This window comes from Cytobacillus firmus (assembly GCF_023657595.1).
GTDB classification, from domain to species: domain Bacteria; phylum Bacillota; class Bacilli; order Bacillales; family Cytobacillaceae; genus Cytobacillus; species Cytobacillus firmus_B.
In genome coordinates this window covers 4,316,854-4,374,524 of record NZ_CP098323.1, presented here as the reverse complement: position 1 = coordinate 4,374,524, position 57,671 = coordinate 4,316,854, and the positions used below count along the sequence as shown (strand labels likewise).

Annotated in this window: 59 protein-coding genes, 1 tRNA gene, 1 other RNA gene, 2 pseudogenes and 1 riboswitch (2 of these 64 only partly in view); of the genes and pseudogenes, 49 read left to right on the top strand and 14 right to left on the bottom strand. The window is 44.3% G+C overall.

What is annotated here, in order from left to right; translation table 11 throughout:
- The 3 genes from NAF01_RS22125 to NAF01_RS22115 form a co-directional block, all read left to right on the top strand.
- Positions 1–951, top strand: the 3' portion of a protein-coding gene (locus NAF01_RS22125) for a DUF4097 family beta strand repeat-containing protein (RefSeq protein WP_048009338.1). Its footprint begins 159 nt before the window's first position; only the last 951 of its 1,110 coding nucleotides appear in the window; its start codon lies beyond the left edge, outside the window; its stop codon occupies positions 949–951.
- 267 nt (positions 952–1,218) lie between these two features.
- On the top strand, positions 1,219–1,413 hold the full coding sequence (locus NAF01_RS22120; protein ID WP_226618519.1) for a PspC domain-containing protein: 195 nt from the start codon (positions 1,219–1,221) through the stop codon (positions 1,411–1,413).
- Positions 1,414–1,416: 3 nt separating this feature from the next.
- Entirely contained in the window at positions 1,417–1,776 is a 360-nt protein-coding gene (locus NAF01_RS22115) for a phage holin family protein (protein WP_048009336.1), read from the top strand.
- 39 nt (positions 1,777–1,815) lie between these two features.
- Here NAF01_RS22115 and NAF01_RS22110 read toward each other — a convergent pair whose 3' ends face one another.
- From NAF01_RS22110 to NAF01_RS22080, 7 genes are all read right to left on the bottom strand, one after another.
- Positions 1,816–2,481 carry an N-acetylmuramoyl-L-alanine amidase gene (locus NAF01_RS22110; RefSeq protein WP_197247064.1) on the bottom strand — a complete coding sequence of 222 codons (666 nt, stop codon included), beginning with the start codon at positions 2,479–2,481 and terminating at the stop codon, positions 1,816–1,818.
- 107 nt (positions 2,482–2,588) lie between these two features.
- Positions 2,589–3,320: a GntR family transcriptional regulator gene (locus tag NAF01_RS22105; RefSeq protein WP_048009334.1), complete on the bottom strand. Its 732-nt coding sequence runs from the start codon at positions 3,318–3,320 to the stop codon at positions 2,589–2,591.
- A gap of 32 nt (positions 3,321–3,352) precedes the next feature.
- Entirely contained in the window at positions 3,353–4,087 is a 735-nt protein-coding gene (gene nagB, locus NAF01_RS22100; protein WP_226618518.1) for a glucosamine-6-phosphate deaminase, read from the bottom strand.
- Positions 4,084–5,274, bottom strand: coding sequence for an N-acetylglucosamine-6-phosphate deacetylase (gene nagA, locus NAF01_RS22095; RefSeq protein WP_250801134.1), 1,191 nt, complete (start codon positions 5,272–5,274; stop codon positions 4,084–4,086). Before nagA ends, nagB begins: the two co-directional genes overlap by 4 nt.
- 186 nt (positions 5,275–5,460) lie before the next feature.
- Positions 5,461–6,360, bottom strand: coding sequence for an N-acetylmuramic acid 6-phosphate etherase (gene murQ, locus NAF01_RS22090; protein ID WP_250801133.1), 900 nt, complete (start codon positions 6,358–6,360; stop codon positions 5,461–5,463).
- Entirely contained in the window at positions 6,360–7,430 is a 1,071-nt protein-coding gene (locus tag NAF01_RS22085; protein ID WP_250801132.1) for a DUF871 domain-containing protein, read from the bottom strand. Before NAF01_RS22085 ends, murQ begins: the two co-directional genes overlap by 1 nt.
- A 231-nt stretch (positions 7,431–7,661) precedes the next feature.
- On the bottom strand, positions 7,662–9,041 hold the full coding sequence (locus NAF01_RS22080; RefSeq protein ID WP_163142224.1) for a PTS transporter subunit EIIC: 1,380 nt from the start codon (positions 9,039–9,041) through the stop codon (positions 7,662–7,664).
- Between the two features lie 351 nt (positions 9,042–9,392).
- Between NAF01_RS22080 and hprK the strand changes: the two genes are divergently transcribed.
- From hprK to hisIE, 13 genes are all read left to right on the top strand, one after another.
- Complete coding sequence (gene hprK / locus NAF01_RS22075; RefSeq protein ID WP_048009328.1) at positions 9,393–10,328, top strand: HPr(Ser) kinase/phosphatase; 936 nt, start codon at positions 9,393–9,395, stop codon at positions 10,326–10,328.
- A gap of 123 nt (positions 10,329–10,451) precedes the next feature.
- A complete protein-coding gene (lgt, locus tag NAF01_RS22070; RefSeq protein WP_250801131.1) occupies positions 10,452–11,276 on the top strand; it encodes a prolipoprotein diacylglyceryl transferase in 825 nt (274 codons plus the stop codon).
- 24 nt (positions 11,277–11,300) lie between these two features.
- Complete coding sequence (locus tag NAF01_RS22065) at positions 11,301–12,248, top strand: nucleoside recognition domain-containing protein (RefSeq protein ID WP_197218376.1); 948 nt, start codon at positions 11,301–11,303, stop codon at positions 12,246–12,248.
- Complete coding sequence (gene ppaX, locus NAF01_RS22060) at positions 12,238–12,885, top strand: pyrophosphatase PpaX (RefSeq protein ID WP_048009325.1); 648 nt, start codon at positions 12,238–12,240, stop codon at positions 12,883–12,885. The genes NAF01_RS22065 and ppaX overlap by 11 nt, the downstream gene beginning before the upstream one ends.
- The gene (locus NAF01_RS22055) at positions 12,882–13,433 is read left to right on the top strand and encodes an acyltransferase (protein WP_048009324.1); all 552 of its coding nucleotides are present in this window, start codon (positions 12,882–12,884) and stop codon (positions 13,431–13,433) included. Before ppaX ends, NAF01_RS22055 begins: the two co-directional genes overlap by 4 nt.
- Before the next feature lie 604 nt (positions 13,434–14,037).
- The gene (locus tag NAF01_RS22050; RefSeq protein ID WP_250801129.1) at positions 14,038–15,222 is read left to right on the top strand and encodes an ATP phosphoribosyltransferase regulatory subunit; all 1,185 of its coding nucleotides are present in this window, start codon (positions 14,038–14,040) and stop codon (positions 15,220–15,222) included.
- Complete coding sequence (hisG, locus tag NAF01_RS22045) at positions 15,219–15,863, top strand: ATP phosphoribosyltransferase (protein ID WP_035329276.1); 645 nt, start codon at positions 15,219–15,221, stop codon at positions 15,861–15,863. Before NAF01_RS22050 ends, hisG begins: the two co-directional genes overlap by 4 nt.
- 17 nt (positions 15,864–15,880) lie before the next feature.
- Positions 15,881–17,152: a histidinol dehydrogenase gene (gene hisD, locus NAF01_RS22040; RefSeq protein WP_222498986.1), complete on the top strand. Its 1,272-nt coding sequence runs from the start codon at positions 15,881–15,883 to the stop codon at positions 17,150–17,152.
- Between the two features lie 15 nt (positions 17,153–17,167).
- Positions 17,168–17,755: an imidazoleglycerol-phosphate dehydratase HisB gene (gene hisB / locus NAF01_RS22035; protein ID WP_197218395.1), complete on the top strand. Its 588-nt coding sequence runs from the start codon at positions 17,168–17,170 to the stop codon at positions 17,753–17,755.
- Positions 17,756–18,394 (top strand): imidazole glycerol phosphate synthase subunit HisH, encoded by a 639-nt coding sequence (hisH, locus tag NAF01_RS22030; protein ID WP_197247051.1) that lies wholly within the window; start codon positions 17,756–17,758, stop codon positions 18,392–18,394.
- Positions 18,391–19,122, top strand: a complete 732-nt coding sequence (gene hisA, locus NAF01_RS22025) for a 1-(5-phosphoribosyl)-5-[(5-phosphoribosylamino)methylideneamino]imidazole-4-carboxamide isomerase (RefSeq protein ID WP_197247049.1) — start codon at positions 18,391–18,393, stop codon at positions 19,120–19,122. Before hisH ends, hisA begins: the two co-directional genes overlap by 4 nt.
- Entirely contained in the window at positions 19,122–19,880 is a 759-nt protein-coding gene (gene hisF / locus NAF01_RS22020) for an imidazole glycerol phosphate synthase subunit HisF (RefSeq protein ID WP_250801128.1), read from the top strand. The genes hisA and hisF overlap by 1 nt, the downstream gene beginning before the upstream one ends.
- On the top strand, positions 19,877–20,518 hold the full coding sequence (gene hisIE, locus NAF01_RS22015; protein WP_197247047.1) for a bifunctional phosphoribosyl-AMP cyclohydrolase/phosphoribosyl-ATP diphosphatase HisIE: 642 nt from the start codon (positions 19,877–19,879) through the stop codon (positions 20,516–20,518). The genes hisF and hisIE overlap by 4 nt, the downstream gene beginning before the upstream one ends.
- 45 nt (positions 20,519–20,563) lie before the next feature.
- On the opposite strand, the gene NAF01_RS22010 is transcribed toward hisIE, so the two are convergent.
- From NAF01_RS22010 to NAF01_RS21995, 5 genes and pseudogenes are all read right to left on the bottom strand, one after another.
- Positions 20,564–21,802: an NAD(P)/FAD-dependent oxidoreductase gene (locus tag NAF01_RS22010; protein WP_250801126.1), complete on the bottom strand. Its 1,239-nt coding sequence runs from the start codon at positions 21,800–21,802 to the stop codon at positions 20,564–20,566.
- Positions 21,799–22,131 carry a (2Fe-2S)-binding protein gene (locus tag NAF01_RS22005; RefSeq protein WP_250801125.1) on the bottom strand — a complete coding sequence of 111 codons (333 nt, stop codon included), beginning with the start codon at positions 22,129–22,131 and terminating at the stop codon, positions 21,799–21,801. The genes NAF01_RS22010 and NAF01_RS22005 overlap by 4 nt, the downstream gene beginning before the upstream one ends.
- Positions 22,124–22,399 (bottom strand): (2Fe-2S)-binding protein, encoded by a 276-nt coding sequence (locus NAF01_RS22000; RefSeq protein ID WP_048008402.1) that lies wholly within the window; start codon positions 22,397–22,399, stop codon positions 22,124–22,126. The genes NAF01_RS22005 and NAF01_RS22000 overlap by 8 nt, the downstream gene beginning before the upstream one ends.
- Positions 22,400–22,475: 76 nt before the next feature.
- Positions 22,476–22,631, bottom strand: a pseudogene (locus tag NAF01_RS25120) (helix-turn-helix domain-containing protein); the annotation flags it as partial.
- A gap of 68 nt (positions 22,632–22,699) precedes the next feature.
- Positions 22,700–23,999 (bottom strand): annotated as a pseudogene (locus NAF01_RS21995) (sigma-54 interaction domain-containing protein); the annotation flags it as partial.
- A gap of 251 nt (positions 24,000–24,250) precedes the next feature.
- On the opposite strand from NAF01_RS21995, the gene NAF01_RS21990 reads away from it, so the two are divergent.
- The 13 genes from NAF01_RS21990 to NAF01_RS21930 all read left to right on the top strand — a co-directional run bounded on the left by NAF01_RS21990 (position 24,251) and on the right by NAF01_RS21930 (position 38,613).
- Positions 24,251–25,477, top strand: a complete 1,227-nt coding sequence (locus tag NAF01_RS21990) for an NAD(P)/FAD-dependent oxidoreductase (protein WP_226618802.1) — start codon at positions 24,251–24,253, stop codon at positions 25,475–25,477.
- A complete protein-coding gene (locus tag NAF01_RS21985) occupies positions 25,477–26,514 on the top strand; it encodes a proline racemase family protein (protein WP_226618509.1) in 1,038 nt (345 codons plus the stop codon). The genes NAF01_RS21990 and NAF01_RS21985 overlap by 1 nt, the downstream gene beginning before the upstream one ends.
- Complete coding sequence (locus tag NAF01_RS21980) at positions 26,511–27,464, top strand: proline racemase family protein (protein ID WP_226618508.1); 954 nt, start codon at positions 26,511–26,513, stop codon at positions 27,462–27,464. The genes NAF01_RS21985 and NAF01_RS21980 overlap by 4 nt, the downstream gene beginning before the upstream one ends.
- 31 nt (positions 27,465–27,495) lie before the next feature.
- Positions 27,496–28,389 carry a 4-hydroxy-tetrahydrodipicolinate synthase gene (gene dapA, locus NAF01_RS21975; protein WP_048008407.1) on the top strand — a complete coding sequence of 298 codons (894 nt, stop codon included), beginning with the start codon at positions 27,496–27,498 and terminating at the stop codon, positions 28,387–28,389.
- 20 nt (positions 28,390–28,409) lie between these two features.
- Positions 28,410–29,912 (top strand): aldehyde dehydrogenase family protein, encoded by a 1,503-nt coding sequence (locus NAF01_RS21970; protein WP_250801123.1) that lies wholly within the window; start codon positions 28,410–28,412, stop codon positions 29,910–29,912.
- A gap of 144 nt (positions 29,913–30,056) precedes the next feature.
- Entirely contained in the window at positions 30,057–31,520 is a 1,464-nt protein-coding gene (locus NAF01_RS21965; RefSeq protein WP_226618506.1) for an alanine/glycine:cation symporter family protein, read from the top strand.
- 468 nt (positions 31,521–31,988) lie between these two features.
- Positions 31,989–33,488, top strand: coding sequence for a tetratricopeptide repeat protein (locus NAF01_RS21960; protein WP_226618505.1), 1,500 nt, complete (start codon positions 31,989–31,991; stop codon positions 33,486–33,488).
- Between the two features lie 127 nt (positions 33,489–33,615).
- Positions 33,616–34,566, top strand: a complete 951-nt coding sequence (gene trxB / locus NAF01_RS21955; protein WP_048008411.1) for a thioredoxin-disulfide reductase — start codon at positions 33,616–33,618, stop codon at positions 34,564–34,566.
- A gap of 336 nt (positions 34,567–34,902) precedes the next feature.
- On the top strand, positions 34,903–35,361 hold the full coding sequence (locus NAF01_RS21950; protein WP_035329286.1) for an 8-oxo-dGTP diphosphatase: 459 nt from the start codon (positions 34,903–34,905) through the stop codon (positions 35,359–35,361).
- Between the two features lie 27 nt (positions 35,362–35,388).
- Positions 35,389–36,282 carry an RNase adapter RapZ gene (rapZ, locus tag NAF01_RS21945; protein ID WP_048008412.1) on the top strand — a complete coding sequence of 298 codons (894 nt, stop codon included), beginning with the start codon at positions 35,389–35,391 and terminating at the stop codon, positions 36,280–36,282.
- Complete coding sequence (locus NAF01_RS21940) at positions 36,279–37,256, top strand: gluconeogenesis factor YvcK family protein (RefSeq protein WP_163142488.1); 978 nt, start codon at positions 36,279–36,281, stop codon at positions 37,254–37,256. The genes rapZ and NAF01_RS21940 overlap by 4 nt, the downstream gene beginning before the upstream one ends.
- A 119-nt stretch (positions 37,257–37,375) precedes the next feature.
- Positions 37,376–38,326, top strand: coding sequence for a DNA-binding protein WhiA (whiA, locus tag NAF01_RS21935; RefSeq protein WP_048008414.1), 951 nt, complete (start codon positions 37,376–37,378; stop codon positions 38,324–38,326).
- Positions 38,327–38,355: 29 nt separating this feature from the next.
- Positions 38,356–38,613: an HPr family phosphocarrier protein gene (locus tag NAF01_RS21930; RefSeq protein WP_009331822.1), complete on the top strand. Its 258-nt coding sequence runs from the start codon at positions 38,356–38,358 to the stop codon at positions 38,611–38,613.
- A gap of 42 nt (positions 38,614–38,655) precedes the next feature.
- Here the strand turns inward: NAF01_RS21930 and clpP are convergent, their stop codons facing one another.
- Positions 38,656–39,261: an ATP-dependent Clp endopeptidase proteolytic subunit ClpP gene (clpP, locus tag NAF01_RS21925; protein WP_197218472.1), complete on the bottom strand. Its 606-nt coding sequence runs from the start codon at positions 39,259–39,261 to the stop codon at positions 38,656–38,658.
- 306 nt (positions 39,262–39,567) lie between these two features.
- Between clpP and NAF01_RS21920 the strand changes: the two genes are divergently transcribed.
- The 9 genes from NAF01_RS21920 to eno all read left to right on the top strand — a co-directional run bounded on the left by NAF01_RS21920 (position 39,568) and on the right by eno (position 48,966).
- Positions 39,568–39,639: transfer RNA gene (locus tag NAF01_RS21920), tRNA-Arg, on the top strand.
- Positions 39,640–39,992: 353 nt separating this feature from the next.
- Positions 39,993–41,324: an RNA polymerase factor sigma-54 gene (gene rpoN, locus NAF01_RS21915; RefSeq protein WP_048008416.1), complete on the top strand. Its 1,332-nt coding sequence runs from the start codon at positions 39,993–39,995 to the stop codon at positions 41,322–41,324.
- A gap of 17 nt (positions 41,325–41,341) precedes the next feature.
- Positions 41,342–41,590 (top strand): glutaredoxin family protein, encoded by a 249-nt coding sequence (locus NAF01_RS21910; RefSeq protein WP_082138925.1) that lies wholly within the window; start codon positions 41,342–41,344, stop codon positions 41,588–41,590.
- 135 nt (positions 41,591–41,725) lie between these two features.
- The gene (locus NAF01_RS21905) at positions 41,726–42,748 is read left to right on the top strand and encodes a sugar-binding transcriptional regulator (RefSeq protein ID WP_250801122.1); all 1,023 of its coding nucleotides are present in this window, start codon (positions 41,726–41,728) and stop codon (positions 42,746–42,748) included.
- Between the two features lie 44 nt (positions 42,749–42,792).
- Positions 42,793–43,800, top strand: coding sequence for a type I glyceraldehyde-3-phosphate dehydrogenase (gene gap, locus NAF01_RS21900; RefSeq protein WP_048008417.1), 1,008 nt, complete (start codon positions 42,793–42,795; stop codon positions 43,798–43,800).
- Between the two features lie 258 nt (positions 43,801–44,058).
- Entirely contained in the window at positions 44,059–45,243 is a 1,185-nt protein-coding gene (locus NAF01_RS21895; RefSeq protein WP_035329300.1) for a phosphoglycerate kinase, read from the top strand.
- A 73-nt stretch (positions 45,244–45,316) separates the two neighbouring features.
- A complete protein-coding gene (gene tpiA, locus NAF01_RS21890; RefSeq protein ID WP_035329301.1) occupies positions 45,317–46,078 on the top strand; it encodes a triose-phosphate isomerase in 762 nt (253 codons plus the stop codon).
- Positions 46,071–47,606, top strand: coding sequence for a 2,3-bisphosphoglycerate-independent phosphoglycerate mutase (gene gpmI, locus NAF01_RS21885; protein WP_197218485.1), 1,536 nt, complete (start codon positions 46,071–46,073; stop codon positions 47,604–47,606). Before tpiA ends, gpmI begins: the two co-directional genes overlap by 8 nt.
- Positions 47,607–47,670: 64 nt before the next feature.
- On the top strand, positions 47,671–48,966 hold the full coding sequence (gene eno / locus NAF01_RS21880) for a phosphopyruvate hydratase (RefSeq protein ID WP_048008419.1): 1,296 nt from the start codon (positions 47,671–47,673) through the stop codon (positions 48,964–48,966).
- Between the two features lie 123 nt (positions 48,967–49,089).
- Here the strand turns inward: eno and NAF01_RS21875 are convergent, their stop codons facing one another.
- Positions 49,090–50,028 carry a nuclease-related domain-containing protein gene (locus NAF01_RS21875; protein WP_250801121.1) on the bottom strand — a complete coding sequence of 313 codons (939 nt, stop codon included), beginning with the start codon at positions 50,026–50,028 and terminating at the stop codon, positions 49,090–49,092.
- Between the two features lie 201 nt (positions 50,029–50,229).
- Between NAF01_RS21875 and secG the strand changes: the two genes are divergently transcribed.
- The 11 genes from secG to NAF01_RS21820 form a co-directional block, all read left to right on the top strand.
- Positions 50,230–50,463, top strand: a complete 234-nt coding sequence (gene secG, locus NAF01_RS21870; protein WP_035329304.1) for a preprotein translocase subunit SecG — start codon at positions 50,230–50,232, stop codon at positions 50,461–50,463.
- 179 nt (positions 50,464–50,642) lie between these two features.
- Complete coding sequence (locus NAF01_RS21865) at positions 50,643–51,389, top strand: alpha/beta hydrolase (protein WP_250801120.1); 747 nt, start codon at positions 50,643–50,645, stop codon at positions 51,387–51,389.
- A gap of 36 nt (positions 51,390–51,425) precedes the next feature.
- Positions 51,426–53,750, top strand: a complete 2,325-nt coding sequence (rnr, locus tag NAF01_RS21860) for a ribonuclease R (RefSeq protein WP_197218491.1) — start codon at positions 51,426–51,428, stop codon at positions 53,748–53,750.
- Positions 53,751–53,899: 149 nt separating this feature from the next.
- Positions 53,900–54,367, top strand: coding sequence for an SsrA-binding protein SmpB (gene smpB, locus NAF01_RS21855; RefSeq protein WP_009331807.1), 468 nt, complete (start codon positions 53,900–53,902; stop codon positions 54,365–54,367).
- A 144-nt stretch (positions 54,368–54,511) separates the two neighbouring features.
- Positions 54,512–54,871: a transfer-messenger RNA gene (ssrA, locus tag NAF01_RS21850) on the top strand.
- Between the two features lie 236 nt (positions 54,872–55,107).
- Positions 55,108–55,734, top strand: a complete 627-nt coding sequence (locus NAF01_RS21845) for a TetR/AcrR family transcriptional regulator (protein ID WP_250801119.1) — start codon at positions 55,108–55,110, stop codon at positions 55,732–55,734.
- Between the two features lie 34 nt (positions 55,735–55,768).
- Complete coding sequence (locus NAF01_RS21840) at positions 55,769–55,933, top strand: anti-repressor SinI family protein (protein ID WP_319003791.1); 165 nt, start codon at positions 55,769–55,771, stop codon at positions 55,931–55,933.
- A 38-nt stretch (positions 55,934–55,971) separates the two neighbouring features.
- The gene (locus tag NAF01_RS21835; RefSeq protein ID WP_226618497.1) at positions 55,972–56,409 is read left to right on the top strand and encodes a hypothetical protein; all 438 of its coding nucleotides are present in this window, start codon (positions 55,972–55,974) and stop codon (positions 56,407–56,409) included.
- Positions 56,410–56,468: 59 nt separating this feature from the next.
- A riboswitch (Fluoride riboswitch) is annotated at positions 56,469–56,529 on the top strand.
- A gap of 60 nt (positions 56,530–56,589) precedes the next feature.
- Positions 56,590–56,967, top strand: coding sequence for a CrcB family protein (locus NAF01_RS21830; protein ID WP_197218503.1), 378 nt, complete (start codon positions 56,590–56,592; stop codon positions 56,965–56,967).
- Complete coding sequence (gene crcB / locus NAF01_RS21825) at positions 56,964–57,329, top strand: fluoride efflux transporter CrcB (protein WP_226618496.1); 366 nt, start codon at positions 56,964–56,966, stop codon at positions 57,327–57,329. The genes NAF01_RS21830 and crcB overlap by 4 nt, the downstream gene beginning before the upstream one ends.
- 103 nt (positions 57,330–57,432) lie before the next feature.
- On the top strand, positions 57,433–57,671 hold the 5' end (the start) of the coding sequence (locus tag NAF01_RS21820; protein WP_197218507.1) for a mechanosensitive ion channel family protein. It continues 862 nt past the right edge of the window; the window shows 239 of its 1,101 coding nt (coding positions 1–239); it begins with the start codon at positions 57,433–57,435; the stop codon falls past the right edge of the window.

Here is a 57,671-nt window from a genome sequence, read left to right as displayed (position 1 = left end):
GAAGAAGCTAAAAAAGGTGAGCCATATAGCTCAAAGCATCAAAGTGCCAAGGAGAAAATCATTGATTTTGTAGATTCAGCATTTAAGAAAGTGAAGGATCTGGATCTTGATTTTAATTTTGGGAAAAGTGTTGAAATCTCTCATATATTTCAGCATGCAGACGCATACTTAAAAGATCTGGACATTGATGTTGCCAATGGAACAGTTAAGGTAATTCCGTGGGAGCAAAGTGATGTGCGTGTTGAATGCAAGGCCAAGGTCTATCGTGTGGATAATCAGGATGAAGCCCGCAGGAATTTTCTGAAGGATGTTATTTTTGCCATTGAAGGGCAGAGGCTGAGATTTTCGACTCAGCAAAAATGGATGAAGCTTGAAGCAGTCATCTATATTCCAAAGTCTGAATATGAAAATGTGAAAATCCGCATGTTTAATGGGCCGATTGAAAGCCAAAACTTATCAGTGGAAAACTTTAAAGCGAAAACGGCTAATGGAAAAATAACGGTTAGTGATTTGAACAGCCGTAATGTGGAGGCTGAAACAGCTAACGGGCAGATTACCATTCAAAAAAGCCGGATCGATCATGTGGAAGCCGAAACGTTAAATGGCGCCATTCTGGCTGATGGAGACTTCAAAAAAGCTGAACTGCAATCCTTTAATGGAAATGTAACGTGCAGGGCAGAAAATGAGCGCTGCGAATGGATCGAAGCGAAGGCAGCGACGGGCAGCATCGATCTCTTTGTTCCGGATTTCGCTGCTGTCAGCGGAGAGCTTCGCACCAATCTGGGCAGTTTCCATCCTGACATTGAGGGTATTGAAGTAATAGAAGAAAAGAGCGAAGTGATTCAGAAAATGATGCGTTTTAAATCTGTAAAAGAAAGCGGCAGCGGACTTAAGCTGCGGGCTGACTCAAAGACAGGTGCCATCACGATCAAACGGTCAACAGCCTGGTAAAATGCGGTGGAAAGGGCGCCTTCCGCTTTTCTTGATAGAATGTATCATTTCTGAAGTTAGATTACTGTCTAGCTCCAGGCGCCATCGGCTCGAGGTCATAAGCCAATCCGGCCAAAAGGTTAAAGAACAACCTTTCAGCCGGCTCGTCTTATGCTTGAGGCCCGCAGGATGCGGGTCATGCAGACGTTGCCACAGGACGTGGCGGTTTTAGTCTGCGTTCCTTTATAAGCGGGCGCCTTCCGCTTTTCTTGATAGGAGGGATTTTTAATGAACAAATTAATTCGCTCCCGCAGCAACCGGAAATTAGCGGGAGTATTGGGCGGCTTATCAAAATCGATTGGAATAGACGCTACCATACTCAGGGTGATTTTCATTGTTTTATTATTTACAACTGGCGTTTTTCCGATGACACTCGTTTATGCCCTGCTTGTGTTTGTGCTTCCGAATGAAGAGGTGCGGTAGGTCATGAGATGGATCCTGGGAATCTTGATAAATGCGGTCCTGTTTGTAGCGATCGCAGGTTTTTTTAAGGATTCGTTTTACTTGTCGGGATTTGGGGCTGCCGTTGGAGCCAGCTTCATGCTTTCTATCCTGAACATTCTTGTGAAGCCAATCCTGATTATTTTAACTCTTCCCGTAACTGTTTTAACGCTCGGTTTGTTCCTGTTCGTCATCAATGCTGTAACGCTTATGATAACGGATGGGTTTATGGGTGATTCTTTTGAAATTGCCGGGTTTGGCACAGCGATTCTGGTATCGGTGATTATGTCTATCGTTAACCTGATCATTCAAAAAGCAATCCTGGAACCGGCGAGGGAAAAATAAATGCGTTAAAAAGCCAGCATCCATTATGCTGGCTTTTTCCTATTCAATGATCGTCGGATTAAAGCCATCCTTCTGCAGATTTCCAGCAAGCTTCTCGGCGAGCTGCTTTTCGGAAAAGGCAACTTGAACTTTGTATTGTTTGATTCTATCATGCTTTCTTAAGCCGTATTGTTCGGCAATTGCTTTTGCAATAGCCTGTGCACAGCGTTTTCGGTAAATGGGGGTCCGGAGAAGGGAGGCTTCCTCTTTATTGGTCATAAACCCGCATTCCACAAGAACTGCAGTCATCTTTGTCTCACGCAGCACATGGAAATCAGCTGTTTTAACTCCCCGGTCCCGCAAGCCTGTAGAACTGATTAAGTTTCGCTGGATCTTTTGGGCTAATGCCAATGCTTCTCTAGGCTTGGAAGGGTAGACATATGTTTCAATTCCGCCTGCGCTGTTCCATTCGCCTGTTCCGTACGCATTGGCATGGATGGACACATAGCAGTCAGCGTTTTGAGTATTTGCCAGGGAGGTTCTTTCGGCAAGCGGCACGTCCCGTTCATCGGAGTGGGCAAAGAAAACCTCTGTATTCTGATACTTTCCCAGCATTTCCTTTGCAAGGCTGGCGACTGCACGGTTGAATTCATATTCTCTCATTCCATCAGGGCCACGTTTGCCTGGGGTGCTATATCCATGTCCGGCATCCAATATGATCTTCATCTGATCGCTCCTTTCTGATAAAAATATCTTCATCTATATAATATGGACAAACCTTCCAAAAGGACATGGCAAAATGAAAATTAGGAGAAAACCCTAAGGGCTTTCTCCTATTTTGGAGCGCGCTGCATCGTATGAACAAATTTGTAGCGGTCTGCACGGTATGCTGATTTTACAAGCTCAAAAGGTGTGCCGTCCTCTAAAAAGGAAGTGCGGGCGATAAGGAGTACAGGTGATCCAGGGTCTACCTGCAGGTGGTTTACCTCCGTTTCCTTAGCGATTGAGGCTTCAATCTGCTGGGTGGCTTCCCTGATGGTAAGGGATAATTTTTCTTCGATATGCTGATAAAGTGACTTGTTGATGATTTCTTCCGTAAGCCCTTTAACGAGATTGGCAGGCAAGTAGGTGGTTTCCAGCGCCATTGGCAGGCTATCAGCCATCCGCACCCGTTTGATTTCATATACCGGTGTGTTTTCTTTTATATCAAGCTTTCTCGCCAGCTGAGGCTCGGCCGGAATGATTTCAAATGATATTAGGCGGCTGCTCGGCACCATGCCGCGCTCTTTCATATCTTCCGTAAAGCTGGTTAATCCCTGAAGCTTTTGTTCGACCTTCTGCTTGTTGACAAAAGTTCCGCGCCCTTTTTGCCTGTATAAATAGCCATCGTTGACAAGGTTATTTAATGCCTGTCTGACTGTCATTCGGCTAATCTGATATTGCTCCGAATACTCGCGCTCAGAAGGAATGGCTTCATCAGGCTTTAACTTGCCGTTTTCTATTAATTGTTTAATATACTCTTCCAATTGGTGATATATCGGGATGGGTGATTGCTTATCGATCATGGAAATTCTCCTATCACTATTAGTACTGATCATCAATCCTGACTGACGAGGCTAAGTGCTTCTTCATCAGCGATGATGGTTACATTCGGATGATGCTTCAAGGCTGACGCGGGAAACTGTTCATCAGGCTCTCCGTTAACCAATTGTCTGATGGCTTCTGCCTTGGCTGAACCTGATGCGAGCAGGATGATTTCCCGGCTATCAAGAATCGAAGCGATTCCCATTGTAATGGCTTGGGCTGGAACGTCTTCTATAGAACTGAAAAATCTTGCGTTAGCCTTACGCGTGCTTTCCGCAAGGTCCACGACATGCGTACGGCTGTTAAAGGCAGTGCCCGGTTCATTGAATCCGATATGTCCGTTGCGTCCGATTCCCAGCACCTGCAGATCAATGTCCACCAGATCCTTGATCAGCTGTTCATACCGTTCGCATTCCCTGGACATATCTTCTGCGGCTCCATTGGGAAGATGCGTGTTTTCGAGCTGGATGTCCAGATGATCAAATAGTTCGCTATTCATGAAATGCCTGTAGCTATTAGGATCAGTTGGGGGCAGGCCGATATATTCGTCCAAATTAATCGTCGTGGCTTTTGCATAAGAAGTGCCATTTTCCTGATGATCTTTAATCAGTTCGGCATAAACTCCTTTTGGTGTACTGCCGGTTGCAAGCCCTAATGTCATATCAGGCTGCCGGCGGACTTTATCAATCACCAGCCTGGCAGCTTTTCGGCTCATATCGTGATAATCGGCTGTTCGAATGATTTTCAATTCCCTTTCACCTCACGTTCGAAGGCTTTGACGCCTCGGCAGAAGGTCATGGCAACTTCAAGGTTCTCATCGAGTACAACCAGGTCCGCATCCTTGCCTTCTGAAATGCTGCCTTTCCGGTCGAAAATATTGAGCTGTCTGGCCGGGTTGCTGCTCGCAAGCCGGACAGCTTCATGCAGCTGTATATCTGTAAAGTCAATCATATTTTTTATGGAGTCTTTCATTTTTAAGATGCTTCCAGCCAATGTGCCGTCAGCAAGCAGTGCCTGGCCATTTTCGACCTTTACATCCTGTCCTCCAAGATCATAATGGCCATTTTTCAGGCATTTGGCTCTCATCGAATCGGTTATCAGGATCATACCATCAGCGCCTTTGGCGTTTAGTGCAAGCTTGATCATCTCTGGCCGGACATGGATGCCGTCTGCGATCATTTCAACGATCAATTCCTTAAATAAAAGCGCAGCGCCGGCAACACCAGGTTCACGGTGATGCATGCCTCTCATTCCGTTAAACAGGTGGGTCACCTGTTTAGCTCCAGCCTGAACAGCTTTTTCCATTTCGGTAAAAATGGCATCACTATGGCCGATTGAAGGGACAACGCCATTTTCACTTAAATAGCGGATAAATTCATAGCCATTTGCTTTTTCTGGTGCCAGTGTGATCAGTTTGATCGTCCCGTCTGCTGCTTCCTGCCAGCGCTTAAAGAGTTCAATATCAGGCTCAAGGATATGATCCTTCGGCTGGGCTCCTCCTCTTGCTTCGTTAATAAACGGTCCCTCCAGGTGAATTCCGATTACTTCCGCCTTGCCTGGAGTATTTTGTTCTTTTTGAAAGTGAGCCGCATTGATCAGTGCAGCTTCTATTTTCTCTTTTTCCTGTGTGATGGTTGTGGCCAGGAAGCTTGTAGTCCCTTCTTCAGGCAAAACGCCGGCCACTGTGTTCAGCGCTTCAAATGTAGCATCCATCGTATCGGCACCGCCAGCGCCATGTATGTGGACATCAATAAACCCCGGACTGATTGTGTGCTCAGGGGAAAGTTCTATAATTTCAGTATCCTGGCCGATGGCAGGAAGCTCCTCCAAGGTTCCAGTCTTCAGGATATGCTCATTTTCTATTAAAATAAAACCTTTATCAATCGTGCTGTTTTCCAGAAGGATTCTGGCATTTTTCAGTAATATACGGCTCATTTCAGTTCATCTCCGTTTGAATGATACTTTTATTATAAAAGGTTTGCGCTGAGATGTCTATACCAGTTCAAGGATTTAACTTTCTAACACTTCTTGGTCTATACAACTAAAAATAGGATAGAAGGCGATCGGACGCTTCCTATCCTATTTATTTGAGATTTAGGAGAAATACATACCAAAAAATGATTAATTTGTATCCGCAGCTGCTTCTCGTAAGTAGCCATTATGCTTTTTCAGAAGCTCGGCGGCTGCTTCACCTTTTAATCCTGTTAAAATCTGAAGAATGGCGGCCTTCGTATGATAGTTCTGTTCTTTAAGTGCAGCCCGGGCTTCTTCATCAGATGCACCTGTAGCCATTTTAACGATATTCTCAGCACGCTTAAACAGCTTCTCATTTGTCATCTGCACATCTACCATTAAATTGCCGTACACTTTTCCCAGCTTGATCATGGATGCTGTCGTTAGCATGTTCAGGATGAGCTTTTGTGCAGTGCCTGCTTTCATTCTTGTAGAGCCTGTAACCACTTCCGGACCTGTGATAGGTGCAATCGTATATTTAGAGATTTTCCCCATTTCGGAATCTTTGGTGCAGGCAACTGAAACAGTAACAGCACCGACTTCGTTTCCGTATTGAAGAGCTCCGATCGTGTATGGCGTACGGCCGCTCGCCGCAATGCCGACAAGCACATCCTTGTCCGATAATTGAATATTGGCGACATCCTGGCGTCCCTGTTCACTGTCATCCTCAGCACCTTCAACCGCCTCGGTCATGGCTTCCTTGCCCCCGGCGATAATGCCGACAACCATTTCAGGGTCTGTTCCATATGTCGGCGGACATTCTGAAGCATCGATAATGCCAAGACGTCCTGAGGTGCCGGCTCCAACGTAAATCAAGCGGCCTCCTTTTTTAAAGCTCTCCGTAATTTCATCCACCACTTTTACAATGTGAGGGATTTCTCTTGCGATGGCATTAGGAACAATTGTATCCTCCTGATTTATGATTGTAATAATTTCTTCTGTTGTCATTAAATCGATTTCCATTGTTTTTGGGTTTCGCTGCTCTGTATTCAGCTTTGTAATATTCATTATTTATCCCTCACTATTAATTGAAATTTAGTTCCTGTCTTAATCTGATTCAGCAGGGGCATATCTTCTTCTATTACTCTGGCGATTACATTCACGCGTTCATCATGAGGGAGATCTGCCAGTGTAATTTGCATCTCTCCTGCGTAGCGGCCGTATAGAATATTATCAACTGTGACACTGCCTTTTTTACGTTCCAGCTGGTTTACAGGTTCCCATTTATTTGATCCCTGCCCGGCATAGGATCTTGATTCAACCGACCTGACAACATCCCGGGCAGGATCCATCCGATTTGTATGAGGTTTGTTAAGAAGATCCTCATAGATTTGTTCGCCGATCAGCTCGATCCGGAGAGGCACGGCACCTTCCGCAATTTTCGCCAGCTGTGCAAGAGTCCTATCTTTTACAGAATGATCACCAATCAATACCTTGTCTGTCCAGCAGCTGTTCAGCAGTTCAGCCGCAGCAGCAGCAGGTGACGAGCCCCGGTGTTTTTCAAGAGTAGGCAAACCGGCAAAAAGGGGCCCGCGAAACTCCCCGTCTCCAGGTAAAAATGCCATGGTAGTTATCCCCATGCCTTTTAGGAGCTTATTTCGCTCTATTAAAAAGTCTTTATTCAAACCGGTTTCCGGCCGCGGGTAAAAGTTATGCCAGGCTTCTATATTATTGGTTTTTAATCCCAGTTCCATCCACTCATGCAATTCTTCAGCAGAGATCGTACTGGCATTGATACCAAGTTTCATTTTTTTTGAGAGTTCAACAATCTGTTCAGAAGTGAAGCCATAATCAGCCCGGATTCCGGTAAGGCCCCATTCGAGAAGTGTATCAATCGAATCCCAGTCCAATCCTAAATGGTCCAATGATTGGGGAGAAACATCTGCGAGGAGTTCCATATGATGCTGCTTTGCCAAAGCCCCAAGATTCTGAAGTAAATGTTTATAAGTGCTGTGGTCATCTTCGGGAATATGGAGGGATGTGAAAATGGAAGTGAGGCCGTGAGAAGCCGCCCTTTCTATCCATTCCGCATTTTGATACTGACGCTCTTCTGATAAGTAAACTGATATTCCAAGCATCCTGGTCACCTCTTTAAATCTGAATTTTGTAAAAACGGGGACTCATAAGTAAAGAAGGAGGAATGGCTCCTCCTTCTCCTAAATTAGAAAATATAAAATCTTGAGTATGGATAACTGTCTAGCTCCACAAGGAACGCTTCGACAGCATTATCATCCACGACTAAAAGCGTTAGCTTTTAGGAGGAGCGCCTAGCCCCTCGAGGTGTCGGGGTGGACAAGGCGCTTCCGCTTTTATATATTTTTAGCCATTTCCTCTTTGAATCCGAACAGCCATGTGAACAGGAAGCCAAAAGCATAGGCAATTAATAGGCCAATCAGATACAGTATGATTTGATTGGTGTGAACGAGGAAGGCAAGCGGTATGCCGGAAACCCCGATGGCTACTGTAGCAATTTTGAAGAACGCCTGGAAAGCACCGCCGACAGCAGCTCCAAGACATGCTGTCAGGAATGGGCGTCCCAGCGGCAAGGTAACCCCGAAAATAAGCGGTTCGCCGATTCCAAGCATTCCAACCGGAAGTCCGCCTTTAATGACTCTCTTCAGACGGGCATTTTTTGTCTTGAAATAAATGGCGAATGCCGCACCTACCTGGCCTGCACCGCCCATTGCAAGAATCGGCAGCAGCGGGTCATCGCCGATTGAGTTAATCAATTCCATGTGAACTGGTGTTAAACCTTGATGCAAACCAGTTACAACTAAAGGAAGGAATGTTCCGGCAAGTACTAATCCAGCCAGAATGCCGCCGACATCAAGTATGCCAAGCAGGCCTTTAGTAATGATATCTGACAGGAATCCGCCAACAGGCTGCAGGATGAAGAAGGTTGCAAAGCCTGTAATTAATAATGCAAGTGTCGGTGTTACGATTATATCAACAGCTGAAGGAACGACTCTGCGGATTCTTTTTTCCAAAAAGGCCACCAATGCAGCAGCGAGCATGACTCCGATAAGTCCTCCGCGGCCCGGCACCAGCGCTTCACCGAACAAAGTGATATTGGCAAGGCCTGGATTAATTAATAGAATACCGGCCGCACCGCCCAGAGCAGGAGATCCTCCAAACTCCTTTGCTGTGTTAATACCAACAAATACCCCCAGGTAACCGAATAAACCCCAGCCAATCAGATCAAGCATTTGCACAAGAGTAGATTCCGGATCTCCGCCTGATTTGATAATTACATTATTGATCCCTGCTATCAAACCGGAAGCAACGATAGCCGGGATCAGCGGGATGAAGATACTTGCAATTTTTCGTAAAAACAGTTTGAAAGGTGTAGCGTTTTTCTCATTGAGTCCGGCTTTCGTCCGGGCTGCCAGACCCTCCAATGAAGTGTCAATCTCTTCTTCATCATCAACGGAAGAAACATTTTTGCCTGTCATTCTGGAAACTTCGTCAGCTACTTTGGTGACGATTCCTGGTCCCAGTATGATTTGGAGTGTTTCTGCTTCCACAACACCCATAACGCCGTCAATATCCTTGATGCCATTCAGATTGACTTTGCTTTCATCGACTGGCTTCACGCGAAGACGGGTCATGCAGGAGGCCAGTTCCGCAATATTGCCTGTGCCGCCCAACTGCTCCGTAATCTCTTTCGCCAAACGTTCTTCTTTACGCATGAGCTTTTCCCCCTCTTTTTTTAAAATGAATAAACGTAATAAGAGCTAAAAAAATAAATGAATTCGCTTACATCCCCATCTTACCAAGGTTCAGTATAGTTGTCTATACCATTTATATATTTTTATATGGGCATGTCATCATATTTATACGCATAACAATCCTGAAAATTGTCCTTTTTAAACAGGATTAAGCATATGGGCCTAGAGTTAATTTTAAAAAATTCGATTTCAGAAATTTGGTTCTGCGTTAAAAAGTGCTAAAATAGAGTGAAACTTCATGAACTTAAAGAATTAAAGAGTTACATATAAAGAGATCATCCGGCAGTGCCAGCATTAAAGGAGGAACTTATTTTGGTAAAAGTGCGCACGAAAGATATCATAGAAAAATTTGGGCTTGAATTGATTGCCGGAGAGGAAGGCATAAACCGGCCGATTACAACGAGTGATATTTCACGTCCGGGCTTGGAGATGGCAGGTTATTTTGATTATTATCCGGCTGAACGCGTTCAATTGATCGGAAAAACGGAACTGTCTTTCGTTGAAAAGTTAACAAATTCTGAGCGGGAAATCCGGCTTGAACGCCTCTGTACAGATATTACGCCCGGCATAATCGTGACGAGAGGACTTGATATCCCTGAAGAACTGATTGAAGCAGCCGAGAGAGAATCGGTTCCGCTGCTTCGCTCCAAGCAAAAAACGACCCGTTTTTCCAGTTTGCTGACAAATTTTCTGGAAAGCAAGCTTGCTCCAACGACAGCTGTTCACGGCGTCCTTGTTGATATTTATGGGGTAGGGGTGCTGATAACAGGTAAGAGCGGAGTAGGTAAAAGCGAGACGGCACTCGAATTAGTAAAACGCGGACACCGCCTTGTTGCGGATGACTGTGTGGAGATCAGGCAGGAAGATGAAGATTACCTGGTGGGAAATTCACCGGAATTGATTGAACATCTGCTTGAAATCCGCGGTCTCGGCATTATCAATGTTATGACACTGTTCGGTGCTGGAGCTGTCCGCAGCTATAAGAAAATCTCTGTGGTTATGAATTTGGAGCTGTGGGACCCGAAAAAACAGTACGATCGTCTCGGCCTTGATGAAGAAAAAATGAAAATCATCGATACGGAGATTACGAAACTGACCATTCCGGTTAGACCCGGACGAAATCTCGCTGTCATCATTGAGGTGGCTGCCATGAACTTCCGCTTAAAGAGAATGGGAATGAATGCAGCCGAACAGTTCACGAACCGCCTCTCAGATGTGATTGAAGACGGAGACCATGATGATCGTTAATCTGTGATAACAGGTCAGCCATTTTTCAATCAAACGTTTGATTGAAAGCTGTTAATCCTCATCAGGCTTTAAAAAAGAATAGATAAAAGAGCGCCGCTGCGCTTTTCGAAAGGAGAAGTGATCATGGAAAACAATATTCAGCCGTTAGATCCGATTGCCATTTCCCTTGGGCCGATTCAGGTCCACTGGTATGGTCTGATTATCGGCCTCGGCATTGCACTGGCTCTCATTATCGCGATGAGGGAAGGGGAAAGAAGGGGACTCCCTAAGGACATCTTTGCCGATTTAATGCTGTGGGCTATTCCCATTGCGATTATTTCCGCAAGGATCTATTATGTTATATTTCAATGGGATTTTTACTCGCAGAACCCGGGTGAAATCATCAAAATATGGAATGGCGGAATTGCCATTCATGGAGCTTTAATTGGTTCTGTCATCACCGCTTATGTTTTCGCAAAGAAAAAGCATATCTCATTCTGGAAGCTTGCTGATATTGCAGCGCCAAGCATCATTTTGGGTCAGGCAATCGGCCGCTGGGGCAACTTCATGAATCAGGAGGCGCACGGGAGGGAAGTCAGCCGGGCGTTTCTGGAGAACATGCATCTGCCTGAATTTATCATTAACCAGATGTATATTAACGGAGCTTATTATCATCCGACGTTTTTATATGAATCCATCTGGAATATCATTGGATTTATCATCCTTATATTATTAAGAAGAGCAAACTTAAGGCGCGGAGAGCTTTTCCTCTCGTATGTTATCTGGTACTCGATCGGACGTTTCTTCGTAGAAGGCCTCCGTACCGACAGCCTGATGCTCACTGAGAATTTAAGAATTGCTCAGACAATATCTATCGTTCTTATTATTGTGGCGCTGGTTCTGATTTTTTATAGAAGAGCAGAAGGTCTTGCTAAAGCTCGTTATTTGGATAAAGCCGAGGGGAAATAACACACACAGGGGAGAGTATTAGAGATGCTGGTTGAATCATCCAAAAAGGGGCTGATGGCCGGCTTAAAGACAACATGGACACTCGGGAAAGTCATATTCCCGGTCACGCTGATTGTGGCACTGCTGCAGCATACGCCGGTGCTTCCATGGGTTATCAAGCTGATCACACCCCTTATGAATCTGATCGGGCTGTCAGGAGATGCAGCCATACCGCTTGTTTTGGGGAACTTCTTGAACTTGTATGCCGGAATTGGAGCTATCCTTACGCTCGATTTAACGGTTAAAGAAGTGTTTATTATTGCCGTCATGCTGTCGTTTTCACATAATATGCTGATTGAAACGGGAGTCGCTTTGAAGGTTGGCGTTAAGCTATGGGTCGTTCTTACCGTGCGTTTCGGATTGGCGCTGTTGAGTGCCATTGTTATCAACCTTGTTTGGCAGGGCGGATCCGAAACGGCTAAGTACGGATTTATTCCGGCAAAAGAAGAGCAGGTATCCGGGGCATTGCCAATCGTGCTGGATGCACTTCAGACGGCTTTGCTCGGCATTCTCCAGCTTGCCATCATCGTCATTCCGCTGATGATCATTATTCAGATTTTAAAAGATATGCAATGGCTTGCTGTCTTTTCAAGATGGATGGCGCCTGTGACCAGGGCACTTGGAATGAAAGAAAATACGTCTACAACCCTTGCAGCCGGATTGCTGATTGGCCTAGCTTATGGGGCGGGTGTCATGATCCAGGCTGTAGAGGAAGATGGCGTCAGCAAAAAAGATGTAACGATCGCATTTATTTTCCTTGTAGCCTGCCACGCAGTCGTTGAAGATACACTGATTTTCGTGCCGCTTGGCATTCCGGTCTTGCCGCTGCTGCTGATCCGCCTGGGTGTGGCAGTCATTCTGACACTGGTGGTGGCGATGATTTGGAACCGTGCTGATCTGGCAAAAAGAAAGGAAGCAACATATGAGCATTAACACACTATTATTTGATTTAGATGGAACATTAATTGACACAAATGAATTGATTATTTCCTCGTTTTTGCATACGCTCGGAAAATATTATCCTGACCGCTATCAGCGGGAAGATGTTCTTCCGTTCATGGGGCCAACCCTGCATGAAACATTTGAGTCCATCAACCCGGAAAAAGTGGAGGAGATGATCTCGGTTTACCGGGAGTACAATATTAAGAACCACGACGTCCTGGTGAAGGAATTTGCCGGCGTGTTTGAAACGGTTCGGACTTTAAAAGAATCAGGATATAAACTGGGCATTGTTACGACGAAAGTTTCCAATGTAGTTGAAAAGGGCTTAAAGCTGACTAATCTTGATCAGTTTTTCGATGTGGTTGTCACGCTTGATCATGTGGATAAGCCAAAGCCGGATCCGGAGCCAATCTTGAAGGCGTTGAGCCTGCTGGATGCGAAGCCGGAGGAAGCCATTATGGTCGGCGATAATTCACACGATATCGATGGCGGAAAAAACGCCGGCACGAAAACGGCTGGTGTTGCCTGGACAGCGAAAGGCCGCGAATTCCTCGCGCGCTTTGAACCGGATTATATGCTGGACAATATGGCTGACCTGCTCGATATCCTTGAGGCAGAAAATCAATGAGAAAAACGGAGCGTTTTCCGGTAGAGGGAGGCAATTCTCTCTGGCATGTGTATAAAACGGTTCCGTTCCTGAAGGTTGTCAAAAACTTTATTGTGATTCAGCTTGCGCGCTATACGCCATTTCTGGGAATGAAAAATTGGCTCTACCGTAATTTTCTGAGAATGAAGGTGGGGGACCAGACATCATTTGCACTAATGGTGATGCTGGATGTCATGTTCCCGGAAAAAATAAGTGTCGGCCGCAACACGGTCATTGGCTACAACACGACAATCCTCGCTCATGAATATCTGATTAAGGAATACCGCCTTGGCCAGGTTGATATTGGCAGTGAAGTCATGATTGGCGCTAACTCAACTATACTGCCGGGTGTCACAATTGGTGATGGAGCCATTGTTTCAGCCGGAACGCTTGTCCATAAAGATGTCCCGGCCGGAGCCTTTGTCGGCGGCAACCCTATGCGTGTCATCTATACAAAGGAAGAGCTTGCCGCTCGCTGGGCGGACGATCCGATATATGGTGCAGATAATAATAAAACTCCGCTTGCTTAGGCTGGCGGAGTTTTTATAATCAATAACTTCAAATAACCTATAGAAAAAAGAACAAACTATATAAGTAAGCTCCTTTTTAAAAAAAGGAGTCTTTTTTATCGCAGTCTAACGGGCAGTTAGACCCCTACTTCAAGACTCAGAGGAATCAAAGGAGGATAAGTGGGTGTCAAACTGCCCAATCTAGCTGCGGCTCCTAGGGGCTCGAGGTCATAAGCCAATCAGCTGATGGGAAGAAAAGCACTCCCCACCATCTGCTCGTCTTATGCTTGTCACCCCAAGGCAAGTCGCCTCGCTTTATAATGTAAAGGCCCGATTGGTGAGATACAGTGAAACTTGCCGACGCGCAGGCAGAGGCTTAGTTGAACCAATCGGGTTCGTAGTGTCGATTGATCGAAGCGCTAGCGGAGATCTTAGCGACACTAGAACGCGACTAACAATCAGTGGGGGATAAGAAAAACCCCCACTGATTGAAGTTTCACTTTATTTTTCAGTCTCTATTGGTTGACGGCGTGGTGAATGCGCGTTAAACTACATATAACTTCAATCTACTACCATATTAGCGAACTAAAGGATTCGGAATTTTTAAGTCATAGAGGTGAATGGTTTGAGCCGATTATTTATGTTTGAAAAGCCGTTAGGCATGAGAGATACATTACCTGATCTATACGAAAGAAAAGCTGCAGTCCGTACATCCATCCAGGAGGAAATGAAACGCTGGGGCTATCAGTTTATCGAAACGCCTGCACTCGAATACTACGAAACAGTAGGGGCGGCTTCAGCGATATTGGATCAGCAGCTGTTCAAGCTGCTTGATCAGCAGGGCCATACCCTGGTGCTCCGGCCGGATATGACAGCGCCGATTGCAAGGGTTGCAGCATCCCGTCTCTTAAAAGACGAGCTGCCGATCAGACTTGCGTATTCCGCCAATGTATACCGCGCACAGCAGCGGGAGGGAGGCAGGCCGGCTGAGTTTGAGCAAATCGGTGTTGAATGCATTGGGGATCATACGATCAGTGCGGATGGCGAAGGAATGGCGCTCATGATCTCTGCTCTAAAAGAAGCAGGGCTTCGGAACTTTCAGCTTTCAGCAGGCCACATCGGCTTTGTCCGTGACTTCTTCCAGCAGATTTTAGGAACGGAAGAACGAGTGGAGAACCTGACAAGATTTTTATATGAGAAAAATTATGTAGGATACAGGGAACATGTAAAGAATCTGGCACTTTCGTCCATTGATAAACAAAGGCTTCTTGATTTCCTTAAATTAAGGGGCGGTGAAGAAGTCATTGAGATTGCCTATGGCCTTCTGGAAAACGGCACAGGAAAAAAGGCATTAGCTGAGCTTGAACAGCTTTGGAGCATTATGCGGGACTACGGCCAGGAAGGCACAGTTAAATTTGATTTAACGCTTGTCAGCCATATGAGCTACTATACGGGCATTCTTTTTGAAGTATATGCAGGTAATGTTGGTTTCCCGATCGGAAATGGCGGCCGCTACGATCTGCTGCTTCAAAAGTTCGGAAAAGATACGGGAGCAACCGGCTTTGCCATTAGATTGGACCGTCTGCTTGAAGCGCTGGAAGACAGCAATGAGGCTGAACCTGTTTACTGCATTTTATACAGTCCGGAACGCCGCAAAGAGGCATTCGATTTTGCGAAGGAAGAACGTTCTGCCGGAAAGAAAGTGGTCCTGCAGGATATTAGCGGTGTTAAGGACATAGATGCCTGCACCAGCCAGTACGAGGACATTACCTTTTTAGTCGGAAAAGCTGGAAAGGAGAGCATAAAATGAGTGATGTTTTAACGATTGCGATGCCAAAGGGCCGCATTTTTGAAGAAGCAGCTGAATTGCTCCGCCGTGCAGGCTTTCAATTGCCGCCGGAATTTGATGATTCACGTAAATTGATAATCGATGTGCCGGAAGAGAATTTCCGCTTTATCCTGGCAAAGCCGATGGATGTGCCAACGTATGTGGAGCATGGTGTAGCAGACCTTGGGATTGCCGGAAAGGACGTAATGCTTGAAGAAGAGCGGGATGTCTACGAGCTTCTTGATTTGAAAATCAGTGCCTGTTATCTCGCTGTTGCGGGACTGCCAAACACCAGGCTGAATGATGTGGCTCCTAAAATTGCTACAAAGTATCCGCAGATTGCGGCAGCGTATTTCCGTGAACAGGGGGAGCAGGTGGAGATCATTAAATTGAACGGCTCCATAGAACTGGCCCCGATGATCGGGCTGGCGGACCGGATCGTGGATATTGTATCAACCGGCCGGACACTGAAAGAAAACGGGCTCGTTGAATACGAAACCATTGTCGGAATCACCTCAAGATTGATCGTCAATCCAGTCAGCTACCGCATTAAGGATGAACGAATCAGCGAGCTGGTTGGCCGGCTGACAGAAGTTATTTCAGGAGAAGAAATAAGCTCTTAAAAGGATGTAGAACCCCTATGAAAATTTTAAAAATTGATGACCAGATTTCAATTAAACGGTCTGTTGATAACGGAACAGAAGAACAGCGGGCGATTGTAAAAAATATAATTGAAACAGTCCGCCAAAACGGCGATCAAGCTTTAAAAGAGTACACAGAAAAATTTGATGGCATCTCTCTGGATGAATTAAAGGTACCACAGGCTGAAATAGGAGAAGCGTTGAGTCAAGTGGATGGGAAAATCCTTGAGATCATTAAAGAAGCTGCCGAAAATATCCGGTCTTTTCATGAAAAACAGCTTCGTCCTTCCTGGATGACAACAGAAGAGAACGGCACAGTCCTTGGCCAAAAGATTACACCGCTTGATTCAGTTGGCCTGTATGTCCCGGGCGGAACGGCGGCATACCCGTCATCCGTACTCATGAATGTGATTCCGGCAAAGGTTGCGGGGGTCAAGAGAATCGTGATTACTTCTCCTCCTGATAAAAAGACTGGAAAGCTGCCTCCGGCTGTTCTGGCAGCAGCACACATCGCCGGTGCGGAAGAAATCTATAAAGTCGGCGGAGCCCAGGCGATTGCTGCATTGGCATATGGAACCGAATCGATCCGGCCTGTCGACAAGATCACAGGTCCGGGGAACATCTACGTTGCCCTCGCAAAACGCGAAGTTTTTGGGGATGTTGATATAGATATGATCGCAGGTCCGAGTGAAATTGCGATTCTTGCAGATGAAACGGCACAGCCAGATGAGGCGGCGGCCGATCTGCTATCACAGGCTGAGCATGATCCTATGGCGTGCGCTGTGCTCGTGACACCATCTTCTGCTTTGGCAGAAGCGGTGTCAGCAGAAGTGGAACGCCAGCTTGCCGAGCTGCCCCGCCAGGAAATTGCCGCTGGGTCCATCAGGAATTACGGAGCTATTTATGTGACGGAAAGCATGGATGAAGCTGTTGAAACAGTGAACAGCCTGGCTCCTGAACATCTGGAGATTTTAACAGAAAATCCGATGGAGCTTCTTGGACGGATTCGTCACGCAGGAGCGATCTTCCTCGGAAGATTCAGCCCTGAACCGGTTGGCGATTATTTTGCCGGTCCAAACCACGTCCTGCCGACAAACGGGACAGCCCGTTTTTCAAGCCCGCTTAATGTGGAGGATTTTCAAAAGAAATCAAGCATTCTTTTATACAGCGAAAAAGCATTAAAAGATAACGCCGAGAAAATTGCGGCCTTTGCGCGTCTGGAAGGCCTTGAAGCCCATGCCAGATCCATTGAAACAAGACTAAGAAAATAAGCTGGAGGAATAATCATGGCCAGAACTGCTGAAATTTCACGTAGAACCAATGAAACGAATATCACTCTATCCTTAAATATAGACGGAGAAGGCAAAAGCGATCTGGAAACAGGCGTGCCTTTTATGACACATATGCTGGACCTGTTTGCCAAGCACGGACAATTTGACTTGAATATCGTTGCAAATGGCGACACCGATGTGGATGATCACCACACAACAGAGGACATTGGCATCTGCTTAGGCCAGGTGCTGAAGGATGCTTTAGGAGATAAAAAAGGCATCAAGCGCTATGGGAATGCTTTTGTTCCAATGGACGAAGCACTGGCTCAAGTGGTAGTTGACCTCAGTAACCGCCCTCACCTTGAGATGCGTGCCGAGTTCCCAAGCCAAAAGGTGGGGACATTTGATACAGAGCTAGTGCATGAATTTCTCTGGAAACTCGCGCTTGAAGCGAGAATGAACCTGCATGTCATCGTTCACTATGGACAGAATACACACCACATCATTGAGGCGATTTTCAAGGCGCTAGCTCGTGCGCTGGATGAAGCAACGACGATCGATCCGCGGATTAAGGGAGTTCCCTCAACGAAAGGGCTGTTGTAAATGATCGGCATCATCGATTACGGGATGGGGAATTTGTTCAGTGTCAGCAAAGCGCTTGAACGGCTGGAGGTTGCTTATTTCCTTTCTGAAAATAAAGACGAGCTTCTGAGAGCGGATGCCCTGATTTTGCCGGGTGTCGGCTCCTTCAAGGATGCAATGAGTATCTTAAATTCTACTGGCCTGGCAGATCTGGTTAAGGAGTTTGCTGATACAGGCAAGCCGCTCCTTGGCATTTGCCTTGGCATGCAGCTTTTATTTGAAAGCAGTGAAGAAAATGGACTGACAGAAGGATTGGAGCTTCTGCCTGGCCATGTGAGGCGGTTTTCCGGTTCAACAGCAGAAGGTGAAACGTACAAAGTTCCGCATATGGGCTGGAACCGTCTTGAATTCCTGCAGGGTTCGCCGATTTTAAAAGGGCTTGATGAAGATTATGTCTATTTCGTCCACTCTTATTTTGTAGATACAGATGATAAAAAAGTAGTTATCAGCAGGAGTTTGTATGATGTAGAAGTGCCGGCAGTGGTCGGCAGAGGCAATGTGTTCGGCATGCAGTTCCACCCTGAAAAAAGCAGTTCGCTCGGCATGGCGCTTTTACGCAATTTTACCGAGCTGGTTGAAGAAAGGATGTCTGTGAAATGAGTTTTACCATCTATCCGGCAATCGATATGAGAGGCGGCAAGTGCGTCCGGCTCCTGCAGGGGGATTATGATAAGGAAACGGTGTATGGAGACTCTCCGTTTGATATGGCCAAAAAGTTTGCTGATGAAGGAGCAGACTGGATTCATATGGTCGATCTTGACGGGGCAAAGGATGGGAAGCGGGTTAATGATCAGTATGTCATCCAGGCTGCCCGCGAACTTGGGGCCTCTGTCCAGATCGGCGGGGGAATCCGTACAGAAGAAGACATCCTTCATTACCTTGATAATGGTGTAAGACGCGTAATTATTGGAAGCATCGCCGTCTCCAATCCTGAGTTTGCTATTGACATGATCCGCAAATATGGCAAAGCCATAGCGGTAGGACTTGATGCGAAAAATGGCTATGTGGCCACTCACGGCTGGCTGGAGACATCTGAAGTCAAGGCAGTTGACCTGGGTAAGCGATTTGCCGACGCCGGTGCGGAAACATTTATATTTACAGATATCGCAACAGATGGAATGCTTTCTGGTCCTAACGTTGAAGCTGTTCGCCTGCTTGCGCGGGAAACTGGCAAAAGTGTAATTGCATCCGGAGGGGTCAGCCAGCTGGCTGATTTGGCGGAACTTCAGGAATACACATCTGAAGGTGTTGCCGGGGCCATCGTCGGAAAGGCAATATATGAAGGCCGGTTTACCGTTGCGGAAGCTTTGAAAGAGGTGAAGGCATAATGCTGACGAAACGCATTGTTCCCTGTCTGGATGTAAAGGACGGCCGTGTGGTAAAAGGGGTGCAATTTGTGCAGCTGCGTGATGCCGGTGATCCGGTTGAGCTTGCCCGATTTTATGATGGGCAGGGAGCTGACGAGCTGGTTTTCCTTGATATCTCCGCTTCTCATGAAGGCCGGAAAACAATGGTTGAAGTTGTGAAGGCTGTTGCGTCGGAGCTGGCCATTCCCTTTACAGTCGGCGGAGGGATAAACGCTCTTGAAGATATGAAGCGAATTTTGCGGGCGGGGGCTGATAAGGTTTCTCTTAATACAGCTGCCGTAAACAACCCTGATTTAATTACAGAAGGGGCAAATTTCTTCGGATCACAGTGCATCGTTGTGGCGATTGATGCTAAATACGATGAACAGCTCGGTTCCTGGCGGGTGTACACACATGGCGGACGCACACCGACTGATCTGGAGGTTATCGCCTGGGCCCGTGAAGCGGCAGAGCGCGGCGCCGGAGAAATTTTACTGACAAGCATGGACTCGGACGGAGAGAAAAAGGGATTCGATATTAAGCTGACAAAAGCAGTCAGCGAGGCCGTTTCGATTCCGGTTATTGCTTCTGGCGGGGCAGGAAACGCCGAGCACTTTGCAGAAGCATTTATTGATGGGAAAGCGGATGCCGCTTTGGCAGCATCTATTTTTCACTATAAAGAAACATCTGTGGCAGAAGTGAAAGCTTTTATTAAGGAAAAAGGGGTGGTAGTCCGATGAATATCGATGGTGTAAAGTTTGACGAAAAGGGACTGATCCCTGCCGTTGTGCAAGATGCGAACACAAAAGAGGTATTAACATTAGCTTATATGAATCGGGAATCCCTTTTAAAATCTGCGGAAACAGGGGAGACCTGGTTTTTCAGCCGTTCCCGCAATGAGCTCTGGCACAAAGGGGCAACAAGCGGAAACACGCAGAAAATTGTAGAAATGAAGCTTGATTGTGACCAGGATGCCATTGTGGTCTTGGCTGAACCAGCGGGACCTGCCTGCCACAAGGGAACAGTCAGCTGCTTTGAGGAAAGAGTATACGGGGAAGAGTCAGGCGGTTTATCTGACTACGAAATCCTTAATACACTTGAAAAAGTCATTGAAGAACGCGAAAAGACACGCCCAGAAGGAGCCTACACGACCTATCTTTTTGAAAAAGGCGTGGATAAAATCCTGAAGAAGGTCGGCGAAGAATCCGCAGAAGTCATCATCGCTGCGAAAAATCGTGATAAGGACGAACTGAAATGGGAAGCGGCCGACCTGATTTATCATTTGATGGTGCTGCTGCGGGAGCAGGAACTGCCTTTTAGCGAAGTCTTGAAAGTGCTTAATAAACGGCATGAAAAGAAAGAACCGGCCTCCGAATAGGGAGGGCGGTTTTTTGCGGAAATTTGCTTTGGGATGATTATCATTTCATCCTATCTCCTGTAAAGAATCCTGTTCTTTCCCATAAAGATCGTCCCAAAGTTCATAGATTTTCCTCCGGCCGTTTGCAATTTCAGGGTTGAATTGGATGGCAGCGTTTTGACGGACTGTATGAACGTTTCTCAGTGCCTGTTCAAGCTTCTTGGTGATGTCAGTGCTGCCTTTTCCAGCATATTTAGCAATCGAAATCCCTGCTGTTGTTCCCTGGGCCATGGCGATTTTTCCGCTTTCAATCCCAGTGATATTCCCGGCAACAAATAATCCTTCGATTGGAGTTTCCATTTTTTCAGAATGAAGCGGAACATGTCCCCCAAGTTCTGGTACGTATTGGAATGGGCAGCCGGCAACTGCTGTAAGCTCTGCTAACGGATACAAGCCGCCTGCAATACAAACGAAATCTGCTTCGTATATTTTTTCCGTACCTTTGATCACGTTTCCATTCGCATCAATATCCGCAGTGAGGACGCCTTCCACATGATCCTTTCCAATAATTTCAAGTGCTGCTTTTCTAAGCTGCAATGGTGTTCCATTCACCTTAACGCCGCTTTTAGGGTAAAATTTCATTCCTAATTTGCGGAATCCTCTATTTTTCATAAAGCGGCTGCCGAAACGCAAGATTGGTGACGGGGCAAGATGTGCTGCATTTAGGAGTGACTTCAAGACTTCCTCTGGTATTCCGGCATTTTGGCTAAGCGGACTCTTTTCTGGCAGCACAATATGTTCTACATTGATCCCGGCTAATTGGAGCTCGTTTAAAATGGCAAATGCCAGAATGTTTGCACCAATGATGATGCCTTTTTTGCCAACCTCGACCCGATGAACATTCGTCATGACCTGTGCAGCTCCGATGGACATAACACCTGGAAGAGTCCAGCCTGGCACAGGAATTGGGAACTCAGCAGCACCAGTTGCCACCAGCACATAAGGAGCTATCAGTGTTCCTGTATGAGTATGAACATTCCAGCAATCCTTATCTTTTTCAAGGTTATATACAGAAACGCCGCAGCGGATATCTACTGATAGTTTCTGTGCTTCGTTGTGCAGACGAGTTGATTCTTTTATTCCATTCCACCATTCTCCTGACGGTTCCTGGTGCAATTGGCCGATTAATCTGCCGCCTGGCCTGACAAATTCATCAATGACGGTTACTTTTAAGCCATACTCAGCACAGGCTATGGCACCAGCTAAACCTGCTGGCCCAGCTCCAATTACGATTACATCTATCATTGGTTCTCCACCATCCTTTTAACTATATTAGGATGATGTTTTCCTCTTTCAACAGCCATATTTTCCTTCACAGCCGTTAAACAGGCTCTTATATTGGCCTGTCCATTAACATATACACGGCATTCCATACAGTGGCCGATATTGCAATAAAACCCTCTTGGTGTTCCGCTCTCCTCATGAACTCGCAGTGTTCTCACACCGTTTGCCAGCAGAGCTGCAGCGATTGTTTCAGTTTCATATGCTTCATATTCTGTTCCATCAAAGGTGAATGGAATCTTTTTTCTATCATCTAATTTGCCTAAAACCGGATGATCTATAATTCTAGCCATTATTATCACCTGCCGTTCCAAAAGTTACAGGGCGAATTGGAGGCTGATATTTTAAGGGAATTTCACCTTCGCCTGTATTAGGGACGATACTTTCAATAATCCGATCGACCATGACCCTGCAAGTGCGTCCTCCACAAAATCCCATTCCAGCTCTTGTTCTAAGCTTCAATTCCCTGGATGTACACTGATGTTCTTTTGCAGTTGCGAAAACCTGCCCATAGGTAACCTCTTCACAGCGGCAGATCACAAGTGCCTCTTTGTTACTCATTTGGAAATCCTCCTCTTCAGGTATATGCAAAAATACAATGCAAAAATCGTACCAACTTTGAAGTCTGGATATTAAATCAGCTTAATCCAAGACGTTTGAGACGATTGTAGAGAGTCGCTCGGGTGATTCCCAGTTTTTTCGAGCATTCTAATTTGTTGCCGCCGGTTAATGCCAATGCTTTTTCGAGCACTTGCTTTTCATGCCGATCCATTTCTTCCTGAAGCGGCACAATGCCCGTTTTTATTTCTATGCTGTTTTCCTGAAGATCCATATCAGATGCATCTGGATAGCTCATTGCTGAGTGGAATGGCAAATATTCTTTTCGAATGACTCCATCTGTTGCAAAGACAACCAGACGTTCAACCACATTACGCAGTTCCCGAACATTGCCTGGCCAATCATATTGAAGCATTTCCTGCATAACTTCCTGGGAAAAATGATGGATCGGCCGCTGATAGCGCAGTGAAAAATCATTTAAAAAGTAATGAATGAGTTCAACGATATCCTCACAGCGTTCTTTTAATGGAGGGATTTTTAAACTGACCACATTTAGCCGATAATATAAATCCTCCCGAAATAGGCCTTCGTTTATTAATTCTTTTAAATCCCTATTGGTTGCAGCAATTACCCGGAAATTTGCTTCAATCTCTTTTTCACCGCCAACCTTGTAATATTTTCTTTCTTGAAGCACACGAAGCATCTTGACCTGCATTTCCAAAGGCATTTCGCCAATTTCATCCAGGAAAAGAGTTCCCCCTCTGGCAAGCTCAATTTTTCCTTTTTTTCCTCTATGATCTGCACCCGAAAAGGCCCCGCGTTCATAGCCAAATAACTCGCTTTCAAATAATGAAGCTGGAATAGCACCGCAATTAATTGATATAAATGGTGCTTCAGGTCCTTCAGTTGCCTCATGAATGGATTTGGCAAAGACCTCCTTTCCGACTCCGCTTTCTCCTAAAATCAATACAGTTGACCGGACAGAGCACACCTTTTTCGCCATTTCTACAGTCTTTTCCATCACCGAGCTTTTCCCTTTAATGTATCTAAAGGGATCGGAAGGCCTGTATTTCGCCATCTCCTGTTCTAAACGGTGAACCTCAGTCGACATATTAAATAATTTCTCATTAAGAACCACTTGGCTTGTCACATCAGTTTCCGATACAACCGCCCCGATAATTCGTCCATTAAAGTGAACGGGGTTTGAATTTATTAGAACAAAAAGATCAGATCTTGGCTGGTGATGCTTTCCCCTGATTCTTTTTCCTTTGTACAAGGATTCCAGGATTTGCAGATTCTTATGTTCAAAGAATTCTATTATTGGTTTCCCCACTATCTCATCTTTTTTTACAGAGAAGATTTTTTCGGCTCCCTCTGTCCATGTGCGGACACGTTCATCAGCATCAATCACTGTGACTGAAGCGTCCGATGTATGGATGACAGCTTCATAGAAAGCCTTTAATTGGTTGTAGGAATCATGCAAAAAATCAATGATTTGTTCATTTGTGATGCAGCCTAGTGCCTGACCGCTTGAATTTACAACGGCAACGGCTGCATGACGCCTGCAGGCATCAGCTAATGAAGAAAACGTATCATCTAAATAAACACTGACTAAGGCATTTTCATTATTTGTGTTAAGACAGATTAAATTCTTTTCAATTATTTCTTTGACTGAAGGTAATTCAAACATGACAGCCTCCTGGCATGTAAATTTTTTTATACACTGTTTAATATTTTATACACTATTTTATCAAATTTTTTGACAATTAAGAACAAAACAAAAAAATCTCTGTTTGGGCTATAAGGAGAATTATTAAAAGGTTCTTATTTCTTCAGAAGGTTTTGAAAGTTGGCATGTTATTTGCATTAAAAATTGATGTAACAAGACGAAGGGAAGTTGGTTTTGTGAGAAATCATTGTGACGTTCTGGTTATAGGCGGGGGAATCATAGGCTGTGCAATTGCCTATTATACTTCTAAATCAGGAAGAAATGTAACCGTTATTGAAAAAGGTGAATTTGTCAGTGGCACGTCATCCCGCTGTGACGGGAATATTTTAGCTATCGATAAAGATCCTGGCTTTGATAGTCAAATGTCACTTGTCAGTCAGAAGTTAGTAGATGAATTAAGCAGAGAATTAAAGCAGCCTTTTGAATATCGTGCGCCTGGAAGCATCCTTGTCTGTGAGACAGAAGAAGAAATGGAAGCCGCACAAAAGTGGGTTGACCGGCAAAAGGAGGCCGGCTTGCCGTTCAGGATGCTGGACAGACAGGACATTCGCCAGGATTCAAAGTATTTTGCTGATGATTTATTAGGCGGCTTAGAATGTGCAACAGATTCAACCGTTAATCCATACCTTCTTGCCTTTAACCTTCTTGAGGGGGCAAAGGAGATGGGAGCTAAGGCCCATAAACAAACTGAGGTTACTGGAATGAGAAGGGAGCCGGACGGTACATTTACCGTTGAAACATCTAATGGCACTTTCACCGCGAACTATGTTATTAATGCTGCAGGTGTATGGGCTCCATATATCGGAGAGATGCTGGACTTGTCTATTCCAATTAAACCAAGAAAAGGCCACATCATTGTCGCATCACGCCAGGAATTTATAGGACCGAGAAAAGTGATGGAATTTGGCTACTTAATATCAAAATTTGGCGGCAGGCGCCAGGTTGACCCGATTACTGAAAAATACGGAGTAGCCCTTGTTTTTGAACCAACTGAAAGTCAAAACTTCCTGATTGGAAGCAGCCGGGAATTTGCTGGGTTTAATACAAAGATCAACAATGAAATTATTAAATGCATTGCCAATCGGGCCATTCGATTTTATCCGAAAATGGCTGACATGATGGTCATACGTTCCTATGCCGGTTTGCGGCCCTGGACGGAGGATCACTTGCCAATTGTGTCAGAAGCAGAGGGAATTCCAAACTATTATATTGCAGCCGGTCATGAGGGAGACGGAATTAGCCTTGCCGCTGTTACTGGAAAAGTAATAGAGGAAATGCTTAATGAAAAGGAAACTTGCATCCCAATTGAACCGCTGAGATTTTCTCGATTTAAGGAAAGGGTGAGTACCTGATGAAAGCAAATCGAGTTTTTACGACCATTGATACGCACACGGGCGGAAACCCGACAAGGACATTGATTAGTGGGCTCCCAGAGCTAAAAGGAGCGACAATGTCCGAAAAAATGCTTCATATGCAAAAGGAATATGACTGGATCCGCAAGCTCCTGATGAATGAACCAAGAGGACATGACGTCATGTCAGGAGTACTTTTGACAGATCCATGTCATCCGGAAGCAGATATCGGTGTTATATATATCGAAACCGGCGGATATTTGCCAATGTGCGGACATGACACAATCGGTGTTTGTACAGCATTAGTTGAAGCGGGGTTAATACCTGTTCAAGAACCGGTTACTTCGATAAAAATTGATACACCAGCCGGCCTTGTTAAGGCAGAGATTAAGGTAGAGAACGGAAAAGCAAAAGAGGTTTCCTTCTGCAATGTTCCGGCCTTCCTGCTAAAGAGTGTCTCTGTCGATGTTGAGGGGATTGGAATTGTTGAGGCAGATATTGCTTATGGAGGCAACTTCTATGGAATCATTGATGCCCAATCTGTTGGATTAGAACTAACACCGGAGAATGCGTCAAAAATCATTGAAAAGGCTATCAAAATTAGAAATACAATTAACGCAAAAATGGATGTCGTTCATCCGCAATATCCATTTATTCGAAGCCTGACCCATATTGAGTTTTTCACTGAGCCAGCCCATGAAGAAGCAGATGTGAAAAATACGGTTGTTGTGCCTCCAGGCGGGATCGATCGTTCCCCATGCGGTACAGGCACTTCGGCTAAATTATCTGTCCTCTATTCCAAAAAGGAGATAGGGATCAAAGAAGAATTTGTACATGAGAGTATAGTTGGCTCTTTATTCCGCGGAGAAATACTTGAAATAGCAGATGTTCAGGGTGTAGAGGCTGTTATTACAAGAATCACAGGTTCAGCCTGGCTAATGGGAATGCACCGGTTCTTTTATAACGAGGAAGACCCGCTTAAAGAGGGCTTTTTACTTATTCCCCCAATGGAACATGAAATGGAGGATGTGAAATGAAAATTCAAAAGTCTTACACAGCAACTGATGTACACGTAGCAGGTGAGGCATATCGAATTATTAAGGATGGCCCACTTATTCATTATACAAGTATACGGGAGCTGAATGAGCAATTTTCGCTTGCCTATGAGGAGGAAATTAATTTTCTTTTAAATGAGCCCCGCGGATTTGCTGGACTAATGGGTTGTCTGGTCGTTCCGCCTTTTAAAAGCGAAGCCGATGCCGCTGTTATTTTTTTCGACCATAACGGAACCGTTCCGCTGCAATATGGCGGAATCGCAGCTGTCATAACCGCATTATTAGAGTGTGGCCAGCTAAAGGCCAAGTCTTCAGGTGAATACATACTTGAAACAATCAGCGGTGTTATTGGTGTCGCTGCAACGATGAAAGATGATGAAGTGAAATTAGTTAAATTAAAAAACGAGCCATGCCAGGTTGTGCAAACCAATGTGCCAGTGTCTTATTTAGATTTAAAGACAGAAGTATCTCTAGTCCAAGCCGATCATCTTTATGCGATTTTTGATAAAGCAGAGCTGCCTTTTGAGATTGAGATGGAGGACCTTCCAGTCATAAATCAATGGGGGCAGAAGGCGATTGAAGCCTTAGAAGGCAAACATGCCTTCAGCAGAGTGATCTTGATGGATCATTCGCAAAAAAATGAAGGCAAAATCAAAACGGTAACCTTCCGTCCGGATTGTTATATTGTGCGTTCTCCAGGATTTGGAACTTTAGCTGCCTGTTGCAGCTATTTAATAGAAAAAGGGGATATACCTCCTGATAGCCCAATTGAAAATGAAAGCATTTTCAATGGCAAATTGACAGCCGAGCTTTCAGCCCAATTTGAAGCAGGTTACGAGTTTAGTTTTTCAGCACGCGGATTTATTACGGGTATGCAGACATATGTATTAGACCCGGCAGATCCATTATTCGCAGGGTTTTTATTAAAATAAGAAACTATTAAAAATAGGGAGGAAAATTAAAATGACTGCAATTAGAGGAGCTTATCCAGTATTAATTACACCAATGACACAGGAGCAGGAAATTGATTGGGGCGGAGTAAAGAATAATGTCAATTACTTTGTCGATCAAGGTGTGGCAGGTATCGTCATCAATGGGAGTACTGGTGAATTTGTCAGTCTGTCAAGAGAAGAAAAATACCAGATGGTAGAAACGGTTATGAAGGAAGCAGGCGGCCGTATCCCTGTTATTGTGGGTACTGCTGCGGAAACAACAAGGGAAACAATTGAGTATACAAAGCAAGCTGAAGTACATGGAGCGGATGCTGCTCTAATCATTAACCCTTTTTACATGAAGCCAAAGGAAAATGAAATTTACCATCATTTCAAAGAGGTATCCAGCAGTGTCAATCTTCCGATCATGCTTTATAACAACCCATTTACTTCTGGTGTAAATATGAGCGCAGATTTAATGCTTCAGATTGGCAAGGATTGCGAAAATGTGACTCACATTAAAGAATCAAGCGGTGAAATCAGCAAGGTAAGAGATCTTGCAAGAAAAGGAAAAGGAGATTTTGAGGTATTCTGCGGTGCTGAAGAGCTTGTAATGGAGTCTTACTTAGTTGGAGCAACTGGCTGGATTTCTGTTGCAGGAAATATCGTGCCAAAGCTGGTTACAGATATGTATAACCATTTCCAAAAAGGTGAGTTTGAAGAAGCTTGGTCCATCAATGATCGTATTTTACCACTATGCGCGTTCCTTGAAGGATCTGGAAAGTATGTGCAAATTGTGAAGAGAGCCATGGAATTGACTGGCCAGGCTGGCGGGCCAGCGCGGTACCCTCGTTTAGGTCTATCACCGGAGGAAGATCAAAAGCTAAAAGACCTGCTTGCAAGTTTAGAGACAGTAAAAAACTAAAATAGTGAAGGAGTGAGAACATGCAAGCAATAAATTACAATCTGAAACCAAAAGTTCAAGAATTCCTTGAAGGTGTGAAAGGATTATACATTAACGGCAGCTATGTACCGGCGCTTAGCGGTAAAACGTTTCCCGTCGTTAATCCTGCAAACGAAGAGGTCATTGCAGAAGTAAGTGAAGCGCAAGAGGAAGATATTAACGCTGCGGTAGCTGCTGCAAGAAAAGCATTTGATGAAGGCGAATGGACAAAGATGGATGCCGCTGAACGCTCTCATCTAATCTATAAATTTGCGGATCTCTTAGAAGAAAATCGGGAAGAACTCGCTCAACTGGAATCATTGGATAACGGAAAGCCCTGCAGGGTCGCTTTGGCAGATGATGTTGACGGAACAATCCAGCATTTTAGATATTACGCAGGCTGGGCCACAAAAATATTTGGCAAGACAACTCAGGTTTCAAAGAACTATGTAACCTATACGGTACACGAACCGGTTGGGGTTGTAGGCCAAATTATTCCATGGAACTTCCCGCTCGCCATGGCTGCCTGGAAGCTCGGTGCTGCACTTGCAGTCGGATGTACGGTTGTGATTAAACCGGCAACTGAGACACCATTATCTCTTCTCTACGCAGGTAAGCTATTTAAAGAAGCAGGGTTCCCGGATGGTGTTGTGAATATTGTGCCGGGAACGGGCAGGATTGCGGGAGAAGCGATTACTGCACATAAAAATGTCGATAAGATAGCATTCACAGGATCAACGGCTGTCGGAAAAGAAGTAATGATAAAAGCTGCAGATCAAATTAAAGGTGTTACGCTGGAGCTTGGCGGAAAATCGCCAGCCATTGTTTTAGAAGATGCTAATCTTGAGGAAGCAATTGAAGGGGTATTTAACGGAACGATGTACAATCATGGGCAAAACTGCAGTGCCTGTACTCGTGTATTTGTCCAGAGAAACATATATGATCATGTAGTAAAAGCCTTAGCAGAACGGGCGAAAGCAATGAAGCTGGGAGATGGAATGAACCCTGAAACGGAAATGGGCCCGCTTGTGTCAGCCAAACAGCATCGAACTGTTCTTAATTATATAGAACAAGGGAAGGAAGAAGGGGCGCGACTTGTGGCAGGCGGGAATAAAGGATTTGAAAAAGGATATTTTGTACAGCCAACCATTTTTGCAGATGTACAAGATCATATGGTTATTGCACGTGAAGAAATATTTGGTCCAGTCATGTCCATTTTCGTTTTCGATACGATTGATGAGGTCATTAAACGGGCGAACGATAGTGACTATGGTTTAGCTGCAAGTGTCTGGACAGAAAGTATGAAAAAGGGGCATTACATTGCAAGCAAGCTGCAATCAGGTACAGTCTGGATTAATGATTTTGGACTTGAATGGGAAACAATGCCTTTCGGCGGCTACAAACAATCAGGAATCGGCCGCGAAATGGGTGGAGAGTATGGCCTGCAAAACTATACGGAAGTGAAAAGTGTATTTGTTAACATCAAGCATGATGAGTTTTTATAAGGACCAATGGGACAAACTGTGCACGGATTGATGGGAGTGGGACAGCGTTTTGTCCCATTCTGTCTATATTTATCTGAATATTACTAATATTACAGATTGAAAGAGATGGAACTATCTACTTAAAGTATAAAAAGGTGGGATAAGATGGAGGAATTAGTGAATAAAGCGTCGGGGATGGTTTGGAGTCTTGGATTGGTAGCTTTCGCGCTTGGAGCTGGATTGTTCTTTTCCATTATGACACGCTTTGTGCAATTTAGATATTTTAAGGAAATGATTAAACTTCTTTTTGAAAAGGGTAACCCAGAATCCGGTGTGTCCTCTTTCCAGGCGTTTTCAATGGCTTTAGCCGGCCGTGTCGGTATTGGAAATATCGCCGGGGTTGCTACTGCAATTGCCTTTGGCGGTCCGGGAGCGGTTTTCTGGATGTGGATCATGGCTTTATTAGGAGGAGCAAGTTCCTTTATTGAATCCACTCTTGCTCAAATCTATAAAGTAAAAGATGGTAATCAATACCGGGGCGGAACTCCTTATTTTATTGAAAAAGGTTTAAATATGAAATGGTTCGCGGTGTTTGTGGCGATTGTTGTTACCCTCTGCTACGGAATTTTAGTTCCAGGTATACAGGCCAATACAATTGCTGTTGGATTTGAAAATACCATTGGTCTCAATAAAAGCATCACTGGAATCATTCTTGTTGTATTACTTGGCATCATTATTTTTGGCGGCGTTAAGCGAATTGCCAATGTTGCGGAAAAAGTTGTCCCTTTTATGGCCTTAGGGTATGTGGTTATCACCTTTGTTCTTTTATTTGCAAATGCAGCAGAAATTCCAGCAATGCTTTGGCTGATTATTTCCAGTGCATTTGGTGCAAACGAAATGTTCGGCGGTATAATCGGTGCAGCGATTGCATGGGGCGTTAAGAGAGCCGTATTCTCTAACGTTGCTGGTGTAGGGGAAGGAACTTATAGTTCAGCCGCAGCAGATGTATCCCATCCGGCAAAACAAGGTCTTGTTCAAGCGTTCTCTGTTTATATTGATACCCTCATTGTTTGTACAGCTACTGCACTTATGATTTTAATTACCGGCATGTACAGCGTTACACCAGAAGGAAAGCAGCCGATTGTTGAAAATATCCAGGGTGTAGAAGCTGGACCAATGTGGACACAGGCGGCCGTTGAGAGCGTTATCCCTGGATTTGGCGGTTTGTTTGTTGCAATTGCTATCTTCTTCTTTGCCTTTACAACTCTGATGGCTTACTACTATATTTCTGAAACAACCCTTGTTTACCTTGGCAGAAAGAGAAGGCTAAAAGGACTTAAAGCAGGCTTGATGATTGTTTTCTTAGGAATGATCTACTTGGGAAGTGTCGAAAATGCATCCCTATTATGGGCGCTCGGAGACTTTGGATTCGGAAGCATGGCCTGGCTTAACTTAGTCGCTATTCTTTTCCTGACTAAAACAGCCTTAAAAGTATTTAAAGATTATGAAGAACAGAAGAAAGCAGGCATTGAACCAGTCTTCGATCCTGTTAAGCTTGGCATTAAAGGTGCAGATTTCTGGGAAGAGAAAGCGAAAGAAAGGAATTCAAAAGGCAAGAAGGCAATTTAAGAGAAATATAGCCGGAAACAAAGAACACTTTCCATTTTTTTATTCCAAAATTCTTATTGTACGTGGTGGCAGCCTCACTGCTGACTGCTGGAGCCCAAGTTGGGAACCGCCAGTCCTCCAGGCTGTCACCATGTTTATTTCAGCAGCTGGATTCCCAATCCTCACTTACTAAAGATGATACATAAAATAAATTTCAAGAAAGCTGACATCTTATGCTTCTATAAAATATCAAAAGAGGTCTCCTCATTATATCCAGACGATTAATAGATTTCCTCAGCCAAACTGCCGCTTAATCTCCGAAGTAAACACCATCACCGCTAAATCAACGCAATAAACCTTTAAAACATAACCGTGATAAGATTTCCAATAAAAAATCCCGCTTAAAAATAGTATTGTCATTTCTTCCCTTCTCCATAGGCTTGTTCGTGTGATATACTACTTTAGTTACTAACATTTATGGAGGATTTCATGAGTAAAGACTCTAAAGCTAGACACCAAAAGGGAAAGTTACTGTCATTTATCCCGAATGGTGAGTACTATTTTTCCAAAGGGATTAAGGCGTACCACCGCAGGGATTTTCATAAAGCGAAGAAATATTTAATGCGGGCTATGCAGCTTGAGCCGGGTGAACCGATGATTGTCTGCCAGCTTGCAATTGTTCATTCAGAAATGGGTGAGTATCAGGAGTCGAATCAGCTGCTTCATATGATATTGGAAGAGCTTGATGAGGATATGTCGGAATGCCATTATTTCCTTGCCAACAACTATGCTCATATGGGCCTTTTTAAAGATGCTTATACACATGCCAATACGTATCTGGATTTAGATCAGGATGGAGAGTTTACGGAAGATACAGAGGATCTGCTGGAGCTTCTTACGCTTGAAGCGGATGATCTGGATGACGAGCTGTACGAGCAGGATGATTTGATTACGAAGCAGGAACATGCACGGGAATTGCTGGAGTCCGGCCATTTTCCAAAAGCGGTTGAGATTCTGAACTCTGTTATTGATGAGTATCCTGAGTATTGGTCCGCATACAATAATTTGGCCCTGGCGTATTTTTACCTGGGAGAAGTGCAAAAGGCGTCAGATATTTTAGAGAAGGTGCTGGAAGAAAATCCGGGTAATCTTCATGCGCTTTGCAACAAGCTGGTCTTTGCTTTTTACGAGCGGGATTTCCGGCAGGTGCGCTTGTTAAAAGAGGCTCTGAAAAAGATTAAGCCGCTTTCGGTTGAACACCAGTTCAAGCTGGGTGCGACTTTCGCTCTGACCGGCGAGTATGAGGCTTCCTTTGCATGGCTTCGCAAGCTTCAGAAGAAGGGCTTTGAAGGGGATGGACCATTTTATTACTGGCTATCCTATTCCGCCTATTTCACCGGGCGTGAAGAGCTGGCGAAATCAGCATGGAAGAAGGCAATTGAAATTAATCCGGAAAAAGAAGGCTTCGAGCCCTGGAATGATGAAAAAGTAACCAGCAGCGGCTTTGAAGACCATTACTCTTCGATATTAAAAAAGCTGGAAAGCGACTATATTGAAGAGCGGTTATTCGGCCTCTTCCTAACATCCGTATCCAGCAGAAGAGATGAAATCCTCACCTCTGAAGCTATTTTACAAAACAATAAGTTTTCAGCTGTTGAGAAGGAGTACCTTTCATTCGTTAAAACTGAGCAGGAAGCGCCTGCCCAGGTTCAGGCTGCGCACGAAACAGCCCAGCTGTTTTATGAAAACTTCCACCCGATCGGCACGGTGGAAGCCGGACTTTATTTAATGTGGTTTACTATTTTTGCAGAATTGACAAATAACCGGCAGAATATTAAAAACAAAAATGCCTGGGCTGCAGCCATTGAGTATGTCTGGCATAAGCTTCGGAACGAAAAGGTTTCCCAGTCAAAGATTGCAGGAAGATACGGCATTTCCGCTTCGACGATGGGTAAATATGTAAAATCGGTGAATGACCGCCTTCAGTGAGCAGATATTTGGACGGAACACGTGCCAATTTTATAGGATAACAGTAAGAAGGTCATACTATAATATGCGTACTTATAAAGTGTTTGATTAATTACTGGATTTCTGATTACTGAAGGAGTGAATCGCTGTGACTGAAGAAAAAATTTATGATGTCATTATCGCTGGTGCAGGACCGGCAGGGATGACTGCTGCTGTATATACATCTCGTGCAAATTTGTCTACTCTAATGATTGAACGCGGTGTTCCGGGCGGGCAAATGGCCAATACAGAAGAAGTGGAAAACTATCCTGGTTTTGGCCATATTTTAGGGCCGGATTTATCCACGAAAATGTTCGATCATGCGAAGAAGTTTGGCGCTGAATATGCGTATGGAGATATTAAAGAAATCATTGACGGCGAAGAATACAAAACGGTTGTTGCCGGATCGAAACAATATAAAACACGCTCAGTCATTATTTCTACTGGTGCCGAGTACAAAAAGCTTGGTATTCCTGGTGAGAAAGAGCTTGGCGGACGCGGCGTATCCTATTGTGCAGTCTGTGATGGAGCATTCTTTAAAGGCAAAGAGCTTGTGGTTGTCGGCGGCGGTGACTCTGCTGTTGAGGAAGGCGTATATTTGACGCGTTTCGCCTCTAAAGTGACTATCGTTCATAGACGGGACCAGCTTCGTGCGCAGGCGATCCTGCAGCAGCGTGCGTTCGACAATGACAAAATTGACTTCATCTGGAACACGACAGTGAAGGAAGTTAACGATAAGGACGGAAAAGTGGGAAGCGTAACACTTGTTTCTGCTGAAACCGGCGAAGAAAGAGAATTCAAGGCAGATGGTGTATTCATCTATATCGGCATGGTTCCGCTTTCCAAGCCATTTGAAAGCCTTGGCATCACGAACAGCAATGGCTATATCGAAACAAACGAAAGAATGGAAACAAAGGTGGAAGGCATTTTTGCAGCAGGAGATATCCGCGAAAAATCTCTTCGCCAAATCGTTACAGCTACAGGTGATGGAAGCATCGCTGCCCAAAGCGCCCAGCACTATGTGGAAGAATTAATGGAAAGCCTGAAAGAGAAGAGATAATTTTTAGAAAAAATAGCCACTGGTTGAAAAGTTTTACAAAAAGTCATGCGGTTTTAATTCTCCTGTAACCTTGATGAAATAAAAATCGGGTAGTATAGGAATAGAAATTGACCCCCTTTTAAAGATATAATCCTTTTTAAAGCACAGGCCCATGCCTGTGCTCTTTTTTTGCGTAAATACAGTATGTTTTGAATAATTTTTTTAGAAATCTGTATTCATTGTGGCTCTAAGACAAAAATAGTATAATGAAAAGAATAAGAAAAGTACGTTAGCCAGCCTTTGCTTTTATGAAAAAGGCGGCAGCGGTATGATTTTGGAAATTAGAGGTGAAATGTGTTGCAGCGAGTCACGAACTGTGTGTTACTGAAAGACGATAAAGTATTGCTTTTACAAAAGCCCAGAAGAGGCTGGTGGGTGGCCCCGGGCGGAAAGATGGAGCCGGGTGAATCAGTGAGGGACTCGTGCATCCGTGAGTTCAGGGAAGAAACAGGCATCTATCTGCGCAATCCGAATATTAAGGGCATTTTTACGTTCATCATGAAGGATGGCGAAAAGGTTGTACAGGAGTGGATGATGTTTACTTTTCTGGCTACAGCTTCTGATGGGCTGAACCTGGATGAATCAGAGGAAGGCAAGCTTCGCTGGCATCCGTTTTCAGAGATAAAGAATCTGCCGATGGCTGCCGGTGATTCGCATATTCTGGAGTATATGATTCATGGCCAGGGAATGATTTATGGAACATTTACGTATACGCCGGATTTTGAATTACTTAGTTACAGGCTGGATCCAAGCTGAATTTGACAGATACAGGGGGAAACAAAAATGAGTACGGGTGCAGTTAATGATACTCAAATGGTGATTATTACGGGAATGTCAGGGGCAGGGAAAACAGTAGCCATCCAAAGCTTTGAAGATCTTGGCTTCTTCTGTGTAGACAATTTGCCGCCGACGCTGCTTCCTAAATTCCTTGAACTTATGAAGGAATCCGGGAATAAAATGAATAAGGTGGCATTGGTGATGGATTTGCGCGGCCGTGAGTTTTTTGACCACCTGTTTAAGGCGCTCGATGAATTGTCCGAGACATCCTGGGTCACTCCGCAAATTTTATATCTTGATGCGGATGATTCGACACTCGTCAGAAGATATAAAGAAACAAGACGATTTCATCCCCTTGCACCATCGGGATTGCCTCTTGAAGGCATCAAGCTTGAGCGGGAGCTGCTCGAGGAATTAAAAGGCAGGGCCCGGCTGATTTATAATACGTCACAAATGAAACCGAGGGAATTGCGTGAGAAAATTCTTACGGAATTCTCATTGAATAAAAAAACCATATTTACGGTTAACGTCATGTCTTTTGGCTTTAAGCATGGAATTCCAATTGATGCCGACCTGGTATTCGATGTCCGGTTCCTTCCGAATCCCCATTATATTGAACATATGAGGCCGAAGACAGGATTAGATGAAGAGGTTTCAGGCTATGTGCTGAAATGGACGGAAACCAGTAAATTTCTTGAGAAGGTTACGGAGCTTCTGAGCTTTATGCTTCCGCATTATAAGCGGGAAGGGAAGGCTCAATTGGTGGTGGCAATTGGATGTACGGGAGGCCAGCACCGTTCGGTAGCGCTGACGGAATATATTGCAGACTACTTCAGCAAGGATTACAATACGGCAATCACCCACCGTGACATCGACAGGAGAAAGGAAAACATCAAATGAACCGACAGCCAAGAATCGTCATCATCGGCGGAGGAACGGGGCTGCCTGTCCTCTTAAGGGGACTGAAGCAGTACCCTGTTGATATTACTGCCATTGTGACAGTAGCCGATGATGGCGGCAGCTCAGGAAGATTGCGAAATGATCTTCATATCCCGCCGCCCGGTGACATCCGCAATGTGCTGGCCGCTCTTTCAGACGTAGAGCCGCTCATTGAGGAGATGTTCCAGCACCGCTTTGCGACATCCAATGAATTGTCCGGGCACTCGCTTGGCAATTTAATTCTCGCGGCAATGACCTCAATTACAGGAAATTTTGTTCATGCGATTCAGGAAATGAGCAAGGTGTTAAATGTAAGGGGAAAGGTGCTGCCGGCTGCGAACCAGAGTGTGGTCCTTCACGCTGAAATGGAAGACGGGACTATCGTATCGGGAGAATCAAAAATTCCTTATTCCGGCAAAAAAATCAAGCGGGTATTTTTAACTCCTAAAAATATTAAAGCCCTGCCTGAATCACTGCAGGCAATCAGACAGGCTGACATGATCATAATTGGCCCTGGAAGCTTATATACAAGTATTCTTCCAAACTTGCTTGTTCCCAGGCTCGGACGTGAGGTCTGTCAATCGAAAGCAAAAAAAGTCTATATATGCAATTTAATGACACAGGCAGGCGAGACGCTCGATTATACAGCAAGTGACCATGTAAAAGCACTTTATGATCATATGAGCTGTGCTTTTATTAATACCATCCTGGTAAACAATGAAGAAATTCCTGCCCATATTCAGGAGCGGTACAGCGAGGAAATGGCGAGGCCTGTTGTGTATGATACAGGTGCTCTTGCCGAATTGGGCCTTGATATTATGCACGGTGAAATTGTCAGCCACGAAGGCGGGATCATACGCCATGATACAAAAGAGGTTGCCCAAATGCTTTATAATTTAATTTTACATGAAACCAATAGGCGTTTTAACGCGTAATATAAAGGTGTAAAAGGGCTTTTGCCAGTAAAAAAATAAACTGTGCATACGTTTGCTCAGTGAAGAATATCTTTTTATATGTCTCTGGCTAAGCACTTTTACGGATAGGGGGTGAAGGGATGTCTTTCGCTTCGGAAACGAAAAAAGAATTGACGAACCTGGAATTAAAAGACTGCTGCGGCAAAGCGGAATTGTCCGCCTTGATCCGGATGAATGGTTCACTTTCTTTTTCCAGCCGGAAATTGATCGTTGATATTCAGACGGAGAATGCAGCCATTGCAAGAAGGATTTACACGCTGATTAAAAGGAATTACAGCGTTCAGGTCGAGCTCCTGGTCCGGAAAAAAATGCGGCTGAAAAAGAACAATGTATATATTGTCAGGCTGTCGGAACAGGCCAGCATGATTCTTGATGACCTGAAAATTTTAAGTGAGGGATTCGTATTTACACACGATATCTCCAAAGAGCTCATAAAAAAGAAATGCTGTAAGCGTTCTTATCTGCGCGGTGCATTCCTTGCCGGGGGATCGGTTAATAATCCGGAAACCTCCTCCTATCATCTGGAGATCGCTTCACTTTACAAGGAGCATAACGACTCCCTTTGTGAACTGATGAATACGTTCGGGCTGAACAGCAAAACGCTTGAACGGAAAAAAGGCTATATCACGTATTTAAAGGAAGCCGAAAAAATAACGGAATTCCTGAATATTGTCGGGGCACATGCATCTCTGCTCCGGTTTGAAGATATCCGGATTGTCCGCGATATGAGAAACTCGGTCAATCGGCTCGTGAATTGTGAAACAGCGAACTTAAACAAAACCATCGGGGCGGCCTTGCGGCAAGTGGAGAATATCCGGTTTATTGACCAGACGGTTGGACTTCAGGTTTTGCCCGACAAACTGAGGGAAATAGCCGAATTGCGTGTAGCATACCAGGATGTCACCTTAAAAGAGCTTGGGGAAATGGTCTCAGGCGGAAATATCAGCAAATCAGGCATTAATCACCGATTAAGAAAAATAGATGAAATTGCTGAAAAACTCAGAGCAGGCAGCACCATAGATGCTCACTAATGGAGGCATCAGCAGGGAGGAGATATACAATGGCAGAAAAACAGGTAGAAGTTAAGCTGAAGACAGGATTGCAGGCCCGTCCGGCAGCGTTGTTCGTACAAGAGGCCAATCGATTTTCATCCGATATTTTCCTGGAGAAGGATGGAAAGAAGGTAAATGCGAAAAGCATTATGGGGCTAATGAGCCTGGCTGTAAGCTCAGGATCAGTCATTACCCTGAAGGCTGAGGGGAACGACGAAAACGAAGCTCTCGAAGCGCTGGCAAATTATATTCAGAAGGAAAACTAAAACAACTCGCATCGGGAAGATGCGAGTTGTTTTTTATGTCTTTTAATTATCCTTCTTCTCATCTAGAGAGTTTCTGGAAATGATTTGGTCAACCAAACCGTATTCAAGAGCTCGTTCAGCTGTCATAAAGTTATCGCGGTCTGTATCTTTTGCGATGACTTCAAGCGGCTGTCCAGTACGCTCTGAAAGGATCGTGTTTAATTTTTCGCGCAGGAAAAGAATGCGCTTTGCAGCGATTTCAATTTCAGTCGCCTGTCCCTGTGCACCGCCAAGTGGCTGGTGAATCATAACCTCAGCGTTTGGAAGAGCAAAACGCTTTCCTTTTTCACCCGCTGCAAGAAGGAATGCACCCATGGATGCAGCCATACCGATACAAATGGTTTGTACCTTTGGCTTAATGAATTGCATCGTATCATAAATAGCCATACCAGCTGTAATGCTTCCGCCAGGGCTATTAATGTAAATGGAAATGTCCTTTTCAGGGTTTTCTGCTTCAAGGAATAACAGCTGGGCAACAATGGAGTTTGCCACATTATCATCAATTCCGCTTCCGAGCATAATGATGCGGTCTTTTAAAAGGCGGGAGTAAATATCATAAGCACGCTCCCCGCGATTTGTTTGTTCAATAACTGTAGGGATTAAGTTCATTTTCCAATTCCTCCTTCAAGATAAGGTCAACATACAAGATGAACAAGCATGTTCTTCCAAGTAAAGAAAATTTTTTAACTGCTATGTATTATCATGATACACTGATGGTCAATTAAGGTCAAACGAATCGCATGGAAATAGCCCCTGATTCGTTCGACACTTTTTTCTGTGATGCTCTATCTCATTCCATGATACCCATTGTTCCGACTTTTAAAACTAAAAGGAGGCTTGCAAAGTGATTAAACATAGCATATAATTAGTTATCGTAGCGGCTGAGCGCTTGGTCAGCCAATTAATAAAATCTATGCCCTCGTGGTGCAACGGATAGCACGTGAGATTCCGGTTCTTAAGATGTGGGTTCGATTCCTGCCGAGGGCGCTAGCAAAACTCTTTGTCTGATATGGACAGGGAGTTTTTACTTTTTACGCTCTCCGCTAATGAATCCAGCCGATCCGTATATAAAAAAGTTTCTCCGCAAGTAAATGGGCCATACCCGCAAATAAAATTCCTCTATCCGCAAATAAAGTTAATAAACTTCCTAAATAGAAGACTTAATTTCAAAAAAATCCATAAAATCCGCACGTTTCACCATAAAGAATGAATATTCCCCACTCAGCCATGCATATTGTGAAGTATTCAGAAAGAAGTGCCGGTGCAATTGGGGATTGCCAGGATATTTCCATACAACATTTTCTGTGAATATTGTAAAATGGGGACAGGGGGAATGTACGATGAATTTGAAAGCTGGGTTATGGCAGCAGCAGACAATGAAATTAACAATGACACAGGAGCTGACGCAGGCGATTGCCCTTCTGCAATACAGCACACAGGAGCTTTCTGCTTTCCTGGAAAGCAAGGCGCTTGAAAATCCCCTTTTAAAAGTAGAGTCCGGTCATGTCCAGACGATGGATCCCCGTTATGACCGTGTCAAACCGACAAGGATAAAAGCCGAAAAAGATAAAATAAATTGGATTGAGCAGATTGGCTGCGGAAAGACCATGCTGCTTGATGAATATTTGAAATCGCAGCTTCATTTGAAATTAAACAGGGATGACCAAAAAGTGATTGAGCATCTTATTGATAGCCTTGATGAAAACGGTTACTTCCGGGCGGATCTAAAGGCGTCAGCTGATGCTCTTAAGATGCCCCTTGAGAAAGTGGAGCAGATGCTTGAAGAGCTTCAGGAACTCGAGCCTGCTGGCGTTGGCGCAAGGAATCTTCAGGAGTGCCTGTCCCTGCAGATCAAGAGATTGCCGGAAGAAAATGAACTGGCTGAAATCATTATAGATGAATACTTTACCCTTTTTGCCGAGAAGAAATGGAAGGAAATTGCAAAACAGCTCGGTGTGGAGCTTAAAGACATTCAGGCAGTATTCGATCTTGTTCAGACCCTGAATCCAAGGCCGGCTTCATCCTTCCAAAGTGAAAAATCCGCTTATATAACACCGGACGTGATTATTCAGTGGGATGGCAGCTCTTTTTCCGTCAGCGTGTTTGATGAAGTGCTACCTAAAATTAGTTTTAATGAACCTTATTTTAAAAAGTTTTCGGCAAGTGGTGATCGAAATGTCAGCCGCTTCCTGCAGGAAAAGCAGCAGGATTATCAATGGATTATAAGAAGCATTGAGCAGAGGAAAGAGACACTTGCGAATGTGACTCTTAAAATCGTTGAAAAGCAGCAGGACTTTTTCATTAAAGGGCCTGCATATCTGAAGCCGATGACAATGAAGGAAATATCAGATGAACTCGATATTCATGAATCAACAGTAAGCAGGGCTGTCCGGGAAAAATATGCGCAAACGCCATTTGGGACATATGAGCTGAGATCGTTCTTCTCCAGTACGATCAAAACGACTTCTGATGAAAATACGTCTTCACAGCAGGTCAAGACGATTATTGGTAAAATGATAGAAAAAGAAAATAAACAAAAGCCTTTATCCGATCAGGAGCTTGTGAAGCTGCTGAAGGAAAAGGAGGGGATGGTTGTCAGCAGAAGGACGATTGCGAAATATCGGGATCAGCTGGGCATCCCGTCATCATCCAAACGGAAAAGGTATGACTGACAAAGGAGATTTGCTGATTGAAACAGCCTGAGCTAGTGTTTTATACGCGCAGCAGATGCCCGCTGTGTGATAAAGCAAAGAGTGTGTTAATGGATTTAAAGAAAGAATATGAATTTAAGTTAATTGAGAAAGATATTGATGAAAGCGATGACCTGACTGAGAAGTACGGACTCATGATTCCAGTTGTTGAAATTAATGGGCGTGAAGTGCAATTCGGGCATATTGACCCCATTACCGTAAGTGAAGCGCTTACAGAAAAAAACTGAGTTTTATCAGTTGATTTCAATACTCACTCTTGCTATTATTGAGGAGAAGCAAGGGTGATTTTTTTTACGGTAAGTGGGACATAATATGTCTATGCGGGACAAAAAATGACCACATATGATGAAGGAGCTTTCCGGATGTACTCACTAATTGATATTCAAAAAAGATTATTGCCTGATATGCTTGCAGTTATGCAGAAGCGCTATGGGATACTTCATTACATAGGGCTGATGGAGCCGGTTGGAAGAAGAAGCCTTGCAGTCAGTATGGGTTTGACGGAAAGAGTGCTGAGAAGTGAGGTTGAATTTCTAAAAGACCAGAACCTGATTCGCATTTCAAGTACAGGAATGAGTCTCTCTTCCGATGGTACTGAATTACTCGAAGCTCTTGAAGGAATAATGAGAGATATTTCGGGTATAGCCGTAATGGAGCAGGAATTATCCCGAAAGCTTGGCATTCGCCAGGCGATCATTGTTTCAGGAAACAGCGATGAATCTCCATGGGTGAAGCAGGAGCTTGGCAGAGCCACAGCAATGTGTATGAAATCAAGGCTCAAAGGAAAAAATATCATCGCAGTTACCGGCGGGTCCACAATGGCAGCCGTAGCGGAGATGCTTACTCCTGATCTTGCTGAACGCGATTGGCTGTTTGTGCCGGCACGTGGCGGAATAGGCGAGGATGTTAAAAACCAGGCTAACACCATATGTGCCAAAATGGCTGACCATACAGATTCCAGGCACCGCGTCCTGTATGTGCCGGACCAGGTAAGCAGGGAGATGTATGAAAGCATTATTAAAGAACCCAATATTAAAGAAGTAATCACCCAGATCAAATCGGCAAGCATGGTTTTGCACGGGATTGGGGACGCTATTACAATGGCGGAACGCCGCAAAACCAGTGAAGAAGATTTGATTAAAATCAAGCAAGCCAAAGCAGTCGGTGAATCATTTGGCTATTACTTCAACGAAGGCGGCGAGGTTGTACATAAGGTTCAGACCATCGGCCTTCAGCTGGATGACCTATCACAAATTGAACATGTCATTGCAGTGGCAGGCGGCTCCACAAAGGCTAAAGCCATCGCTGCATACATGAAACGTGCACCATCTTCTACCATACTAGTGACAGATGAAGGTGCAGCAAAACAGTTGATAAAAGGGTAATCCCTTTTCAAATATAAAATTACCTTTTCAAGGAGGAAATAATCATGGCAGTTAAAGTTGGTATTAACGGATTTGGAAGAATCGGGCGCGTTGTTTTCCGTGCAGCTCTTAATAACCCTAACGTAGAGGTTGTAGCAGTAAATGACCTTACAGATGCAAACATGCTTGCACACCTTTTGAAATATGATTCCGTACACGGAACTCTAAATGAAGAAGTAACTGTTGACGGCGATTATCTTGTTGTTGGCGGCCATAAAGTAAAAGTTATTGCAGAGCGCGATCCTGCTCAATTAGGATGGGGAGATCTTGGTGTAGAAGTAGTAGTAGAATCTACTGGACGCTTCACAAAGCGTGCTGACGCTGCGAAACATCTTGAAGCTGGTGCTAAGAAAGTAATCATCTCAGCTCCTGCATCTGACGAAGATATCACAGTTGTCATGGGTGTTAACCATGAGAAATATGATGCTGCAAACCATCATGTAATCTCTAACGCTTCTTGTACAACAAACTGCTTGGCTCCATTTGCAAAAGTATTGAACGACAGCTTCGGAATCAAACGCGGTATGATGACAACTGTTCACTCATACACAAATGACCAGCAAATCCTTGACTTGCCTCACAAGGACTACCGCCGTGCACGTGCAGCAGCGGAAAACATTATTCCTACAACTACTGGAGCTGCAAAAGCAGTATCTCTAGTATTGCCTGAACTAAAAGGCAAATTGAACGGTGGGGCTATGCGTGTTCCAACTCCAAACGTTTCTCTTGTTGACCTTGTTGCTGAGCTTGACAAAGACGTAACTGCTGAAGATGTAAACAATGCTCTAAAAGCTGCTTCTGAAGGCGACCTGAAAGGCATCCTTGCCTACAGCGAAGAGCCATTAGTATCTGGCGACTACAACGGAAACCCTGCATCTTCTACAATCGATGCACTTTCTACAATGGTTATGGAAGGCAACATGGTAAAAGTAATCTCTTGGTATGACAACGAAACTGGTTATTCTAACCGTGTAGTTGACCTAGTTGACTACATCGCTCAAAAGGGACTTTAATCAAAAATATTCGTTTTGCGAAGCATTCACAAGCTGAATTTTTTCTCTGAAAAAACACCTCATCTTGTTGGATATTCAAATCGCTAACGTCTATAATGGATAAGGGTAAAAGGGGAGCAGGGAAACATTCCCTCTCCCTTTTGTTTTAAGTAAAACTATTTAACCGGGATGGTGCTTAGCTCCGTAACCTGGAGGCTTTTAGTCTATGAGCCATCAGGCAAGGCGCTTCCGCTTTTCTGGTAAGGAGGTCCTTTTGCTATGAACAAAAAAAGCGTTAAAGATGTGGAGTTAAAGGGTAAGCGTGTTTTCTGCCGGGTTGATTTCAACGTTCCGATGAAAGAGGGACAAGTAACAGATGAAACTCGCATCAAAGCAGCTCTTCCAACGATTGAATACTTGATGAACCAGGGTGCAAAAGTGATTTTAGCCAGCCATTTGGGCCGTCCGAAGGGTTCAGTTGTTGAAGAATTACGCTTAACACCAGTAGCAAAGCGTTTGTCCGAGCTTCTTGGCAAAGAAGTGAAGAAGGCGGATGAAGCATATGGCGATTCTGTAAAAGCGCTGGTTGACACGTTAAGTGAAGGCGATGTTATGCTTCTTGAAAACGTGCGTTTCTATGCTGGCGAGGAAAAGAATGATCCTGAACTTGCAAAGGCCTTTGCTGAGCTTGCAGATGTCTATGTGAATGATGCATTTGGAGCAGCACACCGTGCACATGCTTCAACGGAAGGAATTGCTCATCATCTTCCTGCTGTATCAGGACTCTTAATGGAAAAAGAACTTGATGTACTTGGAAAAGCTCTTTCAAATCCTGAACGCCCATTTACAGCTATTATTGGCGGTGCAAAGGTAAAAGATAAGATTGGCGTAATCGAAAATCTTCTTGAAAAGGTAGACAACCTGATCATTGGCGGAGGGCTGGCTTATACATTTGTAAAAGCAAACGGCCATGAAGTAGGAAAGTCACTATTAGAAGAAGATAAAATTGACCTTGCCAAATCGTTTATGGAAAAAGCGAAAGAAAAAGGCGTGAACTTCTACATGCCTGTTGATGTCGTGGTAGCAGACGATTTTTCTGAAGAGGCTAATATTAAAACTGTAGCAATCGAAGAAATTCCTTCTGATTGGGAAGCACTTGATATCGGACCTAAAACGCGCGATATTTACAGCGATGTAATTCAGAATTCAAAGCTTGTCATCTGGAACGGACCAATGGGTGTATTCGAATTAAATAAATTTGCAGGCGGCACAAGAGCAGTGGCTGAGGCTTTAGCAGAAGCAAACGATACATATTCAGTCATTGGCGGCGGTGATTCTGCAGCTGCAGTTGAAAAATTCCACCTTGCTGACCGTATGAGCCATATCTCAACAGGCGGCGGCGCTTCCCTTGAGTTTATGGAAGGAAAAGCCCTGCCTGGCGTAGTTGCTTTAAACGATAAATAATTTTGGTGACAGGCACCACCCGAAATCTGTCGAATATATGACACTAATAAAAATGCATGAAAGGACGTGCAACATGCGTAAACCAATTATTGCAGGAAACTGGAAAATGCATAAAACACTTCCGGAAGCGAAAGTCTTTCTTGAAGAAATTAACGGATTAGTTCCTGGGAAAGAGCAGGTAGATACAGTTGTATGTGCTCCTGCCTTATTCCTTGAGCGCCTGGTTGAAAACTCAAAGGATTCAGATGTTGAAATCGGCGCACAGAATATGCACTTTGAAGAAAACGGCGCTTTTACAGGCGAAATCAGCCCTGTGGCACTTGAAGATCTTGGCGTGAAATACGTAATTCTTGGTCATTCAGAACGCCGTGAAATGTTCAATGAGACAGATGAGGCTGTTAATAAAAAGACCTTGGCTGCATTCAAATACAACTTAACTCCAATCGTTTGTGTCGGTGAATCGCTAGAACAGCGGGAAAACGGCGAAACAATGGATCTTGTAGGCTCACAGGTTGAGAAGGCCCTAAATGGCTTAACTGAAGAGCAGGTAAAGCAGACTGTTATTGCGTATGAGCCAATCTGGGCAATCGGAACTGGCAAATCTTCAACATCTGCAGATGCGAATGAGGTATGTGCACATATCCGTTCAGTCGTGGCTAAGCAATTTTCACAGGCTGCGGCAGATGCAGTCCGCATTCAGTACGGCGGCAGCGTAAAGCCTGCAAACATTAAAGAATATATGAGCCAGCCTGATATTGATGGAGCTCTTGTAGGCGGCGCCAGCTTACAGCCTACAGACTTTCTTCAATTATTGGAGGCAGGCAAGAATGAGTAAATCTCCAGTTGCATTAATCATCTTAGATGGTTTCGCATTGCGGGGCGAGCGGATGGGAAATGCCGTTGCTCAGGCAAAGAAGCCAAACTTCGAACGTTACTGGAACACCTACCCTAACGCAACACTGACCGCGAGCGGCGAAGCAGTAGGTCTTCCGGAAGGGCAAATGGGAAACTCGGAAGTAGGACACTTAAACATCGGCGCAGGCCGGATTGTATATCAGAGTTTAACAAGAGTGAACGTGGCTATTCGTGAAGGACAGTTTGAGAAAAACGAAACGTTCCGTTCTGCGATTGACCATGTGAAAAAGAAAGGCACGGATCTTCATTTGATGGGACTTCTGTCAGATGGAGGCGTTCACAGCCATATTCAGCACTTATTTGCGCTGCTTCGCATGGCTGCTGAGGAAGGCGTGAAGAATGTCTATGTTCATGGATTCCTGGATGGACGTGATGTTGGCCCGCAAACGGCAGCAGGCTATATTAAAGAAGCGCAGGAAAAAATGAAAGAATACGGAGTCGGCGAATTTGCGACCATTTCCGGACGCTACTATTCCATGGACCGGGACAAACGCTGGGAGCGTGTTGAAAAGTCTTACCGTTCCATGGTCTATGGTGATGGCCCTGCATACAACGATCCATTGGATTTAGTTGAAGATAACTATAAAAATGGTATCTTTGATGAGTTCGTCATTCCATCGGTCATTACTGCAGAAGATGGGAAGCCGGTTGCAACGATTAAGAAGGATGATGCAGTTATTTTCTATAACTTCCGTCCGGACCGGGCAATTCAGATTTCGAACACGTTTACAAATAAAGACTTCCGTTCCTTTGATAGAGGGCCTGGACATCCTGAGAACTTGTTCTTCGTTTGTTTGACCCACTTCAGTGAAACGGTTGACGGATATGTTGCGTTCAAACCGACGAACCTTGATAATACCCTTGGTGAGGTTTTAGCGCAAAACGGAAAAACACAGCTCCGCATTGCTGAAACAGAGAAATACCCTCATGTAACGTTCTTTATGAGCGGCGGGCGTGAAGAGAAATTCCCTGGTGAAGAACGGATCCTGATCGACTCACCGAAAGTAGCTACCTATGACCTTAAGCCTGAAATGAGTGCTTATGAAGTGACGGACGCGTTGCTGAAGGAAGTGGAAGCTGACAATTTCGATGCGATCATCCTGAACTTTGCCAACCCGGACATGGTAGGGCACTCAGGCATGCTTGAGCCAACGATTAAGGCGGTTGAAACGGTTGACGAATGCCTTGGCAAAATTGTTGATCTGATTATTTCAAAAGGCGGAAAAGCGATCATCACAGCTGACCACGGAAATGCCGATGAAGTTGTTACGTTAGAAGGAAGCCCGATGACTGCCCACACAACAAACCCGGTTCCAGTCATCGTCACACAAGATGGCGCAGAACTCCGTACAGACGGAATCTTAGGAGACCTTGCTCCAACAGTTCTGGACCTGCTTGGACTGGAAAAACCGGCTGAAATGACAGGAACCTCATTACTGAAAAAATAACTGGTGACAGGCACCACCCGAATTTTGTCGATTACAATTTTTTATCATAAAGGAGAGAATTACTATGCCATTTATCGAACAAGTATATGCACGTGAAGTATTGGATTCCCGCGGTAACCCAACAGTTGAAGTTGAAGTTTTAACAGAATCAGGATTCTTTGGACGCGCGATTGTTCCTTCTGGAGCATCAACTGGCGAGCACGAAGCAGTAGAACTTCGTGACGGCGACAAGTCCCGCTATCTTGGAAAAGGTGTTCAAAAAGCGGTAGACAACGTGAACAACCTGATTGCAGAAGCTGTAATTGGTTTGGATGTAACAGACCAGGTTGGCATCGACCGCACAATGATCGCGTTAGATGGAACTGAAAACAAAGGAAAGCTTGGCGCAAACGCCATCCTTGGCGTATCCATGGCTTGTGCACACGCGGCTGCTGAGTCTGTAGGACTTCCTTTATACCGTTACCTTGGCGGCTTCAATGCGAAGCAGCTTCCAACACCAATGATGAACATCATCAACGGCGGATCTCACGCTGACAACAACGTGGACTTCCAGGAATTCATGATCATGCCTGTAGGAGCGCCTACTTTCAAGGAAGCCATCCGCATGGGTGCTGAAGTATTCCATTCATTGAAAAAAGTTTTATCTGGCAAAGGTCTTAACACTGCTGTAGGTGACGAAGGCGGATTCGCTCCAAACCTTGGTTCTAACCGTGAAGCTCTTGAAGTTATCATTGAAGCGATCTCTAACGCTGGCTACGAAGCTGGCAAAGACATTTACCTTGCAATGGACGTTGCTTCTTCTGAGTTCTACAACAAAGAAACTGGCAAATACGATCTTGCAGGCGAAGGCCGCACTGGCTTAACTTCAGAAGATATGGTTAACTTCTACGAAGAGCTTGTAAACGAGTTCCCTATCATCTCAATTGAAGATGGTCTTGACGAAAACGACTGGGAAGGCCATAAGCTATTAACTGACCGCATCGGCGGAAAAGTTCAGCTTGTTGGTGACGACTTGTTCGTTACAAACACTAAGAAGCTTGCTCAAGGAATTGAGCAGGGCGTAGGCAACTCAATCCTGATCAAAGTAAACCAAATCGGTACATTAACAGAAACTTTCGAAGCAATCGAAATGGCGAAGCGTGCCGGCTACACTGCAGTAGTATCCCACCGTTCAGGTGAAACAGAAGATGCTACAATCGCTGACATCGCTGTTGCAACAAACGCTGGCCAGATCAAAACTGGTTCAATGTCCCGTACAGACCGTATCGCGAAATACAACCAGCTTCTTCGCATCGAAGACGAGCTTGGCGATTTAGCTGTATACGATGGCTTAAAATCTTTCTATAACTTGAGCAAGTAATCTTGCTTGTGCAGCCGTCCCGGGTGGGGCGGCTGTTTTTTTGGCTTGGCCGGTAAAAGGGGCAGTTTGGCCGGTATTTTTCCAGATTTGGCCGGTAAATATTAAAAATTGGCCGGTAAATATTCATTTTCGGCCGGTAAAATGAAGTCCTTCAAAAAAATCGGCAGATAATTGGTAGCTTCTGTCCTTAAATGAACCTGAATAGGGAAGTTTCATTCCAGTAAGCAGCTTTTTTGCAATATTTGAGGAGGATAGATGGGTGAATTCCCGAAATTGCTGATTCGTTATGGAGGAACTGATTAAAAGGAGGTAATCATGGAGGGTTCTAATATGTGCTTCCTTATCAGCAGATTGGCAACTGCTGCATTTCCAGGTGCCCCGCACCCTTTTCATTGAAAATCTGCTGCATGCCGGACATTGAATCCCGGTAATAATCTCTTTTATATCTATGTCATAGTATTTCAGAACATTGTAATTAGCAGGAGTGTGTTCTTTAATAATAGCTCTGCTTAACTTTCTGATCTCTCTGTATGTTAATTTCTCTTCTGGATATTTCACTTTTAGCTTTTCTATCCTTTCTCTCAAATGGCTCGCATGCAGCACCTTTTCTAAGGCCATTTTGTGATAAGAGGAAGTCTTGATAACAGTAGACGGATTGCTGATTACAACAAGGTACTCAATGGGTGTGCGAATCTTTCTATCAGCCAACAATTTTGCAAGTTCCTTTTGCTGTCTTTCAGCTTGTATCAAGGGATCAAGAAACCCTCTTTCATTCTCATGCTTGCTCTGGATCAGCTGATTAAATGTGGGGTCAAAATAAATAGTACCGGAGATGTTCTTAATTTCGAGGATAATAAGGAAGTTTGAACATAGTAGTAGCACATCGATTTGATAGAAGCCGCCGTATCCGTTGGAAAGCCGAATATCCTTCAGAATCATGAACTCGGCTAAATCTTTTAAGAAATAATCTACGGCTTCTTCTCCACGAAAACCAGCCCTCCGCTTGATTAGATCATTTTCAATTAATGCTCTTTTCGAATGTGTTCCTGGCAGCCTTCTCAACAGTACCTCCATACTTCTTATAAAATCAGGAACCTTTCGTTCTTTTACTATCACAGGCATCAGTCCTTTCACAATATAAATTCTCTGAACAGCTATAAAAGTCCTTCCAGCTAACAGGTCCTGCCAAAATCTTATTGTGAATACCACCATAATGTGATAAATTAAGAATAATGTGATTGTACGTTTTCAGGAGGTGGCTTCATGCATACATTATTGATTACCCTTTTAGTCATTGTTTCGATTGGTCTTATTGTAGTTGTACTCCTTCAATCTGGTAAAAGCGCAGGTCTTTCCGGTGCCATTTCAGGAGGAGCAGAGCAGCTTTTTGGAAAGCAAAAAGCACGCGGTATTGATCTGGTTCTTCACCGCATCACGGTTGTTCTTTCTGTCTTGTTCTTTGTACTTACTGTTTTAGTTTCTTATTTTGCGATATAAATGAACGCAGCGCCTGGCCTTCAGAAGGTCAGGCTTTTATTTTTCTTCGGCTGTTTTCGCTTAAGAAAGCTTTTTATTGGCATGTTCCCCCGCTGTTTGCTAAAAATAAGGAATGCAGATTCAATCAAACGTTTGATTAATAAAATTATAGGAATCATAAGGTAAAAGGAGTTTTATCAATGAGAGTTGTTGCACCAAAACCGTTTACATTTGGAAATGGAAACAGAGCAGTCCTGCTGCTGCATGGGTTTACCGGAAATACAGCAGATGTCAGAATGATGGCAAGGTTTCTCGAAACAAAGGGCTACACCTGCCATGCGCCGCAATATAAAGGACATGGGGTTCCGCCCGAAGAGCTTGTTCATACAGGCCCGGAAGACTGGTGGAAAGATGTAATGGAAGGGTACGGATTTCTGAAAAATAAGGGACATAAAGAAATTGCAGTGGCCGGACTTTCACTTGGCGGCGTATTTTCCCTTAAATTGGGTTACACTGTACCTGTAAAGGGTATTGTCCCGATGTGCGCACCTATGTACATAAAAAGCGAAGAAGTCATGTATGAAGGAATTCTGAGCTACGCAAGAGAATATAAGAGACTTGAAGGAAAGACGGAAGACCAAATTGAGCAGGAAATGGAAGAGTTCCAAAAAACACCGATGAATACATTAAAGGCACTACAGGAGCTGATCGCGGATGTACGCAATCATGTGGATATGATTTACTCCCCGACATTTGTTGTACAGGCACGACATGACCATATGATCAACACGGACAGCGCTAACATCATTTTCAATGAAGTGGAGAATGACTTAAAGAAGCTCAAGTGGTACGAAGAATCCGGGCACGTCATTACTCTTGATAAAGAGCGTGACCAGCTGCATGAAGATGTATATGAGTTTTTAGAAAAGCTTGATTGGGAAGAATAATAACAAAAGAAAATCTCCCTGAGGAGGGATGAAGATATGGAAAATAATATACAACAGCTGATCGACAAGCTGCTTCATTATATGAAGGATGAAGCCTATAAGCCATTGACGGTCCAGGAGCTGGAAGCCGCATTTGGAATTGAGGATTCCACAGGCTTCAAAGATTTCGTTAAGGCGCTTGTTGTCATGGAGGAAAAAGGGCTTGTTGTCAGAACGAGAAGCAATCGCTATGGCCTGCCTGAAAAAATGAACCTGATCCGCGGGAAGCTTTCCGGCCATGCAAAGGGATTTGCCTTTGTCATTCCGGAAGAGCAGGGAATGGATGATATATTTATCCCGCCCAATGAAACAAATAATGCCTTAAATGGAGATATCGTTCTCGCGCGTGTGACGTCTGAGAGTTCCGGCCAGAGGCGGGAAGGCACGATTGTCCGCATCTTAGAGCGCGGTGTGACACAAATTGTTGGAACGTATACGGAAAGCAAGCACTTTGGATTTGTGATCCCGGATGATAAAAAGTTTGCCAGCGATATTTTTATCCCCAAAGCAGCATCAAAAGGTGCAGTTGAAGGGCATAAGGTCGTTGTAAAACTGACCACTTATCCAGAAGGCAGAAAGAGTGCAGAAGGAGAAGTTATTGACATACTTGGGCATAAAAACGACCCCGGTGTGGATATTCTCTCTGTTATTCACAAGCATGGCCTTCCGCTTGAGTTTCCTGATGAGGTGCTTAAGCAGGCTGAAGAAACGCCGGATACGATTGATCCAAGTGAGCTTGAAAACCGCCGTGATTTGAGAAATGAAGTTATTGTCACAATAGACGGTGCGGATGCAAAGGATCTTGATGATGCAGTAATGGTTAAAAAAATGGATAACGGCAATTACAAGCTTGGCGTTCATATTGCCGATGTCACATACTATGTCCGTGAGGATTCCCCGATTGACAGGGAAGCGGAAGAGCGGGCAACCTCTGTGTATTTAGTGGACCGGGTTATCCCGATGATCCCGCATCGCTTATCAAATGGCATTTGCTCATTGAATCCAAAAGTGGACCGGCTTACCCTTTCTTGTGAGATGGAAATCACATCGGATGGAGAAGTAGTGAATCACGAGATTTTCCAGAGTGTGATTAAAACAACGGAACGAATGACTTATTCAGATGTGAATAAGATTTTAGAAGAGCAGGACGAAGAACTTATCAACAGATACCAACCGCTTGTGCCGATGTTCGAACTGATGAAGGAGCTTTCTCTAATTCTCCGTAAAAAGAGAATGCATCGCGGAGCCATCGACTTTGATTTTAAAGAAGCGAAGGTCATTGTGGATGAAGAGGGCAACCCGACAGAAGTCGCATTGCGCGAACGCTCGATTGCAGAGCGCCTGATTGAAGAGTTTATGCTCGCAGCCAATGAAACTGTTGCTGAGCACTTCCATTGGATGGATGTACCGTTCATTTACCGTATCCATGAAGATCCGAAGGAAGATAAGCTTAGAAGATTCTTCGAGTTTATCACCAACTTTGGCTATATCGTAAAAGGAACAGCCAATTCCGTTCACCCGCGGGCCCTTCAGGAAATCATCGAAGAGGTTCAGGGAAAACCGGAAGAAATGGTTGTCAGCACAGTGATGCTGCGCTCTATGCAGCAGGCGAAATACTTTGAAGAGAGCCTTGGGCACTTCGGGTTATCAACAGAGTTTTACACACACTTCACATCACCGATCCGCCGTTACCCGGACTTAATTGTCCACAGACTTATCCGCACCTACTTAATTGAAGGCAAGCTGGATCAGGCGACAAGGGAAAAATGGAATGTACAGCTGCCTGATATTGCTGAGCACTCTTCCAATATGGAGCGCCGTGCAGTTGAAGCAGAACGCGAAACAGATGAACTGAAGAAAGCGGAATATATGGCTGACAAAATCGGCGAGGAATATGATGGGATCATCAGCTCTGTTACAAACTTTGGCATGTTTGTCGAGCTTCCAAACACGATTGAAGGACTTATCCATGTCAGCTATATGACAGACGATTATTACCGCTATGACGAGCGCCAGATGGCGATGATCGGGGAGCGTACAGGCAATGTCTACCGCATCGGCGACGAGATTACAGTCCGTGTCGTTAATGTAAACAAAGACGAACGCTCGATTGATTTTGAAATCGTCGGCATGAAGGGCACCCGCAGACGGGAAACTCGGGAAGCGCCAAAAGTGTTCAAGACTGGCAGCACCGAGAAAAAGCCGCGCAGAGGGAAGTCTGATCAGGGCAAAGGAAACAGTTCAGGCGGTCCAAGAAAGAAAAAAGAGAAAAAGCATTACGAAAATGCGCCAAAAGCAAAGCGGAAGAAAAAGAAGAGGTAAAAGCGGGAGGGCCTTAAAGGCTCTCTCTTTCCTTCCCGGCAAGGCTCCTCGTTGAGAGGGGCACGCAATTTTGCTATAATAGAGGAACCGCTAGAGAACGGATGCTGCATTTCCTGATAACAGGAAAGGGGAGCAAAGGGGGATTCAACATGCCAAAAGGAACTGGCAAAATGGTTGCGCAAAATAAAAAGGCCTATCATGACTATGCTATAGAAGAAACATATGAAGCGGGAATTGTTCTGCAGGGGACGGAGATTAAATCGATCCGAGCGGGCAAGGTGAATCTGAAGGACTCATATGCAAGAATTCAAAACAATGAAATCTATCTTTTCGGCATGCATGTCAGTCCTTATGAGCAGGGAAACCGTTACAATCACGATCCGCTAAGGACCAGAAAGCTTCTCCTGCACAGAAAAGAAATCAGCAAGCTGATTGGTGAGTCTAAGGAAGTCGGCTACTCGATCGTTCCATTAAAAATGTACCTCAAGAATGGTTATGCAAAAGTTTTAATTGGCCTGGCGAGGGGTAAAAAGAAATATGACAAGCGTGAGGATCTGAAGAAGAAAGAAGCCAAGCGTGAGGTTGAGCGTGCTTTCCGCGAAAGGCAGAAAATGTAAATCCAGAACCTTACAATTGAAAAATTTGTTCAGTGTGCTATAATAGTAATTGTCACAGCGAGTGACACAAACTTTAGCTCATCTATTTCGAGCTTATCCGAACGTCAGCGTGCTGAATAAGATTCGGCGCAGACCTATTATAATGGGGACGCTACGGATTCGACAGGGATAGTTCGAGCTTAGGTTGCGAGTCGAGGGGATCGGCCTCGTTAAAACGTCAAAGCCAATAACTGGCAAAACTCAAAACAACTTCGCTTTAGCTGCCTAATAGGCCTTTAGCGGTTCGCCCCTCCATCGCCCATGTGGTAGGGTAGCGGACTCACTCTTAGTGGGCTACGCCGGATTCCACCGCCTGAGGATGAAGGAAGAGAACAACCAGGCTAGCTGGCCGGACGCCCGTCGATAGGCATAAGGACCAGCGAATCGCGAATATATCGACTACACTCGTAGAAGCTTAAGTGCCGATATTTCTGGACGAGGGTTCGACTCCCTCCGTCTCCACCAAATACATATTTGGTGGTTTTTTATTGTCTTTTTTAACATTCTTCCTCAATTAATGTTTTCTATTTTCTTTTCAATTTTACTTCCGGTAACTTTCCATTTCCCATCCCACAGTGTAAAATAAGAATGTACGTTCCCTTTTTGAGTATAACATAACTTTTCCTGTTTATTAATAAAAAATTCAGATAATTGGTTGACTTTCCCAATAGTGGCAGTAGATAATACTTGTGAGTAATATAATGCAGACGGAGCTGTTATTTATGGGGCACAGAGGACGGAAAATAGGGGCCAGCGGGGAGCAGAGCCGCGCATTGCTTCTTGAAGTTGCCGCGGAGGAATTTGCGCAGAAAGGCTATTTTCATACAAAAATCAGCGATATTGTGAAAAGGGCAGGTTTGACACAGCCTTCTTTTTACCTTTACTTTGAAAGCAAAGATGCCATTTTCCAGGAGCTTACCGACCTGTTTCGCAGACGGATTTCTGAGCTTACTTCCAGGAGCCGCGTAGAAACAGGTGTTGATTTGTCATCATTGCCTGAACGAATAACCTCAGGTCTGACTGCTATCTTTTCATTTTTTAGGGAAAATAAGAATTTGACCCGCATCGGTTTTTTTATGGCTTCGGATGCCGACGAATTTAAGGAGATACTTGCTGGTCAAATTGAAGCCAACCTCTTGTCAGAACAGCAGGCAGGATACTTCAGGGAAGATGTTGATATGGGAATTGTCGCAGAGAGTCTGACAGGGATTATTGAACGCCTGACATTAACCAAATTATTTAAAGGGATAAAGACTCCAGAAGATTTAGCAAAAGAAATTGTCCATTTATTCCTTTATGGAATGATTAATAAAAGCAGCACTCAATGAAGACTTCTGAGGGGAACAGAATCTTTACGGGAGAGTGGAAAAAGGAATGGAAACCTGTGAGGGGAAAATTGATAAAGAATGGGTAGAGCTCATATTGACAGCCAAACAGCTGGGGTTAACAATTGAGGAAATACAGGACTTTATTAAACAATCCAAAAGTGAGTCTAATAAAGGCAGGATTCACGAAAATCATAAATAGCTTGATTATCCTCAGATCAATAGGAAGGATAGGAACAAATGAGGAAACATTGGATACGGGGCACTTTTACGGGACTGCTGTCTGGAACTTTTCTGGGTTTATTTCTGAAAATAATTGAGATATTCACAGGTATAAAAGTGTACACATTGCTATTAAATGTGGATTACTTTCCGATTTTAAAAAACTATCATTTTCCCGAATTAGTCGAATTTGGATTTCATCTGATCATTTCAGTTATAGTGGCAATCAGCTTATTATTAATAATAAAAAAATACTGCTGGAACAGGACCCAAATCATCGTCCGTACATTATTCATCACCTTTTCCATAGGATTTCTGCTTTATCCGACGACTGGATTATCTGATCGAACCCCTGAACTTACATCTTTACCTGCCCTATTTTTCTGGCTTCTAGGCCATCTGTTATATGGTCTGCTGCTTTCTACGCTGTTTATAAAAAAGGGGAATTCTTACTGAATTAGGGATAAAGGTCTTTTAATCCTTGTTAATATGTTTTATAGTGTTAGTAAAGATTTGTCTTATTAGGTGATGGAGTTCACCTTTAACCGCCTTTTGGCTAATGACTCCTGTCAGTTATGTGGTAACTGGCAGGAGTCTTTTTGTTTTGGGTAAACTAAGTGAAATGGAGGGTTCTGGATGGTTTATATACTGGTTGGCGCAGCGGGGTTTTTAGGTGCCGCATTACGTTACAGCATGGGTGTTTTTCTTTTTCAGGAAAGTGCAGTTTTTCCTTTCGCCACTTTGACGGTTAATCTTCTGGGAAGTTTTCTCCTGGCTTGGCTGACGACGGGCCTGATGGTTCGTTTTTCTTTGCCGGCTCATATAAAAACAGCACTCGGAACTGGTTTTGTGGGATCCTTTACCACTTTTTCAACTTTAAGCGTTGAAACGGCAGCACTCTTTCTCGATGGAAAAACAGCTTTGGCCGTTTTGTATATCGCAGCCAGCATTTTTGGCGGATTATGGATGAGCCGATTGGGGTTTCAGGTCAGGAAAGGAGAAGACGCCGGATGAGTACGTTATTTGTATTAATGGTGGGGATAGGCGGTTTCTTTGGAGCGATTTCCCGGCTTTGGGTCAGTCAGTTCGTTAGTAAAAGGTTTGTGTCGGGTTTCCCTGCTGCCACGCTTGTTATTAACTTAATTGGTTCACTTTTTCTTGGAATCATGGTGGGCTCAGGAATAGAAGGCAGCCTTTTTATGCTGCTTGGCACAGGATTTATGGGGGCATTCACCACTTTTTCTACATTTAAGCTGGAAGCCATACAGCTCCACATGGATAAAAGGAAAAAGGAGTTTATTCTTTATAATGTATTGAGCTATGGAGGCGGTATTCTATTTGCTTTTCTGGGTATTGAACTGGGAGTGCTACTCTGATGAAGAAAGGTTTTTTCCAATACGTATTTTAGGGAATTTCGTATGATAACCTGTCTTGCAGAATTATGTTATGATAACAAATAGCATCAAGGAGGTTAATCATATGTTCTGGGAAACTTACATGAAAGAAGATATATTAGTGGACTTGGGAATATCGATTGGAATTTTCCTGCTGTTTCTCTTTTTCCGGAAGCTTTTTGCCAAATATGTATTTACACTATTATTAAGGCTTAGCAGAAAAGCCCCAAATGACTTTTTTTCTCACGTATTTGTTTCATTTCAAAAGCCGATTCAGTGTTTGTTCATTATTATAGGAATCTATTTTTCTGTTGGTTATTTTCC

Coding starts and splice junctions, on each gene's coding strand:
- NAF01_RS21845 (WP_250801119.1), top strand. CDS start 55,108: ATGCAGACGGAGCTGTTATTTATGGGGCACAGAGGACGGAAAATAGGG.
- eno (WP_048008419.1), top strand. CDS start 47,671: ATGCCATTTATCGAACAAGTATATGCACGTGAAGTATTGGATTCCCGC.
- hisB (WP_197218395.1), top strand. CDS start 17,168: ATGGCCAGAACTGCTGAAATTTCACGTAGAACCAATGAAACGAATATC.
- NAF01_RS21990 (WP_226618802.1), top strand. CDS start 24,251: ATGTTATTTGCATTAAAAATTGATGTAACAAGACGAAGGGAAGTTGGT.
- hisG (WP_035329276.1), top strand. CDS start 15,219: ATGAGTGATGTTTTAACGATTGCGATGCCAAAGGGCCGCATTTTTGAA.
- NAF01_RS22065 (WP_197218376.1), top strand. CDS start 11,301: ATGCTGGTTGAATCATCCAAAAAGGGGCTGATGGCCGGCTTAAAGACA.
- NAF01_RS22080 (WP_163142224.1), bottom strand. CDS start 9,041: ATGCGTAAAGAAGAACGTTTGGCGAAAGAGATTACGGAGCAGTTGGGC.
- NAF01_RS21980 (WP_226618508.1), top strand. CDS start 26,511: ATGAAAATTCAAAAGTCTTACACAGCAACTGATGTACACGTAGCAGGT.
- rapZ (WP_048008412.1), top strand. CDS start 35,389: ATGAGTACGGGTGCAGTTAATGATACTCAAATGGTGATTATTACGGGA.
- hisH (WP_197247051.1), top strand. CDS start 17,756: ATGATCGGCATCATCGATTACGGGATGGGGAATTTGTTCAGTGTCAGC.
- tpiA (WP_035329301.1), top strand. CDS start 45,317: ATGCGTAAACCAATTATTGCAGGAAACTGGAAAATGCATAAAACACTT.
- NAF01_RS21985 (WP_226618509.1), top strand. CDS start 25,477: ATGAAAGCAAATCGAGTTTTTACGACCATTGATACGCACACGGGCGGA.
- NAF01_RS21965 (WP_226618506.1), top strand. CDS start 30,057: ATGGAGGAATTAGTGAATAAAGCGTCGGGGATGGTTTGGAGTCTTGGA.
- whiA (WP_048008414.1), top strand. CDS start 37,376: ATGTCTTTCGCTTCGGAAACGAAAAAAGAATTGACGAACCTGGAATTA.
- murQ (WP_250801133.1), bottom strand. CDS start 6,360: ATGAATATTACAAAGCTGAATACAGAGCAGCGAAACCCAAAAACAATG.
- NAF01_RS21895 (WP_035329300.1), top strand. CDS start 44,059: ATGAACAAAAAAAGCGTTAAAGATGTGGAGTTAAAGGGTAAGCGTGTT.
- gpmI (WP_197218485.1), top strand. CDS start 46,071: ATGAGTAAATCTCCAGTTGCATTAATCATCTTAGATGGTTTCGCATTG.
- NAF01_RS22115 (WP_048009336.1), top strand. CDS start 1,417: ATGAGATGGATCCTGGGAATCTTGATAAATGCGGTCCTGTTTGTAGCG.
- ppaX (WP_048009325.1), top strand. CDS start 12,238: ATGAGCATTAACACACTATTATTTGATTTAGATGGAACATTAATTGAC.
- NAF01_RS22110 (WP_197247064.1), bottom strand. CDS start 2,481: ATGAAGATCATATTGGATGCCGGACATGGATATAGCACCCCAGGCAAA.
- NAF01_RS21960 (WP_226618505.1), top strand. CDS start 31,989: ATGAGTAAAGACTCTAAAGCTAGACACCAAAAGGGAAAGTTACTGTCA.
- NAF01_RS21940 (WP_163142488.1), top strand. CDS start 36,279: ATGAACCGACAGCCAAGAATCGTCATCATCGGCGGAGGAACGGGGCTG.
- rpoN (WP_048008416.1), top strand. CDS start 39,993: ATGAATTTGAAAGCTGGGTTATGGCAGCAGCAGACAATGAAATTAACA.
- clpP (WP_197218472.1), bottom strand. CDS start 39,261: ATGAACTTAATCCCTACAGTTATTGAACAAACAAATCGCGGGGAGCGT.
- NAF01_RS21905 (WP_250801122.1), top strand. CDS start 41,726: ATGTACTCACTAATTGATATTCAAAAAAGATTATTGCCTGATATGCTT.
- hisD (WP_222498986.1), top strand. CDS start 15,881: ATGAAAATTTTAAAAATTGATGACCAGATTTCAATTAAACGGTCTGTT.
- gap (WP_048008417.1), top strand. CDS start 42,793: ATGGCAGTTAAAGTTGGTATTAACGGATTTGGAAGAATCGGGCGCGTT.
- lgt (WP_250801131.1), top strand. CDS start 10,452: ATGGAAAACAATATTCAGCCGTTAGATCCGATTGCCATTTCCCTTGGG.
- secG (WP_035329304.1), top strand. CDS start 50,230: ATGCATACATTATTGATTACCCTTTTAGTCATTGTTTCGATTGGTCTT.
- NAF01_RS22055 (WP_048009324.1), top strand. CDS start 12,882: ATGAGAAAAACGGAGCGTTTTCCGGTAGAGGGAGGCAATTCTCTCTGG.
- hisF (WP_250801128.1), top strand. CDS start 19,122: ATGCTGACGAAACGCATTGTTCCCTGTCTGGATGTAAAGGACGGCCGT.
- NAF01_RS21930 (WP_009331822.1), top strand. CDS start 38,356: ATGGCAGAAAAACAGGTAGAAGTTAAGCTGAAGACAGGATTGCAGGCC.
- NAF01_RS21865 (WP_250801120.1), top strand. CDS start 50,643: ATGAGAGTTGTTGCACCAAAACCGTTTACATTTGGAAATGGAAACAGA.
- hisIE (WP_197247047.1), top strand. CDS start 19,877: ATGAATATCGATGGTGTAAAGTTTGACGAAAAGGGACTGATCCCTGCC.
- rnr (WP_197218491.1), top strand. CDS start 51,426: ATGGAAAATAATATACAACAGCTGATCGACAAGCTGCTTCATTATATG.
- NAF01_RS22085 (WP_250801132.1), bottom strand. CDS start 7,430: ATGCTTGGAATATCAGTTTACTTATCAGAAGAGCGTCAGTATCAAAAT.
- NAF01_RS22005 (WP_250801125.1), bottom strand. CDS start 22,131: ATGGCTAGAATTATAGATCATCCGGTTTTAGGCAAATTAGATGATAGA.
- NAF01_RS21835 (WP_226618497.1), top strand. CDS start 55,972: ATGAGGAAACATTGGATACGGGGCACTTTTACGGGACTGCTGTCTGGA.
- NAF01_RS22000 (WP_048008402.1), bottom strand. CDS start 22,399: ATGAGTAACAAAGAGGCACTTGTGATCTGCCGCTGTGAAGAGGTTACC.
- smpB (WP_009331807.1), top strand. CDS start 53,900: ATGCCAAAAGGAACTGGCAAAATGGTTGCGCAAAATAAAAAGGCCTAT.
- NAF01_RS22120 (WP_226618519.1), top strand. CDS start 1,219: ATGAACAAATTAATTCGCTCCCGCAGCAACCGGAAATTAGCGGGAGTA.
- NAF01_RS21970 (WP_250801123.1), top strand. CDS start 28,410: ATGCAAGCAATAAATTACAATCTGAAACCAAAAGTTCAAGAATTCCTT.
- hisA (WP_197247049.1), top strand. CDS start 18,391: ATGAGTTTTACCATCTATCCGGCAATCGATATGAGAGGCGGCAAGTGC.
- NAF01_RS22105 (WP_048009334.1), bottom strand. CDS start 3,320: ATGATCGATAAGCAATCACCCATCCCGATATATCACCAATTGGAAGAG.
- crcB (WP_226618496.1), top strand. CDS start 56,964: ATGAGTACGTTATTTGTATTAATGGTGGGGATAGGCGGTTTCTTTGGA.
- dapA (WP_048008407.1), top strand. CDS start 27,496: ATGACTGCAATTAGAGGAGCTTATCCAGTATTAATTACACCAATGACA.
- NAF01_RS22010 (WP_250801126.1), bottom strand. CDS start 21,802: ATGATAGATGTAATCGTAATTGGAGCTGGGCCAGCAGGTTTAGCTGGT.
- nagA (WP_250801134.1), bottom strand. CDS start 5,274: ATGAGCCGTATATTACTGAAAAATGCCAGAATCCTTCTGGAAAACAGC.
- NAF01_RS21830 (WP_197218503.1), top strand. CDS start 56,590: ATGGTTTATATACTGGTTGGCGCAGCGGGGTTTTTAGGTGCCGCATTA.